Genomic DNA, 56520 nt, shown 5'->3' on the forward strand with positions numbered 1-56520 from the left:
GCCGCCCGGTGCAGCTCCGCCCGGGCCGCCGCCGCATCGGCCGATGCCGCCGCAACCGCCGCACGGTCCCGGTGGCCAGCCGCCCGGCCCGCCACCGGGCGCGGGTGTTCCACCTGCGGGCCAGCAGCCACCCGGCGCTGGGCAGCCGATGCCGCCCGGCCCGCCTGCGGAACCGCCGCGCCAGCCCCCGACCCGCATCCAGGCCGCCCTGGACCCGGCGGACGTCGAGCCCGATCCGCGCCGGGACCCGGATCCGTACGACGAGTGGGATCGCCCGCCGCCCGAGGACGACCGGCCTCCGCGGGACACCTACCGCGAGCCGGTCCGCGAGCGTCCCCGCGAGCGCCGGGATCCGGACTGGGACCTGGACCGCAGCCCGAGCTGGGGCGATGAGGACCGCGGCCGGCGCAGGGAACCGCGGCGCGGGTTCAGCGAACGCTTCCGCGGCCCGAGCGCGGACAGCATCGGCCGGACCGTGCAGATCGGCACCGCGCTGATCTCGCTGATGTTCGTGCTGCACGTCGTCTTCGTGGTCAGCGGTGCCAACCAGGACAACGGCTTCGTCTCCTTCGCGTACTCGGTGGCGAAGTTCTTCGTGTTCGGGCTCGGGGACGTGTTCACCCCCGGGGACGCGACGATCGGTGTGGTGCTCAACTACGGGCTCGCCGCGCTCATCTACCTGTTCGGCGGACGGATCGTGGCGCGGGCGCTGACCCGCTGACGCATCCCTGCGCGGGGTCGCTGCGGCCGATCCCGCGCACGGATGCGCACGCCGGACGGGCGGGGGTGCTCGTCCGGTCGGGGCTGGGTAATGGCACCCTGGTGAGGGCCGGTCGGGGCCGGTGCGTTCCCGGCGCGGCCGGTGCAGGTGCGCCCGCGGGGCGGCCCGGTACGTGACCGGGCGATGACCAGGAGATGCTGCGTGGCTGATTTTTTCGGATTCATCCTCTATCCGGTGTCGGCGATCCTGTGGTTCTGGCACAAGGTCTTCGGCTTCGTGCTCGGGCCGGACAACGGCTTCGCCTGGGCGCTGTCCGTGTTCTTCCTGGTCTTCACGCTGCGCGTGGTGCTGCTCAAGCCGGCGATCAGCCAGATCCGCTCGGCGCGCAAGATGCAGAAGTTCGCCCCGCAGATCCAGAAGCTGCGCGAGAAGTACAAGGGCGATCGCCAGCGCCAGGCGCAGGAGATGCAGAAGCTGCAGTCCGAGCACGGGGTCAGCCCGCTCGGCGGCTGCCTGCCCGCGCTGCTGCAGATCCCGGTCTTCCTGAGCCTGTTCCACGTGCTGCGCAGCTTCCAGCCGGGTGCGCAGCAGAACTACGTGTTCGACGCCGAAGGCGTGCGGTCGTTCGTCGACGCGAGCATCTTCGGCGCGAAGCTGTCGAACTGGATCACGCAGCCTGCCGAGGATCTCGCGGCGTTCGGCACCGACCGCACGTCGATGATCATCGTCGGCGTGCCGCTGATGATCATCGCGTCGGTGGCGACCTACTACACGATGCGCATGTCGATGCGCAAGCAGACCGATGCGGCGATGGCCAACCCGCAGTCCGCGATGATGGCCAAGTTCATGATGTACGTCGCCCCGATCGGCGCGCTGGTCTCCGGCTGGGTGCTGCCGATCGCGGTGCTGCTCTACTGGCTGGCCAACAACGTCTGGACCCTCGGCCAGCAGCACCTGCTGACCAAGAAGATCGACCGCGAGCAGGAGCGCGAGCGGGAGCGGGAGATCGAGGCGAAGAAGGCGGTCCCGCGGCCCAAGCCCGGGCAGAAGCCCAAGCAGGGCAGGACCGACGACGCTGAGCAGGCCGCGGAGGACGAGGGCGTCGAGGGCGCCGAGACCGCGGCGGCCGGATCCAAGCCCCAGCCCGGGGCCAAGCCGAGCAACGGGCAGCGGCCCGGTGGCGGGAAGCCGGGCGGCAAGAAGAACCAGCAGAAGAACCGCCCGGGCAAGCAGGCGGCTTCGGCGAAGAAGAGCAAGAAGCGACGATAGGCAGACCCGCCGGCGTGCACGGCCCCTTCCGCGCGTTCGGGAGGGGCCGTGATGTGTGTCGCAGGGGTTCCGGCTCACGCCCCGGGCCGGCCGGCGCGGGGCCGAGGCGTCGCCGCCGGTCGCGAGGCGGGAACCCCACCCGGCGGCGCGACCGGGATTCCGCTCGGGCGGGTGTGCTGGGCCTGCCGGGCGAAGAACGGTAAAGTCGGCGTTTACCGAGCGGGAACCGATCGCTGCGCTCGATCGTTGGCACCCGTGACGGCGCAGACACGCCCAGGAGGATGAGTTGCGCACTTCGAGCAACCCCGCGTTCCGTAACCTGCCGAGCGGCGGCGGTTACGCGAACTTCGATTACGGCCGCGGGGGCGCCCCGGCCGGCCAGGCGCAGACCGCGCCGCCGCAGACCAGTCGTCCGATGACCATCGACGACGTGGTGACCAAGACCGCGATCACCCTCGGGCTCGCGGTGCTGACCGGGACGGCGACCTTCGTCGTCGGTGGGCCGCTCATCAGCCTCGCGCTGCCCGCAGCGCTGATCGGGTTCGTGATCTCGCTGGTCATCATCTTCAAGAAGAAGGTGAGCCCGGGCCTGGTCATCGCCTACTCCCTCGTGGAGGGTGTGTTCCTCGGCGGGATCAGCTACCTGTTCGGCCAGCTGTCCGGGCTCGGTACCGGGGTGATCATGCAGGCCGTCGCGGGCACCGTGGGCGTGTTCGCGGCCATGCTGGTCGTGTACAAGACCGGTGCGATCCGCGTCACGCCGAAGCTGACCAAGTGGATCATCGGCGCGGTGGCCGGTGTCGCGGTGCTGATGCTGGTCAACCTGCTCGCCAGCTTCTTCATGGAGGGCGGACTCGGCCTGCGCCAGGCCGGACCGCTCGGCATCGCGTTCAGCCTGCTGTGCATCGGTATCGCCGCGTTCAGCTTCCTGCTGGACTTCGACGCCGCGGACAAGGCGATCAAGGGCGGCGCGGATGCCAAGCTGTCCTGGTACATCGCCTTCGGGCTGATGACCACGCTGGTGTGGCTCTACATCGAGTTCCTGCGCCTGTTCAGCATGTTGAACCAGGATTGACGCGCGCCGCAGCGCGCAGCTGAAGCGGGGCGGGAACGGATCGATCCGTTCCCGCCCCGTTCTTGTCGACTACCGGGTCAGCTGAGCCGTTCGAGCACCATGGCCATGCCCTGGCCGCCGCCGACGCACATGGTCTCCAGGCCGAACTGCTTGTCGTGCCACTGCAGCGAGTTGATCAGCGTTGTGGAGATCCGGGCACCGGTCATGCCGAACGGGTGGCCCACCGCGATCGCGCCGCCGTTGACGTTGAGCTTCTCCAGCGGGATGCCCAGGTCCTGGTAGGACGGGATGACCTGCGCGGCGAACGCCTCGTTGATCTCCACGAGGTCGACGTCGCCGATGCCCATGCCCGCGCGGCCCAGCGCCTGCTTGGACGCCTCGACCGGGCCGAGCCCCATGATCTCCGGGGACAGCCCGGACACACCGGTGGACACGATCCGGGCCAGCGGGGTCAGCCCGAGCTGCTTCGCCTTGGTGTCGCTCATGATGACCAGTGCGGCCGCACCGTCGTTGAGCGGGCAGCAGTTCGCCGCGGTGACCCGCCCGTCCGGGCGGAATACCGGCTTGAGCCCGGACACGCCCTCCTTGGTCACCCCGGCGCGCGGGCCGTCGTCGGTGTTGACGACCTGGCCGGACGGAGTCGTGACCGGGGTGATCTCCCGCTCCCAGAAGCCGTTGGCGATGGACTTCTCGGCGAGGTTCTGCGAGCGGACACCGAACTCGTCCATCTCGTCGCGGCCGATCCCCTTGAGCAGCGCTAGGTTCTCCGCGGTCTGGCCCATCGGGATGTAGACGTCGGGCAGCGCGTCGAACTCGCGCGGGTCGGTCCAGGAGTCGGCGCCCTGTTCGCCGGTGCGCTGGGTGCGGTCGCGGGCCTCGTCGAACAGCGGGTTGCGCGTGTCGTCCAGGCTGTCCGAGTTGCCCTTGGCGTAGCTGGACACCATCTCGACGCCGGCGCTGATGAACACGTCGCCTTCGCCGGCCTTGATGGCGTGCAGGGCCATCCGGCTGGTCTGCAGGCTCGACGAGCAGTACCGGGTGACGGTGGTGCCGGGCAGGTGGTCGTGGCCCATCAGCACGGAGACCGCGCGGGCCATGTTGAAGCCCTGCTCGCCGCCGGGCAGTCCGCAGCCCAGCATCAGGTCGTCGATCTCGGCGGGGTCGAGCTCGGGCACCTTGGCCAGCGCGGCCTGCACGATCTGCGCGGTGAGGTCGTCCGGCCGCAGGCCGACCAGCGACCCCTTGCCGGCGCGGCCGATGGGCGAACGCGCGGTGGCGACAATGACAGCTTCGGGCATCGGGAACTCCTTCGTTCGCTCCGGTCGCGGACCCGGGGCGGCGCGCACCGGACGGCATCGCCTGTTCACCGGTCACTCTAGGGCTGCCCGGGCAATCTTGGCCGTGATCGCGGTCACCGGGCGGCGCCGCCAACCGACCATTCAGTATCACACGTTCCCACCTGGGGAAATGCGTTGTCCCACTGAGTCGGTTCAGTCCCCGCCGCGATGCAGGGTCCGGTTGATCCGCGACACGATCCGGCTGGTCGGCCGCCGCGCCTCCGCCGCGGAGGACCTGGTCGGCGCAGCGGGCAGCGGACCGCCGCGCCACTGGCCCAGCGCCGTGCACATCACCGGGAGCAGCAGGGTTGCCGCGGCCTCGTAGCCCGCCGCCGAGGGGTGGAACCGGTCGGTGCTGAAGAACTCCGCGGGGCGGGTCAGGAACTCGGGGGACAGCAGGTCGGCCAGCGGTACCGCGTACCCGCCCGCGGCCTCCACCGCGGTGCGCTGCGCCCGGCCCAGCGCCAGGCTCCACCTGCTGGCGATCGAACGCAGCGGTTGCGGGATCGGCCGGATCGCGCCCAGGTCGGGGCAGGTGCCCACCACCACGGCCACCCCCTGCGCGGTGAGCCTGCGCACGGCATCGCCGAGCAGCGCGGCGCTGGACGCGACGCCGAGCTTGGAGGTCACGTCGTTGGCCCCGACGATGATCAGCACCAGCTGTGGCGGGTGGGCCGAGACGGCGTCGACCTGCTCGGCCAGCCCCTGCGAGGTCGTGCCGACGATCGCCCGGGTGGTCAGCGCCACCGGCACCTCGATCTCGGCGGCCAGGCCCCGCGCCAGCCGGACCCCGGGCAGCTCGTCCGGGAAATCCACCCCCAGCCCGGCGGCCGAGGAATCGCCGAGCACCGCCAGTTCCAGCGGCTCGGCGCCGGTGGTCAGGTCCTGCCGGGGCACCGGTCCGAGGCCGGTGGGCAAGTGCACCCCGTCGGCGCACAGCGGTTCGCGAGCCGGCGGTCCGATGATCCGCCGGGCATGCCGGGACTGGCCGTTGAGCAGGCCGTAGGCGGCGCCGGACAGGCCACCGGCGGTTCCGGCCGCCAGGATCGCCAGCCGGAGGGCCCTCGCCCCGATCATGCGCCACTCCTGTTCTGCCGGGCACCGGCGGTCGCCAGATGGTCCCGCAGCGCCCTCGGCGCCGCGATCGGCCTTCCCGCCGGTGTGTCGTGCGCGCGACCGCGTGGGTCGGCGGCTGATCAGCAGTTTAGGCTCGGCGGGACACACGCCGACTACAGGATCGGGGGCAGGACGTGGACTACGCCGAGCATGTGGTCGATCTGGTGGGCGATACCCCGCTGGTGCGGCTGGGCACGATCGCCGTGAGCGGTGTTCCGGTGCTGGCCAAGGTCGAGTACTTGAACCCGGGCGGCAGCGTCAAGGACCGCATCGCGCTGCGCATGGTCGAGGCGGCCGAGGAGTCCGGGGAGCTGCGCCCGGGCGGCACGATCGTCGAGCCGACCTCCGGCAACACCGGTGTCGGACTGGCCATGGTCGCCCAGCGCAAGGGCTACCGCTGCGTGTTCGTCTGCCCGGACAAGGTCAGCGAGGACAAGCGCAACGTGCTCGTCGCCTACGGTGCCGAGGTCGTGGTGTGCCCCACCGCGGTACCACCGGGGCACCCGGAGTCCTACTACAGCGTCTCCGACCGGCTCGTCGAGGAGATCGACGGCGCCTGGAAACCCGACCAGTACTCCAACCCGGCCAACCCGGAATCGCACTACCGCTCCACCGGTCCCGAGATCTGGGAGCGGACCGGCGGGCGGGTGACGCACTTCGTGGCCGGGATCGGCACCGGCGGCACGATCTCCGGCACCGGCCGCTACCTCAAGGAGATCTCGGACGGCCGGGTGCGCATCGTGGGCGCCGATCCGGAGGGCTCGGTGTACTCCGGCGGCAGCGGCCGCCCCTACCTGGTGGAAGGCGTCGGCGAGGACTTCTGGCCGACCACGTACGACCGCGAGGTCTGCGATGAGATCGTGCCGGTGTCCGACGCCGACTCGTTCCAGATGACCCGCCGACTGGCCAGGGAGGAAGCCCTGCTCGTCGGCGGCTCGTGCGGGATGGCGGTGGCGGCCGCGGTGCAGGTCGCCGAGCGCGCCGAGCCGGACGACGTGGTCGTGGTGCTGCTGCCCGACGGCGGGCGGGGCTACCTCACCAAGGTCTTCAACGACTCCTGGATGGCCTCCTACGGCTTCCTGTCCCCGGACCACACCGGCCGTTCGGTCGGGGACGTGCTGCGCCGCAAGGACGGCACGCTGCCCGAGCTCGTGCACGTGCACCCGAACGAAACGGTGGCCGAGGCGGTCGCGATCCTGCGCGAGTTCGGCATCTCGCAGATGCCGGTGGTCAGCGCGGAACCGCCGATCATGGCCGCCGAGGTGGTCGGGGCGGTACACGAGCACGAGCTGCTGGACGGGCTGTTCGGCGGTTCGGTCAACCTGGCCGACCGGGTGGAGGACCACATGTCGCGGTCGCTGCCGACGATCGGGGCGGGTGAGGAGATCAGCGTCGCGCTGCGCTCGCTGGCCCACGCCGACGGCGCGATGGTGCTGGTCGGCGGCAAGCCCGCCGGTGTGGTGACCCGGCAGGACGTGCTCGGTTTCATCGCCGGCCGCTGAAAGCGGTGGATTCGGGTGGATCGCAACTGAGTGCCGAAACGATCAGCTAGCGTGGGCACCGGCGCCACGCCAGCCCACGCACGAAGACAGCGCGCCCGGCGCAGGACGCGGTCCGCGCGGGACGTCACGACCCACGCCAGGGAGTAGGACAAACCGATGAGCTCTCCGCAGCCGCCCGATGGTGGGCAGCAGGATCAGCAGCCGCAGGGAGCCGGTGACCAGCCGAGCCCCGGCCAGGGCGCCGAGGGCGGTGACGCGACCCAGGTCGTTCGACCGGCTCAGCCCCCGAACCAGCAGCCCGCCGGCGGCGACTCCACGCAGGTGGTGCCGCCTGCCGGGCAGGGTGGGCAGCCCATGTACCAGCAGCCCGGCCAGGGCGGCCCGGGCGGCGGTGACGCGACCTCGGTCGTGCCGCCGTCCATGCAGCCGGCGCAGCCGATGTACCAGCAGCCGGGGACGCAGAGCCAGCCCGGTGGCTTCCCGGCTCAGCCCCCGCAGCAGCAGCCCGGTCAGCCGGGAGGTTTCCAGCAGCCCGGTACGCCGGGCGGTGGGTTCCAGCAGCCGGGCACTCCGGGTGGCGGCTTCCCACCGCCGCAGGCGCAGGGCGGCTTCGGCGCCCCCGCACCCGGCGGCGCCTTCGGCCAGCCCGGTCAGGGTGATGTGGGCACGCTGCCCGCGGCCCAGTGGGTGACGTTCATCCTCGCCGGGCTCGCGCTGCTCGGGGGAGTCGTCGGCGGCATCTCGATGATGTCGCTCCTCCCGGGTGCCGGGATCATGACGCTGCTGTTCTCGCTGATCGGGGCCGGCCTGTGGTTCACCGGCGCCTGGTTCGGCGGCCAGGGCAAGCAGTGGGCCCGGATCATGCTGACCGTGATGTCCGGCATCAGCGTTCTCGGCGGGCTCATCAACCTCATCATGGGGATGGCCGCCGGCATCATCACGCTGCTGATCGGTGCTGCGATCATCACGCTGTGGTGGCTGCCGTCCACCACGCGCGGGATGCAGACCAAGGCCGGTGCGCCCGCGCCCGGTGGTTTCGGCGGCCCGGGCCAGGGCGGCTTCGGCCAGCCGCAGCAGCCGTTCGGCCAGCAGCCCCCGCAGTTCGGCCAGCAGCCGCAGCAGGGCTTCGGCGGGCAGCAGCCCCCGCAGCAGTTCGGTGGCCAGCCGCAGCAGGGGTTCGGCCAGCAGCCCCCGCAGCAGGGCGGATTCCCGCCTCCGGGGCAGCAGCAGCCGCCGCAGTGGTGACCGCCGCAGGTTCCACCGGTGCGGCCTGCAACGCAGCGCAGTGACCTCAGCGCCCCGTCCGCCATCCGCGGGCGGGGCGCTGCTGTGTTCGGGCGCGGCCCGAATCTGCGACCGCGCCCCGAGCCCGTACGCTGCTGCACATGAGTGACGGATTCGCCACCCGCGCCATCCACGCGGGCCAGGAGGCAGACCCGGCCACCGGGTCGGTGATCGTGCCGATCCACGCCACCTCGACCTACGCCCAGGACGGCGTCGGCGGGCAGCGGGCCGGTTTCGAGTACTCGCGCACCGGCAATCCCACCCGGTCCGCGCTGGAGGAGTGCCTGGCCTCGCTGGAGGGCGCGCGGTTCGGTCGGGCGTTCGGTTCGGGCATGGCCGCCACCGACGCGGTCCTGCGGGCCTCGCTGCGCCCCGGCGACCACATGGTGATCCCGGACGACGCCTACGGCGGGACGTTCCGGCTGGTGGACAAGGTGTTCACCGAGTGGGGCGTGGACCACACGCCCGCGCAGCTGTCCGATGTGGACTCCGTTCGCGCCGCGCTGCGGCCGAACACCAAGCTGATCTGGGTCGAGACACCGACCAACCCGCTGCTCAACATCGCCGACATCGCCGCGCTCGCCCAGCTCGCCGGGGAATCCGGGGCGCGGCTCGTCGTGGACAACACGTTCGCCTCGCCGTACCTGCAGCAGCCGATGGAGCTCGGCGCGAACGCGGTTGTGCACTCCACGACGAAGTACCTCGGCGGCCACTCCGACGTGGTCGGCGGTGCGGTGGTCACCTCGGACGAGGAGCTCGCCGGGCAGATCGCCTTCCTGCAGAACAGCGCCGGTGCGGTTCCCGGACCGTTCGACGCCTGGCTGACCCTGCGCGGGGCGAAGACGCTGGCGGTGCGCATGGATCGGCACAGCAGCAACGCCGAGCGGATCGTGGCCGCGCTGGAGGGTCATCCCAAGGTGTCCCGCGTCTTCTACCCGGGCCTGCCCGCGCACCCGCGTCACGAGGTCGCGGCCAAGCAGATGTCCCGGTTCGGCGGGATGGTTTCGTTCACGCACGCCGATGGCGAGCAGGCGGCGCTGGAGGTCTGCGCGCGTACCCGGCTGTTCACGCTGGCGGAGTCGCTGGGCGGCGTCGAATCGCTCATCGAGCACCCGGGGCAGATGACGCACGCCAGCACCGCCGGATCGATGCTGCAGGTGCCCGCGGACCTGGTCCGCCTGTCGGTGGGCATCGAGGAACCGGGCGACCTGGTCGACGACCTGCTCGACGCGCTCGGCTGAGCGCGGCTCAGCGCTGCACGGCCGGGTCGGAGCCGTCCGGGAGTTCGGCGGGGCCGGACTCACCGGGCACCACCGGCAGGTCGTCGCTGCGCAGGCAGCCGCCGACCAGCTCCACCGCCCCGTCCCGCGGGAGGAAGGCGCCGGGGTCGTCGCACCCGGCGTGCAGCACCGCGAGCACCGCTGTGCCGGTCAGCAGCACGGCACCGGCGAAACCGGTCGCGAGGGCGCTGCTGGTGGAGGTGCGCGCGGGCATGCTTCCTCCCCGGTGTCGGCGGGACAGCCCTGCGTCGGGCGCCCGGTCGGCGGGAAACCCCGGGTCCGGTCGGGAGAATCCGGGAATCCCGGTGCGCTGAGACTACCGCCAACCGGCCCGGCACACCGTCTTCCGGTTCCGCGCCCCGGGCGCACCGATGCCGCGTCACCCGATCGGCGGCAGGCGTCCTGCGCTGCGTTCGGGTCTCATCCGGGGGTACGCGGTGGCACGATTGCGCCATGCGGCTGATCGGCCTGGAACACATCCGCGCCGCCGGGGAGCAGTTGCTCGGTGTGGCGCGGCGGACTCCGCTGGAGCACACGCGGGTGCTGGCCGAGCAGTTCGGCGCACCTGTTCACCTCAAGTGCGAGAACCTGCAGCGCACCGGATCGTTCAAGCTGCGCGGCGCGTACGTGCGGCTGTGCGGGCTCGATCCGGCGCAGCGCGCGGCCGGCGTCGTGGCCGCGAGCGCGGGCAACCACGCGCAAGGCGTGGCGCTGGCGGCGCAGCTGCTGGGCATCCGGGCCACCGTGTTCATGCCGGAGCGGGTTCCGCTGCCCAAGCTCGCCGCGACCCGCGCCTATGGCGCCGAGGTCCGGCTGTGCGGCGGACCGCTGGAGGAGACGCTGACCGCGGCCGAGGCCTACGCCTCCGAGACCGGGGCCGAGTTCATCCACCCCTTCGACCACCCGGACGTCATCGCGGGCCAGGGGACGGTGGGTGCGGAGATCCTGGACCAGCTGCCCGGGGTGCGCACGATCCTGGTGCCGACCGGCGGCGGAGGTCTGGTGGCCGGGGTCGCCGCCGCGGTGCGGGCACGCGCGCCGCACGTCCGCGTCGTCGGCGTGCAGGCCGCGCAGGCGGCCGCCTGGCCCCCGTCGCTGGCGGCGGGGGAGCCGGTGCGGCTGCAGTCGGCGACCACGATGGCCGACGGGATCGCGGTGGGCGCACCCGGGCCGGTCACCTTCGCGCACGTGTCCGAGCTGGTCGACGATGTGCTGGCCGTGCGCGAGGAATCGCTGTCCCAGGCGCTGCTGCTGTGCTTGGAGCGGGCGAAGTTGGTCGTCGAGCCCGCCGGGGTGGCTGCGGTCGCGGCGCTGCTGGAGCACTCGGAACGGCTGGCCGGGCCCGCGGTCGCAGTGCTGTCCGGCGGCAACATCGATCCGCTCCTGTTGCTGCAGCTGGTCCAGCACGGGATGACCGCGGCCGGGCGCTATCTCTCGCTGCAGGTGCGGCTACCGGACCGACCCGGCGCGTTGGCGGGCCTGCTGGGCCGGCTGCAGGAGGGCAACGCGAACGTGCTCGATATCGCGCATTCCCGGATCTCCGGGGCGTTGGAGTTGGGCGAGGTGGACGTGCAGGTGTCGTTGGAAACGCGCGGACCGCAACACCGGGAATCGGTGGTCGAACAACTGGAATCCGCCGGCTTCACAATTGTCGCCGCGCGCTGAACCGCGCATTTCCTCGGATATCCGAATGCGGATGTCCTCCGGCGCAGAATGGTTCCGGGAAGGACTTCTTCCGCCGCTGGCCGCCCGGCCGGTGGCGGATGTGCGGGCGCGGCACGGGACCGTGGCCGCGCCCGCAGGCGCTCACAGGTTGCCGCGCAGCTCCTGCTCGCGCTCGATCGCCTCGAAAAGCGCCTTGAAGTTGCCCTTCCCGAAGCCCAGCGAACCGTGCCGCTCGATCAGTTCGAAGAAGACGGTCGGTCGATCGCCCACCGGTTTGGTGAAGATCTGCAGCAAGTAGCCGTCCTCGTCGCGGTCCACGAGCACGCCGTGCTGCTTGAGGGTCTCGATCGGCACCCGGACCTCGCCGATGCGTTCGCGCAGCTGAGGATCGTCGTAATAGGTGTCCGGCGCGGCGAGGAACTCCAGTCCGGCCCGGCGCATCGCGGTCACCGCGCCGATGATGTCCCCGGTGGCCAGTGCGATGTGCTGGCAGCCCGGACCGCGGTAGTACTGCAGGAATTCGTCGATCTGCGAGGTGCGCTCGCCCGCGGCGGGTTCGTTGAGCGGGAACTTGACCCGGTGGTTGCCGTTGGAGACGACCTTGCTCATCAGCGCCGAGTACTCGGTGGCGATGTCGTCGCCGACGAACTCGGCCATGTTCGCGAAACCCAGCACGCGGTTGTAGAACGCCACCCAGTGGTCCATGCCGCCGAGTTCGACGTTGCCCACGCAGTGGTCCACCGCCTGGAACAGGCGCTTCGGCGCGTCGGCCGGCTTGCGGAAGCCGGATGCGGCGGCGGTGTACCCGGGCAGGTACGGCCCCTGGTAGCCGGTGCGGTCCAGCAGCGTGTGCCGGGTGTCGCCGTAGGTGGCGATCGCCGCGATGCGCACCGTGCCGTGCTCGTCGGTGATGTCGTGCGGCTCGTCGAGCACCTGCGCGCCGTTCGCCCGGGCGTGCTCGACGCAGCGGTCCACGTCGGCCACCTGCAGGGCCAAGTCGGTCACCCCGTCGCCGTGCCTGCGGTGGTGGTCGGCCAGCGGGCTGTCCGGATCGACGGCCCCGCGCAGCACGAACCGCGCCGATCCGGAGCGCAGCACGAAGCCCTTGTGGTCGCGGTTGCCCTGCTCGGGGCCGGTGGTGGCGACGAGTTCCATGCCGAACGCGGCCTGGTAGAACAGCGCGGCCTGGGTGGCGTTGCCGACGGTGAACACCACGGCGTCCAAGGCCCGGACCGGGAACGGATCGCGCGTGTCGTCGTGCTCGACGAGCCCGACCAGCGCGCGCAGCTGGTCGTAGGTGACGTCGTCGAGCCTGCGGGCCCGATCCTCGGGTCCTGTTTGGTCGACGGGTCCTGTTTGGTCGACGGGCCTGGTCACGAGTCCTCCCCGTTGGTCGCGATGGTGGCGACAGCGTGCGCGGGCGGTGCGCGACGGGCAACCGGGGTTGAATCGGCTGTGCAGGTTGTCCAGCATGGGCCGGACGGGCCGAGCGGTGGCCGGGCAGCCTGCCCAGCGCCGGGGTCGCGCTGCGCCGGCCGGGTGAGCGGGGTGGTCATGTACGGGCGAACCGAGGACGGACCCGGCCTCGACGCACTGGACGCGCGGTTGTTGCTGCTGCTGTCCGACGAGCCGCGGCTGGGCGTGCTGGAGTGCTCGCGGCGCCTGGGCGTTGCCCGCGGGACCGTGCAGGCGCGGCTGGATCGGATGATCCGGCGCGGTGCGCTGGCCGGATTCCCGCCCGAACTGGACCTGGCCGCGCTGGGCTACGGGCTGACCGCGTTCGCGGTGCTGGAGATCGCCCAGGGCAGGCGGGGGTCGGTGGCGGACCGGCTGGCCGCCGTGGGCGAGGTGTGCGAGGTGCACGCCACGACGGGGCAGGGCGATCTGTTCGTGCGCGTGGTCGCGCGGTCCAACGACGACCTGCAGCGGGTGATCGACGAGATCGTCGGCATCTCCGGTGTGCTGCGCACGTCGACCTCGATCGCGCTGTCCACCCCGGTGCGCCCGCGGGTGCGGCCGCTGCTGGAACGACTCGCCGATACGGACTGACCTGCGCAGAAAGGCGGCGCGGGCACCCCACCGGGTACCCGCGCCGCCGACGTCGGTGTGCGCCCGGCGCGCGCCGGGCCAGCGGTGCGTCAGCCGGTGAAGGGCTCCGCCTTGACCAGGGTCACCTTCATCGTGCCGCCGTTGGGCAGCTCGTACTCGCGGGTCTCGCCCTCCTTGGCGTCGAGCAGGGCCTGGCCCAGCGGGGAGCTCGGCGAGTACACCTCGATGTCGCCGTGCGCGCCTTCTTCGCGGGTGGCCAGCAGGAACTGCTCGGTCTCGTCCTCGCCGTCGAAGCGCACGGTCAGCACCGAGCCCGGCTTGGCGACCCCGGATTCGGTCGGGATGTCGCCCACCTTGGCGGTGCGCAGCAGTTCCTGGAGCTGGCGGATGCGGGACTCCATCTGGCCCTGCTCTTCCCGGGCGGCGTGGTAACCGCCGTTCTCCCGCAGGTCGCCTTCCTCCCGGGCCTCGTTGATCTTCGAGGCGATCACCGGGCGGTTGGCGACGAGCTCGTCCAGCTCACCCTTGAGCCGGTCGTAAGCATCCTGGGTCAGCCAGGTCACCTGGGTCTCGCTCACGGTCACCACTCCTCGTCGACTGCGGCTCCGCCCTCTCGCGGGCCAACTTCGTCCCGCCCCGGTGTGCAGGTTGCGGCCAGGAACGGAAAAACACGGCCCGCGCGGGGCCGTGCTGTTATTCGACAATAGCACGAATTGTCACGCCGGGACCGGGGAATTTTCCGGCGTCCGGCGTGCAGGGACAGTCTTCACCCGGTTGGCCGTAGGTGGGTGGACAAATATTCCGGGACGTTGTAAGTGCAGCCGTAAACCTCGCCGGACTTGCCCTCGTAGGTCGTGCGCAATTCCGTTTCCAGGCGGAAGGTTCCGTCGGTCGGCGGGACCAGGACCTCCTTGCGGCCGACTTCCTCGCCCGCCCCGCCGCGGGCGCGCACCACGCAGGCGGCCGGGCGCTGCGGGTCGTCCCGCTGGACCTCGATCGCCAGGCGCAGCGTGTGCTCGTCGACGGCGTCGTAGGTGATCCGGTCGCCCTCGATCGGCTGGGTGCCGAGGTTGTTGTAGGCGACGAGCGTCCCGCCGACCAGGGCCACCAGGACCGCGGTGAACAGCGCCCAGCGCAGCGCCGGGTGGCGGCGCCGGGTGCGCCCGCGCGACCCGTACCGGTCGCCGAGGGGCTGCTGCTGGGTCACCGCGTTCCTCCGTGGGAGTCGTGCGGGTGTAGGCCGGGTCACTCCACCGCACCGCACCCGGGGCCGTTGCCGTCGGTGTCGAGCCCACCGGGAACAATGGGGGCCGACGTCCACGTTGAGTATCCCCGGGATGTCCTGCGGCCGTGCAGCGGGGCCGGGGTGTCGTGTAGTGCTGTTGCGAGTGGGAGGACGACCGGGCGATGGCTGATGGGCTGCGGCTGATGACCGTGCACGCGCATCCGGACGACGAGGCCAGCAAGGGTGCGGCGACGACCGCGCGCTACGTGGCCGAGGGGCACGACGTGATGGTCGTCACCTGCACCGGAGGTGAGGCCGGCAGCATCCTGAACCCGGCCATGGATCGTCCGGACGTGGTGGCGAACCTGCCGGAGGTCCGGCGCAAGGAGATGGCCGAGGCGGCCGCGATCCTGGGCGTGCAGCACCGCTGGCTCGGTTTCGTGGACTCCGGGCTGCCGGAAGGGGATCCGCTCCCGCCGCTGCCGGAGGGCTGCTTCGCCACCGTCGATCCGCAGGAGTCCACCCGTGAACTGGTCCAGGTGGTGCGCGAGTTCCGCCCGCACGTGCTGATCACCTACGACGAGAACGGCGGCTACCCGCACCCGGACCACGTGCGCTGCCACGAGGTTTCGATCGCCGCCTTCGACGCGGCCGGCGACCCGGAGCTGTTCCAGGACGTCGGCGAGCCCTGGCAGCCGCTGAAGCTCTACTACTCGCACGGCTTCTCCCGGAAGCGCATGGAGCTGTTCCACGAGGGGCTGCTCGCGGAGGGGATGGACTCGCCGTACGGCGAGTGGCTGGCCAAGTGGGACGGTTCCCGCCCCGACCCGAACGCGCGGGTGACTACCCGGGTCGAGTGCGGTGACTACTTCGAGGTGCGCGACGACGCGTTGCGCGCCCACGCGACCCAGATCGACCCGAACAGCCGCTGGTTCGCGGTTCCGGCCGACATGCAGCGCAGGCTGTGGCCGACGGAGGACTACGAGCTGGTCCGTTCGCTGGTCGACACCACGTTGCCGGAGGAGGACCTGTTCTCCGGCGTGCAGGAGAAGGTGTGCGCATGAGTGTCCAGGAGACCGTCGGCCTCGTGCTGGCGCAGGGCTTCGGCCCGTCCGACGACCCGGGCGGGCAGGGCGAGGACTTCGGCAAGTCCTCGCCGGTGGGGCTGCTGCTGCTGGTGGTGTTCGCGATCTCGATCGTCCTGCTGGTGCGGTCGATGACCAAGCACCTCAAGCGGCTCCCGGTGAACTTCGACCAGGGCAAGGCCGACGCCGCGGCCCCGGCGCGCGCCACGGCGGACGCCGACCCGGACGGCCAGGACGCCGACCCGGTCGGCGGGGGAGCGGGCACCGAGCCCGGGAGCACCGAATCCCCGGGCCGGGACAAGAGTTCCGGCGACACCTAGGCGGCGGCTGATCCCCCGGGTGGGTGCGCCTGCCGCGGGGCGGTGGGACGCTGGGTGCATGGCGAACCGGCTCGTGGACGCGACCAGTCCGTACCTGCTGCAGCACGCCGACAACCCGGTCGACTGGTGGCCGTGGTCGTCCGAAGCGTTCGAGCAGGCGCGGCAGCGGGACGTGCCGGTGCTGCTGTCCGTGGGCTACGCGGCCTGCCACTGGTGCCACGTGATGGCGCACGAGTCGTTCGAGGACGCCGAGACCGCGCGGCTGATGAACGAGAACTTCATCAACATCAAGGTGGACCGCGAGGAGCGCCCGGACGTCGACGCCGTGTACCTGGAGGCGACGCAGGCGATGACCGGTCAGGGCGGCTGGCCGATGACCTGCTTCCTCACCCCGGACGGCGAGCCGTTCCATTGCGGCACCTACTACCCGGCGCAGCCGATGCCCGGGATGCCGACGTTCCGCCAGGTGCTGCAGGCTGTCGCCGAGGCGTGGACCGGGCGCGGCTCCGAGGTGCGCGGTGCGGCGGCCCGCATCGTCGAGCAGCTGTCCGCGCAGCGCACCGCGCTACCTGAGTCCACATTGGACGACGAGGTGATCGCCGGGGCCGTTTCCCGGCTGCAGGCCGAATTCGACGAGGACAACGCGGGTTTCGGGGACGCGCCCAAGTTCCCGCCCTCGATGGTGCTGGAATTCCTGCTGCGCCACCGGGAGCGCATCGGGGACACCGGGAGCGGGCGCACCGCGCTGGAGCTGGCGCAGGCGACCTGCGCGGCGATGGCCCGCGGCGGGATCTACGACCAGCTCGCGGGCGGGTTCGCGCGCTACTCGGTGGATGCCTCCTGGATCGTGCCGCACTTCGAGAAGATGCTCTACGACAACGCGCAGCTGCTGCGCGCCTACGCGCACCTGGCCCGCAGCACCGGTGACGCCCTCGCCGAGCGCATCGCCCGGGAGACCGCCGGATTCCTGCTGCGCGACATGCGCACCCCGGAAGGCGGGTTCGCGGCCTCGCTCGACGCGGACACCGAGGGCGTCGAAGGGCTCACCTACGTCTGGACGCCGCAGCAGCTGACCGAGGTGCTGGGCGAGCAGGACGGCGAGTGGGCCGCTGAGCTGTTCGGGGTCACCGCCAGCGGGACGTTCGAGCACGGTGCCTCGACGCTCCAGCTCCGGCAGGATCCGCGGGACGCGGCCCGCTGGCAGCGCGTCCGGGAGACCCTGCTGCAGGCCCGGGACCGCCGGCCGCAGCCGGATGTGGACGACAAGGTCGTGACCGCGTGGAACGGGCTGACGATCACCGCGCTGGTGGAGGCCGCGCAGGCGCTGGACGAACCGGCCTGGCTGGACGCCGCGGTGCGCACCGGGGAGCTGCTGGTGCAGGTGCACCTCGTCGAGGGCAGGCTGCGCCGCACGTCGCGCAACGGTGCGGTCGGCGATGCCGCCGGGGTGCTGGACGACTACGGCTGCCTGGCCGAGGGGCTGCTCGCGCTGCACCAGGCGACCGGGCAGCACCGCTGGCTGCGCCACGCCTGCGACCTGCTGGGGACCGCGCTGGCGGAGTTCACCGATCCGGACAACGCCGGTGCCTTCTTCGACACGGCGGCGGATGCGGAAGCCCTGGTGCGCCGACCGTCCGACCCGACGGACAACGTCACGCCGGCCGGGGCGTCCGCAGTGGCCTCCGCGCTGCTCACCGCATCGGCGCTGGCCGGTCCGGAGGTGTCCGGCAGCTACCGCACCGCCGCTGAACAGGCGCTGTCCCGGGCCGGGCTGCTCGTGCAGCGGGCGAGCCGGTTCGCCGGGCACTGGCTCAGCGCCGCCGAGGCCCGCGCGCACGGACCGCTGCAGGTGGCCGTCGCCGGATCCGCGGAGGACCGGCAGGAGCTGATCGGCACCGCGCGCCGCCGGGCACCGGGTGGCGCCGTGGTCGTGGCCGGAGAACCGGAGGCGCCGGACCTGCCGCTGCTCGAAGGGCGCGGACTGGTGGGCGGTTCGGCCGCGGCCTACGTCTGCCGCGGGTACGTCTGCGACCGCCCGGTCACCTCGCCCGCTGAGCTGGACGAACTGCTGGCGATGTGATCTGCGTCCTGCCGCCCGATTCCGGGCGGCGCGCGCGGCCCGTTCTCTGCTGGACTGGCCGGATGCACATCCGCGCCGCGCGTGCCGAGGAGTTGCCGCGCCTGCAGGAGATCGAGGTCTCCGCGGGCGCGGTCTTTCGGGACATCGGGATGCCGGAGATCGCCGACGATCCGCCGCTGAGCCTCGATCTGCTCGCTGCGTACCAGCGCAGCGGGCGCGCATGGGTCGCCGTGGGCGCGGACGACGTGCCGGCGGGCTATGCGGTGCTCGACGTGGTGGACGATCGCATCCACGTGGCGCAGCTGAGCGTGCACGCCGATCACGCGCGCCGGGGTGTGGGCAGCATGCTCCTCGACCGGCTCGGCGAACTCGCCCTGGCCGCGGGGCTTCCCGCGCTGAGCCTGATCACCTTCCGGCAGGTGCCGTGGAACGCGCCGTACTACCAGCGGCTGGGGTTCCGCGAGCTGAGCACCGAGGAGCTCGGCCCGGGACTCGCGTACCTGCTGGCCACCGAGGCCGAGCACGGCTTCGACCTGGAGCAGCGCGTGTGCATGCTGCGTCCCGCGTCCTGAACCCCGCGCCGGTTCCTCACGCGTACAGCGCCAGCCAGATCGCCACGTGGTGGCAGAGGGCTGCTGCGGACACCGCCGAGTGGAAGAACTCGTGGTAACCGAACGTCGCGGGCCACGGGTCGGGTTTGCGAGTCGCGTAGCTGACCGCGCCGAGGGTGTACAGCGCGCCGCCCACCAGCAGCAGGACCAGTGCGGCGACCCCCGCGTTCTCCAGCAGGTCGGGCAGCACGAACACCGCGACCCAGCCGAGCGCGACGTACACCGGCACCCCGACCCAGCGCGGCGCGTTCGGCCAGGCGAGCTTGAGCGCCACTCCGCCGAGCGCTCCGCCCCAGACCACGGACAGCACCACGATCCCGGTGGTCGGTTGCATGGCCATGATCGCGAACGGCGTGTAGGTACCCGCGATGAACAGGAAGATCATCGAGTGGTCCAGCCGCCGCATCCAGGTGCGCGCGTCCACGGTCTTCCAGGTCTTGCGGTGGTACAGCGCGCTGACGCCGAACAGTCCGAGGACCGTGATCACGTAGACGGAGGTGCCGACGGCGGCGCGAGCGGACACGGTCGCTGCGGCCAGGGTGATCAGCGTCGCCCCCGCGGCGACGGAGACCAGCAGGGACCAGAAGTGGATCCAGCCGCGCATCCTCGGTTTGACGATCGCGTGCGCGTGGCGATGTGAGAGGGCGCTAGTCACGGCGCCGAGGTTACGGGACCGTAGGTTGTGCGTTCACCCGCAGCACCCGGGTGGCGGAGTGGCGCACGACACTCCGGGGGTGTGCCGCCGTCCGCGGCGGAAGGTTCGTCCGGAACGTCCGGTGCGCGGTCGCCGGGGATCTCCTGCCTGGTCAGCTCCGCTGCGCGCCCGCGCGGGCCCGTCCGCTGGGCAGACACCTCCCGGCGCCGAGTCCGGTGCGGACGTGGTGATCGTCACTCGGGCCCGCCGAGGCGGGCACCGGGCTGCGGCGTGTTCCGCGTACTCTCGTCCGGCGTGGCGCTCAAGGTTCGGCTGAAGGAACTCATCTACAACGTCTACGAGCGGCGGCTGCGCCGCAAGCTCGACGGCTTGCAGCAGCCCCGGCACGTGGGCGTGATCCTGGACGGCAACCGCCGGTGGGCCAAGGAAGCCGGGCTGGACGCGGCCTTCGGACACCGCGCGGGCGCGCGCAAGATCGCCGAGCTGCTCAACTGGTGCGCGGAGTCCGATGTCGAGGTCGTGACCCTGTGGCTGCTGTCCACGGACAACCTCAACCGCACCAGCGAGGAGCTGGACGCGCTGCTGGAGATCATCACCGGTGTCGTCGACGAGCTCACCGAGCCCGGCAAGCCGTGGCGGGTGCGCATCGTCGGTGCCCTTGACCTGTTGCCCGCCGAGACCGCCACCCAGCTCTCCACCGCGGCGGTGCGCACCGAGGGTCGGCCGGGGATGCAGGTCAACGTGGCGGTCGGCTACGGCGGCCGGCAGGAGATCACCGACGCCGTGCGCAAGTTGCTGCAGCAGCAGGCCGAGTCCGGCGCCGGTATCGAGGAGCTCGCCGAGCAGCTCACTGTCGACCACATCAGCGAGCACCTCTACACCTCGGGGCAGCCCGATCCGGATCTGGTGATTCGCACGTCCGGTGAGCAGCGGCTGTCCGGGTTCATGCTCTGGCAGTCGGCGCACTCGGAGTACTGGTTCTGCGAGGCGTACTGGCCCGCGTTCCGGCGCATCGACTTCCTGCGCGCGATGCGCGACTACGCCATCCGGCACCGGCGGATCGGCCGCTGACCGGATGCGCGCGCGAAGAGGGGCCAGACCCTGCGGATCTGGCCCCTGGGTGGAACGCGTCGCGGGACCGCCCGGCCCCGCGCGGATCTACCCCGCGCTTCAGCTCTCCGAGCTGGGGTGGTCCACGACCGGCGCGTTGGTGCACTCGGCCTCGCTGGGCGACAGCACCGGCACGACGGCGCCGAGCACCGCGATGTCGTTGTTGCACGCCTGGACCGGCAGCACGCTCAGGTTGTTGTCGTTGAGCACGTTCACGCCGTCGTTGTCCGCGCTGTCAGCGTTCGCAACGGGGGCGAGGGCCATCAGACCGGCGGCGGCACCGACGAGAACGGCGGTCTTCTTCAGCACTTGCTTCACTCTCCTTTGATTACCGCGGTATTCGCCAGCAGCACCTCGCGCTCCGGTCGACCGGACGAGGTGGTGATCACTCCGGCGAGTTCCGGCTGGAAACTACCCGGGTCGACTTGTTGTTCCCAAATCGTGTACCACCATCGTGTGATCGGGAATTTTGTGCTCGTCGATGACCCGGGGAAATCGTTCCGGAATTGCACGCGAAGAAAGGAGCGCCGGGTCTTCCCGGCGCTCCTTTCGGCTCCGATTCCCGGCCGGTGCGGCCGGTCGCGCATCAGCTCTGCGAGCTGGGGTGGTCGACGAGCGGCGCGTTGACGCACTCGGCCTGGCTCGGCGACAGCACCGGGACGACGGCACCGACCGCGGCGATGTCGTTGTTGCACAACTGCACCGGCACCGCGCTGATGTTGTCGTCGTTGAGCAGGTTGACGCCCTCGTTGCCCGCGCTGTCGGCGTTGGCGATCGGGGCCAGGGCCATCAGGCCCGCGGAGGCGCCGACGACGATCGCTGCTTTCTTCAGCACTTGATTGCTCCTTGTTGGATGGGACAGAGCGAGCACTCGACATTCCCGGCTGCGCACCCCAGAGGTCCGGGCGAGCACTCGCGGGAAACCTAGCGGTCGATCGACGCGGAACGACAGTTTCCTACCACCATTGTGTGATCAACCGGCACGTCGTCCGGAAAGAATGTTGCGACGGCAATTGAACCGGTGGGTACCGGAATTGCTCGGTCGTTTTCCCGGTTCCCCTTCCGGGACGTTCCGCCCGGGGGCATTTCACCCGGGTAGCGCAGCGGGATGATCACCGGGCGTGCCCGCGCCGGCGGGTGCGCGGACCCGGGACCGGTGCCGATGCGGGCGCGTCCGGTGCGGCACCGGGGAGCAGGGCGCTGATCAGCACGGACGCGGCCGGGCTGGGAACACCGGACGAACACCCGTTGAATCACCTGTCCGGCTGCCTGCCGCGACCCGATCATGGCCGGTAGCGTTCGCGGTGACGGGCCGTCGCAGCAAGTCCGTATCTGGCCCGTCCGGGAGGCCCTGGTCGTGGCTGTTGGCTGGAGCGGGCGGAACACCGCCCACCTGAGTCGCGGGGGCCGGTGCCCGGCCCTGCGCGGCCGCGGCGGACCAGCTGGTCCGGCCCTCGGCTCGGCAGGGGCAGGCCCGGCCCGCCGACGAGCGGGTGTGCGCGCCACGCCCGCGAGGGAGTAGCCGTGACCACACGACGTTCCCAGCATCCAGCGGAGGCCCCGGACACCGGTGCCGACTCCGCGCCCACCGACGGAATCGGGGTCCGCACCTACGTGCTGGACACCTCGGTGCTGCTGTCCGACCCGTGGGCGATGTCCCGATTCGCCGAGCACAACGTGGTGCTGCCGGTGGTGGTGATCAGCGAGTTGGAAGGCAAGCGCCACCACGCCGAGCTCGGGTGGTTCGCCCGGGAAGCACTTCGCGTGCTCGACGACCTGCGCATCCGCAACGGACGCCTGGATGCTCCGGTGTCGATCGGCGAGGCCGGCGGCACCCTGCACGTCGAGCTGAACCACTCCGACCCGCAGGTGCTGCCGCCCGGCTTCCGCACCGAGTCCAACGACTCCCGCATCCTGGCCTGTGCGCTCAACCTCGCCGCGGAGGGCAGTGCGGTCACCCTGGTCACCAAGGACATGCCGCTGCGGGTCAAGGCCGCCGCGGTGGCCTTGGAGGCCGAGGAGTACCGCGCGCAGGACGTGATCTCCTCCGGCTGGTCCGGGATGGCCGATGTGGACGTGGCACCGGAGGAGGTCGACGCGCTGTTCAAGACCGGTGCGGCCGATCTGGAGCAGGCGCGCGAGCTGCCCGCCAACACGGGTCTGCGGCTGCTGGCTGGTTCGCAGAGCGCGCTGGGCAGGGTGGACGCGGACAAGCAGGTGCGCCTGGTGCGCGGCGATCGCGACGTGTTCGGGCTGCACGGGCGCTCGGCCGAGCAGCGCATCGCGCTGGACATGCTGCTGGACCCGGAGATCGGGATCCTCTCCATGGGCGGCCGCGCCGGCACCGGCAAGTCGGCGCTGGCGCTGTGCGCGGGGCTGGAGGCGGTGCTGGAGCGCCGCCAGCACCGCAAGATCGTCGTGTTCCGCCCGGTCTACGCGGTCGGCGGGCAGGAGATCGGTTACCTGCCCGGCTCGGAGAACGACAAGATGCAGCCCTGGGCGCAGGCGGTGTTCGACACGCTGGGGGCCCTGGTCAGCGAGAACGTCCTGGACGAGGTCATGGAGCGCGGGATGCTCGAAGTCCTGCCGCTGACGCACATCCGCGGGCGCTCGCTGCACGACTCGTTCGTCATCGTCGACGAGGCGCAGTCGCTGGAGCGCAACGTGCTGCTGACCGTGCTGTCCCGGCTGGGCGCGAACTCGCGGGTGGTGCTCACGCACGACGTGGCGCAGCGGGACAACCTGCGGGTCGGCAGGCACGACGGGGTGGCCGCGGTCATCGAGAAGCTCAAGGGGCATCCGCTGTTCGCGCACATCACGCTGTCCCGGTCGGAGCGCTCCCCGGTCGCGGCGCTGGTCACCGAGATGCTGGAAGGTGAGTTCGGCTGACGTCGGCACCCGCCCCGTCCTCGTCCGGGACGGGGCGGGCCCGCCTCACCAGCCGGTCGGCAGCGGACGCCCCTCGGCGAACCCGGCCGCGGACTGGATACCGACCACCGCGCGCTCGTGGAACTCGGCGAGCGTGCGCGCGCCCGCGTAGGTGCACGAGGAACGCAGGCCGGAGCTGATCTCGTCCAGCAGGTCCTCGACCCCAGGGCGTTGCGGGTCCAGCCGCATCCGCGAGCTGGAGATGCCCTCCTCGAACAGCGCCTTGCGCGCCCGGTCGAACGAGCCGTCGGTGCGCGTGCGGGCCGAGACCGCCCGCTTGGAAGCCATCCCGAAGGACTCCTTGTAGAAGTCGCCGTGTTCGTCGCGCTGCAGGTCACCGGGGGATTCGTAGGTGCCGGCGAACCAGGAGCCGACCATCACCGACGCCGCACCGGCCGCCAGCGCCAACGCGACGTCGCGCGGGTGGCGGACCCCGCCGTCCGCCCAAACCTGCTTGCCCAGCTCGCGGGCCTGCTCGGCGCACTCGGCGACGGCGGAGAACTGCGGCCTGCCCACCCCGGTCATCATCCGGGTCGTGCACATCGCGCCCGGACCGACGCCGACCTTGACGATGTCCGCCCCGGCTTCCACCAGATCGCGGACCCCGGTCGCGGTCACCACGTTGCCGGCCACCACCGGGACCCGCGGCTCGGCCGAGCGCACGGCGCGCAGCGCGGCCAGCATCTTGTCCTGGTGCCCGTGCGCGGTGTCCACGATCAGTGCGTCCACCCCGGCCTCGCGCAGCGCTGCCGCCTTGGCCGCCACATCCCCGTTGACCCCGGTGGCCGCGGCGATGCGCAGCCGCCCGGTCGAATCCAGCGCCGGGGTGTAGATCTCGGCGCGCAGCGCGGCGCGGGCGGTCATGATCCCGGCCAGCTCACCGGCGTCGTCGACGGCCAGCGCGACGCGCCGCCCCTGCTTGTCCAGCTGCTCGAACACTTCCCGCGGTTGGGTCAGCAGCGGCAGCACCACCGGCTGCCGGTCGGCCACCTCGCCGACGCGGGTGAACCGGTCCACCCCGGTGCAGGCGGCCTCGTCGACGACGCCGATCGGGCGCTGGTGGCCGTCCACGACCACCACCGCGTCGTGCGCCCGCTTCGGCAGCAGGTTCAGCGCGTCGGCCACCGCGTCATCGGTGTGCACCACCAGCGGGGTGTCCCACACCGGGTGCCGCGCCTTGACCCAGGCCACGATCTCGGCGACCGCGGTCGGGTCGACGTCCTGCGGTAGGACCACCATCCCGCCGCGCCGCGCCACGGTCTCGGCCATCCGCCGACCGGCCACGGCCGTCATGTTGGCCACGACCAGCGGCAGCGTCGTGCCCGCGCCGTCGTCGGTGGACAGGTCCACGTCGAACCGCGACTCCACGTCGGAACGCGCGGGAGCGAGGAAGACGTCGTCGTAGGTCAGGTCTGTGGTGGGCTGCTGCCCGTTCAAGAACCGCACGTGGCACCACGATACGGATCCGGCAAGCCCTCGGCCCGCAGTCGGGACCGTGCCCTCACTCGTCCTCGGTGATCGGGTCCATGCCCCGGTACGCCTCGTAGTTGCGGAAGAAGCGGCTGTAGAGCTCGCTGCCGTCGTCGAAGGTGTCGTCCTCCAGCGGCTTGACCTCGACGACCTGCTTGAGCTTCCAGGTGACCGGCCGGTGCTGCTCGTCGTCGAAGCTGGCCTCCTGCTGCTTGCCGAACGAGGTGGCCTTCTCCGCGGCCTCCTGCTGGGACTCGGCCTTGATCAGCACGAACGACTCCTCGTAGAACGGCACGTGCCCGGGATCCTCCGATGTGGATTCGTGCACCAGCACCGCGAGGTAGTGCTCGGCCCGGGCCGAGACCTGTTGCGCTTGGAAGTCGCGCGGGTCGATGCTGCCGGAGCCGATGTTGATCGAACCGGCCCCGTCGAGGTCGTCGCTGCTCATGGCCCCAGGATCGCATCACCCCCGAAGCATCGCGCGAACCGCCTCGATGCTGTCCGCCTGCGCGGCGTCCTTGTCCGGCCGGTAGCGCAGCACGCGGGCGAACCGCAGCGCCACGCCGCCGGGATAGCGGGTGCTGACCTGCACGCCGTCCAGCTCGATCTCCACGACCAGGTCCGGCACCAGGTGCACCGTCCAATCGTCCTCCCGCGCGCTCCGGCGGCGGAACTCCGCGGTCTGCCACGCCAGCAGCTCGTCGGTGAGCCCCTTGAACGTCTTGCCGACCATCAGCGGCGGTCCGCCATCCGGATCCCGCGCGCCCAGGTGCAGGTTGGACAGGTACCCGGTGCGCCGCCCGTGGCCCCACTCGGCGGCCAGCACCACCAGGTCCAGCGTGTGCTCGGGCTTGACCTTGCGCCAGGCGCGGCCGCGGCGGCCGGCCGCGTAGCCGGAGTCCAGGTCCTTGACCACCACGCCCTCGTGCCCGGCGGCCAGCGCCTCGTCGAACACCTCGGCCGCGCGCTCCGGACCGGGGTTGAGTTCACCGGGTATGCGCTGCTCGGGCGCGAGCCGGGACAGCGCGGCCAGCCGGTCGCGCAGCGGGCGGTCCAGCAGGTCGGTGCCGTCCAGGTGCAGGCAGTCGAAGAAGTACGGGTGCAGCAGCAGGTCCCGCGGCTGCTGGGCGCCGAACCGGCCCATCGTGTCCTGGAACCGCCGCGGGCGGCCGGAATCGTCCAGCGCGAGCGTCTCCCCGTCGAGCACCGCGGTCTCGCAGTCCAAACCGCGCACCAGGTCCACGAGTTCACCGACGTTGCTCGTGATGTCGCGCAGCGTGCGGGTGAAAACCCTGACATGCTCGCCGTTCCGGTGCACCTGGATCCGCGCGCCGTCCAATTTGTACTCCACCGACGACGCGGCCGACTCGTCGAGCGCGGTGTCCAGGTCCGCGGCGGGGGAGGCGAGCATCGGCCGCACCGGCCGCCCCACCTGCAGGTGGAATCCGTCCAGCGCCGCGCGGCCGCCGGCCAGCGCGGCCTCGGCGGTCACCGGCAGTTGCCCGCTGAGCATGAACGCCCGCCGGACGGGTTCCGCGGGCAGACCGGCGGCGGAGGCGACGGACTCGATCATCACCCCCTCCAGCGCGCCCTGGCGCAGTTCACCGCCCAGCAGCCGCAGCAGGAACTCCTGCTCGTCGGCGGTGGCCTCGGCCAGCAGTGCGGTGAGCGCCTCGGTGCGCCTGCGGTTCGATCCGCTCCCGCTGATCCCGCGCAGCTCGTCCACCGCGCGCTGCACGGCGCCGACGGTGAGCCGGGGCCCGTCCGCGGGCGGGACGTCCAGCGCGGCGAGGGTGGCCCAGCCGACCCCGGCGCGCCCGCCCGGCAGTTCACCGGCCAGCAGCGCGGTGGCGGTGCGGACCTCCGTGCGGTCCAGGCGGGCCAGCAGGCCGGCGATCGCGGTCGTCTTGGCCGCGCGCGAGCGGGTCGCGGCGACCTCGCCGGAGGTGCGCACCACGTCGATGAGCAGGACCACCCGCTCATGGTGCGGGTGCGCGGCGGTTCCCGCGACGGCCGGAACGCGGGGCCCGGGCGACCCGGACCCCGCGGCGGATCAGCGGCCGTGCGCCATCCGCAGCACGTCCAGCGCCTCGTCCAGCTGCTCGGTGGTGAGCTTGCCGGACTCGACGTGCCCGCGCTCCAGCACGACCTCGCGGATGGTCTTGCGCTCCTTGAGCGCCTGCTTGGCCACCGCAGCGGCTTCCTCGTAGCCGATGTAGCGGTTCAGCGGGGTCACGATGGACGGCGAGCCCTCGGCGTACTCCCGGGCGCGGTCGGTGTTCACCTCGACGTCGGCGAAGACCTTGTCCGCCAGCAGGTGGGACACGTTGGCCAGCAGCCGCGCGGACTCCAGCGCGTTGCGCGCGATCACCGGCAGCATCACGTTGAGCTGGAAGTTGCCCTGCGAACCGGCGAACGAGATGGCCGCGTCGTTGCCGATCACCTGCGCGACCACCTGCAGGGTGGCTTCCGGGATGACCGGGTTGACCTTGCCCGGCATGATCGACGAGCCCGGCTGCAAGTCCGGCAGCGCCAGCTCGGCCAGCCCGGTGCGCGGGCCCGAGCCCAGCCAGCGCAGGTCGTTGGCGATCTTGGTGAGGCTCACGGCCACGGTGCGCAGGTCGCCGGAGGTCTCCACCACCGAGTCCTGCGCGGCCTGGGCCTCGAAGTGGTCGCGCGCCTCGGTGAGCGGAAGTCCGGTGGCGGAGGCGAGTTCGGCGGCCACGGCCGCACCGAAGCCTTCCGGGGCGTTGAGCCCGGAACCGACCGCGGTGCCGCCGATGGGCAGCTCGCCCAGCCGGCCCACGCCGCCCTGCAGCCGCTCGACGCCATACCGGACCTGCGCGGCCCACGCGCCCGCTTCCTGCGCCAGCGTCACCGGGACCGCGTCCATCAGGTGCGTGCGACCGGACTTGACCACCTCGGTCCACTCGGCGGCGCGCTGCTCGATGGTGCCCGCCAGGTGCTCCAGCGCCGGGATGACCTCGGTGACCACGGCTTCGGTCGCGGCCACGTGGATGGTCGTGGGGAACGTGTCGTTGGACGACTGCGAGGCGTTCACATCGTCGTTGGGGTGCACGTCGCGCCCGAGCTTGCGCGAGGCCAGCGTGGCGATGACCTCGTTGGAGTTCATGTTCGACGACGTCCCGGACCCGGTCTGGAACACGTCGATCGGGAAGTGCTCGTCGTGCCGGCCCTCGGCGACCTCGTCCGCGGCGGCCGCGATCGCCTCGGCGAGGTCGGATTCCAGCACGCCCAGCCGCGCGTTGACCCGGGCGGTCGCCGCCTTCAGCAGGCCGAGCGCGCGGATCTGGGCGCGCTCCAGGCCCCTGCCGGAGATGGGGAAGTTCTCCACGGCCCGCTGGGTCTGCGCGCGGTAGAGCGCCTCCGCGGGCACCCGCACTTCGCCCATCGTGTCGTGTTCGATCCGGTATTCCTGTTCAGCCATGCGGGCAGTGTCCCGCCTCCGGTCGACACCGGTCAGCATGGGGAAGGCCACTCCGGGGTTGCGCGCGGTGCGGATCAGTGCCCTGGAACGGTCAAGGTGCCGCATCTCGCACGCCTCCGCCACTGCGGCGGGCGTCCGCTCGGCCGACGACAGCGCGCCGCGGCGGGGCTAGCCTGGACGGCGTCCCCGCTGTCGACGGCGAGGTGGTGGGCATGGCGGTGTCGCGAGACGTCGATCTGCTGATCGTGGGTGCGGGTCCGACCGGGCTGTTCGCGGCGTACTACGCGGGATTCCGCGGCATGTCCGCGGCCGTGGTGGACGCGCTGCCCGAGCCCGGCGGTCAGGTCACGGCCATGTACCCGGAGAAGATGATCTACGACGTGGCCGGGTTCCCCGAGGTGCGCGGACGCGACCTGATCGACGCGCTGGTGCGCCAGGCCGCGCAGTACGAACCCGCCTACCTGCTCGGCCGTGCAGCCCTCGAACTGTCCGAAGTGGACGGCGGGCTGCTCGTCGGTCTGGGCGAGCAGGAGCGCGTGCGCGCCCGCGCCGTGCTGATCACCGCCGGGCTCGGCGAGTTCACCCCGCGACCGCTGCCCGCGGGCGAGGACTGGGCGGGCAGCGGCGTCGTGCACTTCATCCCGGAACTCGGGCTGCACACCGGGCAGGACGTCGTGGTCGTCGGAGGCGGGGATTCCGCCTTCGACTGGACCCTGGCGCTGCACCCGATCGCGGGCAGCGTGACGCTGGTGCACCGCCGGTCCCGGTTCCGCGCGCACGAGGGCCTGGTGCAGCGGGTGCGCGAACTGGACGTGGAGCTGATCGCCCCGGCCGAGATCGCCGAGATCCGCGGCGACGACAGCGGGATCCGCGAAGTGGAGCTGCTCGTCGACCAGGACCGGCGGGTGCTGCCCGCGCAGACCGTGGTCGCCGCGCTCGGGTTCACCGCCGACCTCGGCCCGATCCAGCACTGGGGCCTGGACCTGGACAAGCGCACCATCCGGGTGGATTCGACGATGCGCACCAACCGGGACCGGATCTACGCCGCGGGCGATGTCACCGCGTACCCGGGCAAGGTCAAGCTCATCGCCACCGGGTTCGGCGAGGCGGCCACCGCGGTCAACAACATCGCGGTGGAACTGGACCCGGCCGCGCACCTGTTCCCCGGGCACTCCTCGAACCTGGGCTGACGCCCCAGCACCGCGCGGCACCGGGGCGCCGCCGGATCAGGGCAGCAGGCCGTGCCGCGGGGTGTCCGTGCCGAGGTCCACATTGGAGTACTCGCGCAGCTTGGACAGCTTGTGCAGGCCCTCGATGGTCCGCACCGTGCCCGACTTCGATCGCATCACCAGCGACTGGGTGGAAGCCCGGTTCGCCCGGAAGTGCACGCCCTTGAGCAGGCCGCCGTCGGTGATCCCGGTGGCGCAGAAGAACACGTTGTCCCCGCCCACCAGGTCCTCGGTGGACAGCACCCGGTCCACGTCGTGCCCGGCGGCGCGCACCTGCTCCCGTTCGGCGTCGTCCTTCGGCGCCAGCCGCGCCTGGATCTGCCCGCCGAGGCACTTCAGCGCGCACGCCGCGATGATGCCTTCCGGCGTGCCACCGGTGCCCAGCAGCATGTCCACCCCGCTGTCCGGGCGGGAGGCCACGATCGCTCCGGCCACATCGCCGTCCGAGATGAACTGGATGCGCGCCCCGGCCTCGCGCACCTCGTGCACCACCTGCTCGTGCCGCGGGCGGTCCAGGATGCACACCGTGACGTCCGAGATGTCGATGGCCTTGGCCTTGGCCACCCGGCGGATGTTCTCCGCGATCGGCGCGTCCAGGTCGACCGAATCGGCCGCCTCCGGACCCACCGCCATCTTGTCCATGTAGAACACGGCCGAGGGGTCGAACATCGACCCGCGCTCGGCGACCGCCAGCACCGCCAGGGCGTTGGGCATCCCCTTGCTCAACAGGGTCGTCCCGTCGATCGGGTCCACCGCCACATCGCATTCCGGGCCGGTCCCGTCGCCCACCTGCTCGCCGTTGTAGAGCATCGGGGCTTCGTCCTTCTCGCCCTCGCCGATGACGACGGTGCCCCGCATGGACACCGAGCCGATGAGTTTGCGCATCGCGTCGACGGCGGCGCCGTCCCCGGATTTCTTGTCGCCGCGGCCGACCCAGCGGCCCGCGGCCAGCGCCGCGGACTCGGTGACCCGGACCAGCTCCATCGCGAGGTTGCGGTCCGGCGCCTCGCCGCGGTGATCAGTGCTGGACGTGCTCATCCCGCCTCCCGGTGGGCAGTGATTCGACAGGGGTGCCTGCTGCCCGAACGCGGAGAGAGCACCGCTGCTCAGGCTCGATGGACCGATCTTCGCAGATGTGCGCGTTGTTCGAGGTCCCACGTGGGGCACCCCACTCCGCCGCGGGCGGGCGCCGGAGCGGACCCCGCCGAGTGGGAGCATGGCGCCGTGGCCGAACCACCCAACCAGACCGAGGCACCTCAGCGCCGCCGCACGCCCTCGGCGATGGTCTTCGCGATCCTGCCGATGGTGCTGATCGCGTTCGGTGCCGCGGGCCTGTTGGGGATGTGCTCGTTCAACCCGGGCGGTCCCGCCACGGAGGACGCGCAGGTGCCCACCGTGGACCCCGCCGCCGAGCTGCAGCGCGCGTCCGGGCAGGTCGACTTCCCGGTGCTGCACCCGCAACCGCCCGCCGACTGGCGCGCCAACTCGGCCAACGTTGCCGGCGCGGATCCGGAGCGGATCGTGCGGGTCGGCTGGCTGACCCCGGACGGCGACTACCTGCGGCTGGCGCAGTCCGCCGCGGCGGAGCAGGACCTGGTGTCCGCCGAGACCCGGCGACCGCCCCAGGCGCAGGGCACCGTCCGGGCCGCGGACCGGGACTGGGTCGTCTACGACAGCGTGCGCTCCGAGCAGGCGTGGGTCACCGAGCGGGACGGCGTGCGGCTGCTGATCACCGGGAGCGGGGACGAGGCCGAGTTCCGCGCGTTGGCCGAAGCGGCCGCGCAGGCCGAACCGGTGCGCTGAGGCACGTCACTCCTCGTCGGCGGGCTCCTGCACCGAGGCCAGCGCTCGTTCGACGCGTTCCCGCGCGCCGGCCAGGTGCCGCTCGCAGACCGTGGCCAGCGCCTCGCCGCGCTCCCAGAGCGCCAGCGAGTCCTCCAGGGACAGCCCGCCGGCCTCCAGCTGCTTGACCACCTCGGCCAGCTGGTCGCGCGCCTGCTCGTAGCCCAGTTCGGCGACGTCCGGATGGTCGGCGACCGGGTCGAAGTGCTCGGATTCGGAATCGCTGGCGGTCACGGCCTCGGACTCTCCACGTTGCTGTGCACGGACACGACCGCAGTGGCGATGGCCTGGTCGTAGCCGACGAACGCCTCGGCGAACTCGGCACCGTCGCCGTCGCGCACCGCGTCGTCGATGCGCAGCTGGGCCTCGGCGACCCTACGCCGGTGCGCCGACAACGCCCACGCCCCGGGCCCGACGTACCCGGAGGTCGCCGTCGACAGCGCGTGCAGCGTGCCGGGCAGCGCGCGGCGCTCGACCGAATCGCAGCCGCCGAGCAGCGCGGCCCAGCACCCGGCCGCGGCGCTGTTCGCCGCGTCCGCACATCTGCCGATCTCGCCGCTGTCCCGCCGCGCGGCGCCGGTCGCGGTCTGCGCCGCGCCGACGGTCAACGGGAGGAACACGGGTTCCTGCTGGGGGTGCACTGCCTGCTTCCTGTCCGGCTCCGCCGATCCGGTGCGGAGCGCCTGCTCAGCCCTGCTCGTCCGGGACGATCGCGTGCACCGCGCCATCCGTGACGCGGACCCGCAGGCGCGTGCCGGACGGGGCGTCGTCGACCGAGCGAAGGACGCCGTCCGCGCCGTCCTCGATGCGCTGCACGATCGCGTACCCGCGAGCCAGCGTGGCCGCCGGACCGAGGGTCGTCAAGCGAGATCGGGTCGCTGCCAGCTCCCGCTGTTGCCCGTCCAGCACCGCGGTCACCGCCCGGCGGGAGCGCTCGCGCAGCTGCTCGACCTGTTCCTCGCGCTGCTGCAGCGGGCCCAGCGGGTCGGCCAGCGAGGGTCGGGTGCGCAGCGCGTCCAGCAGCCGCCGCTCCCGGTCCACCCAACCGTGCAGCGCGCGCCGGGCCCGTTCGCGCAGCTGCCCGATCCGCTGCCCCTCCTCGGCCACGTCCGGCACCACCCGCTTGCCTGCCCCCGTCGGGGTGGAGCAGCGCACGTCGGCGACGTGGTCGACCAGCGGGGAGTCCGGTTCGTGCCCGATGGCGCTGACCACCGGCGTGCGGGCCGTGGACACCGCGCGGCACAGCGCCTCGTCGGAGAACGGCAGCAGGTCCTCCACGCTGCCGCCACCGCGGGCGAGCACGATGACGTCCACCTCCGGCGCGCGGTCCAGCTCCTGCAGGGCCTCCAGGATCTGCGGTACCGCCGACGAGCCCTGCACCGCCACGTTGCGCACCTCGAACCGCACCGCGGGCCAGCGCAGCCGGGCGTTGCTGAGCACGTCGTGCTCGGCGGCGGAGGCGCGGCCGGTGATCAGCCCGACCCGGGCGGGCAGGAACGGCGGTTCGCGTTTGCGGGCGGCGTCGAACAGCCCCTCGGCCTTGAGCAGCTGGCGCAGCCGCTCGATACGGGCGAGAAGTTCACCGACCCCGACGGCGCGGATGTCGTCCACCCGCAGGCTCAGCGTCCCGCGGCCCACGTAGAAGGTCGGCTTGCCGTGTACGACCACCCGGCTGCCCTCGGTCAGCGGCGGGTCCATCCCGCGCAGCAGGGACGCCGCGCAGGTCAGGGTCAGCGAGACGTCCGCCGACGGGTCGCGCAGCGTCAGGAAGGCGGTGCTGGCGCCCTTGCGCATCGAGATCTGCGTGATCTGGCCTTCGACCCAGATCGAACCCAGCCGGTGGATCCATTCGGCGATCTTGCGCGAAACGGTGCGCACCGGCCACGGTTCTTCGGCGCTGGTCGGGGAGTTCACAGGTGGTGGTCCTGCTCTTCGTCTCGTCGGGTCGGGGATCAGCTGTCGCGCAGCCGAGTCAGCCGGTTCTGCAGCATCCGCAGGTACTCGGGGCGGTTGCGGGTGGCGCGCTCGTGGTCGATCAGCTCGGTGAGCTCGGCGGCCGACAGCGAGCGCAGCCTGCCGCGCAGCTGCGGCAGGGTGAGCGCGTCGTAGGCGTCCAGGTCCGCGGTCCGCTCGCCCCGGCCAGCGGGTGCGTCCCCGGTGCTCGGCGCGGGCTGGTCCTCGTCGAACGTCGCCCACGCGGGATGCTCCTCCGGCTGGTGCAGCCCGGCGAGCGCCTCATCGCCCTTGATCGCCAGCTCGGTGATCTGCTGCTGGACGCGCATGGATGCCTGCAACGCCTGGCTGGCCACGGTGACCGGCAGGCCCAGCAGGGTCGCCGGCAGTTGGCGGGCCTGTTCGACGGCGGTGGCGGTGACGCCGGCGGCGACCCGCACCGGCAGAGGCAGCGACGACATGCGCCCCAGCCTGCCCCAATCGCGGCGCTGAGGCCATTGTCGCTGCTCAGCGCGCTGTGGTCGGTGGTGGTGCTGTGCAGCACCGCACCGGTGTGGGCCGCCGCGCAGATCCGTACCCTTGGCGGTATGACGACCTCGTCCCAGACCACCGAAGCAGCCGAGGACACCGGCCCGGCCAAGCGCGTCCTGCTGGCCAAACCGCGCGGGTACTGCGCCGGTGTCGACCGAGCCGTGATCTCCGTCGAGAAGGCTCTGGAGACGTACGGGCCGCCGATCTACGTGCGCAAGGAGATCGTGCACAACCGGCACGTGGTGGACACGCTGCGCGAGCGCGGCGTGATCTTCGTGGAGGACACCGACGAGGTGCCCGAGGGCTCCCGGCTCGTGTTCTCCGCGCACGGTGTCTCGCCGGCCGTGCGCCAGGCGGCCGCCGACCGCAACCTGCAGACCATCGACGCGACCTGCCCGCTGGTCACCAAGGTGCACAAGGAGGTCAACCGGTTCGCCCGGGACGACTACGACATCCTGCTCATCGGCCACGACGGACACGAAGAGGTCGAGGGCACCGCGGGCGAGGCCCCGGAACGGGTGCAGCTCGTCGACAAGCCGGAGGACGTCGACCAGGTCGAGATCCGCGATCCGTCGAAGGTCGTGTGGCTGTCGCAGACCACGCTGAGCGTCGACGAGACCATGGAGCGGGTCGACCAGCTGCAGGGCCGGTTCCCGGATCTGCAGGCGCCGCCGAGCGATGACATCTGCTACGCCACGTCCAACCGGCAGTACGCGGTCAAGGCGATGGCCGCCGAGTGCGATCTGGTGATCGTGGTGGGTTCGACGAACTCGTCCAACTCGGTGCGGCTGGTCGAGGTCGCGCTGCACGCGGGCGCTTCGGACGCGCACCTGGTCGACTTCGCCAGCCAGGTGGATCTGGCCTGGCTGGAAGGGGTCGGCACCGTCGGGGTCACCAGCGGGGCGTCCGTACCGGACGCGCTCGTGTTCCAGGTGCTCGACCTGCTCGCCGAGCACGGTTGGGACCAGGTGGACGAGGTCACGACCGCCAACGAGAAGGTCACCTTCGCGCTGCCCCGCGAGCTGCGCAAGGACCTGGACGAGAACCCGGACAAGCCCTCCAGCGTGCGCTGAGGCCACACTCCGGACCCGGGAAGCCGGGCACTGCCTGCCGCGGGGTCAGCTGTAGCGCTCGTCCGGGTACGGAGGACGCGGGCGCCGCCTGCCGGGATCGGCGGGCGGTTCCGGCGGCCGGGGCCGCCCCGGCGCTTGCGGTCGCGGCGGACCTCCGCGGCGCGGCGGTTCCGGACGTCCTCCCTCGCCGCCGCGGCCGTCCGCGGGCCGGGGTCGAGCCGGTGGTTCCGGACGCCCCCTGCCCGGCGCGCCCGCCGCACCCGGTCGCGGCCGGTCGCCGCCGGAACCCCGCTCGGGAGCCTGCGGCCGACCCCCGCCGGACGCCGGGCGGCCACCGCGCTCGGGTTGCTTGCCACCGCGCTCGGGCTGCTTGCCGCCGCGTCGCGGGTTCGCTTCTTCGGCGCCGGCGGCCGCTGCGCGCCGGTCCCGCGCGCCTGCTTCCGGCGGACGCTTGCGCCGCTGCTCACCAGGCCTGCGCCGCTTCTTCGTCGCCGCGTCGTTCGGGGCCGGTTCGCCCTCGGTCGGCGCGCGCTGGGTAACGAACATCCGCACCAGACCGATGACCACGGTGGCGGCCGTCGCGGCGGCCATGATCGGGAAGCTCCCGATCAGCGGCGGGACGATCGCCAGCGCGGACCGGGTCAGGCCACCGCCGCCCGGGCCGGATCCGGAGCCGGTGGCCACCACCAGCAGCGGCAGCACGACGATGAGCACGAGAGGGGGCTGCACCATCGGCCCGAAGACGCTGCCGCGCCGCACCAGGGCGACCGCGAGCAGGCTCCCGACGAAGAACAGTGCCTTGAACAGGTAGCCGGGAGACGACCAGATCAGGATGTCGAGCACGGTGCCGAGCGCGGTACTACCGGCCGACAGCAACATCCCGGCCCACAGCGGCAGGCCCTTGCTGCCGAATGCGGTGAGGTCGGACCAGGCTGGTGCGCCGTCGCCGGTTCGTCGGGCGCTCTGGCTCTCGCGAGTCGCGGTCACGAACTCAACGGTAACGGTCCAGCGGGCGGACCGAAGACTCGTCTCCGCGAGTCGCGCCGGCTGAGCCGGCGCGTGTCGTGGCGGTTCGTGTCCTGCTGACCGCTATGCGTCGTTCTTGCGCGCGGTGATCAAGAGGTTCGCGCACTGGGCCGTGTGAGTGTTGACACAAGCGTTGCGACGGTGCCGGTTTCGGCAAACGATTTCCCGCGGATCGTGCGGAACGGCCGCATCGGGCGTTCCGGCGCTCCTGGGCAGCAAGGCCCCTCGGTGGCGGTCAAGATCAATCCACAGTGGATTCGAATCCAGCGTTCGGCCCGGTTCCGGCGGCGGGAACGCGGTCCGCGGTGCGCAGCGATAACACCTGTATGGAGGTTGTCGCCGGGTGAGCAGCAGGTAACCATCGTGTTGAGTGATTTTCCGTCATGATTCCGCCGGTGTCGCCCGCGTTGTCGATCGAAATCCCGCGCTGATCCCTAGGGTGCTCGTGATGTACGAGTGATCTTCGCCGCGGTGCGCCGGGAAAAAGCTCGAAACCCGGAATGTGCTGTTGAATCGGGGCGGGTGCATCACCTTCCACAGCGGACAGTGGTGTATGGGGAGGGCGAGCGATGAACGAAAGCTCCGCTGCGCAGCGCATGAGCTGGTCGACCCGGAAGGCGAGGCGGTTCGGTGCCTGCCTCGGTGTCGCGTCGTTGGCGGTCGCGGGACTGGTGGGTGATCCGGGCGCGGGCAACCGGGCGCAGGCGCAACCCGAGCAGCCTGCCGAGAACAAGGGGCCGATCGGCTGGGACGCGTACCGCCAGGTGAACGCGCTGGCCGAGATCCCGGGACCGGAGCAGTCCCGGCAGTTCTCCAGCTTCGACCGGGCGGGCGGCAACGACGACGGTTTCCACGGGACCTACTCCTGCCTGGACCAGAGCGACCGCGGGTGCGTCATCGCCGAGCACGCCGGGGCGGGCGAGATCTCGGACATGTGGTTCACCCGCGAACCCCTGGGCGACCTCACCGAGACCGGCAACATCGTGGTCGAGCTGGACGGCCGGGTGGTGCTGGACGCCCCGCTGGCCGATGTGGTCAACGGCCGGGCGGGCGCGCCGTTCGAATGGCCGCTGGTCGGCAACGACCGGGACACCGCAGGTGCCGGGGTCATCAAGGTGCCGATGCCGTACCGCGAGCACATGCGGGTCACGGTGCAGAACAATCCGGACTTCTACCGCGTCGGGTACCGCGCGTTCCCGGATGCCGAGGGCGTGCAGACCTTCGACCCGGGCGACCCCGCCACCGACGTGCTGGACCGGGTGCGCCGCTTCGGCGTGGCCGACCCCAAGGGGCAGGCGCAGCGCACCGAGCGGCAGGACGACTCCGACGTCGTGGTGCCCCCGGGCGCCAGCAGGACGCTGGCCGAGCTCGACGGTCCCGCATCCATCGACGAGCTGCGCATGCAGCTGCCGCAGCTGGTGGGCAGCCCGCAGGTCACCGACGACGGCCGCGCCTACGGCGAGGGCGGCGGGTCCGACTTCACCATGCGGGTGGATCCGAACAACGACGGCGTGCGGCTGATCCGGCGGGTGGATCCGCAGGTGGCCGACCAGGTGGCCGACGTGTTCGTCGACGGGCAGCCCGTCGGCCGGTGGAACTCCGGCCCGGAGCGGCCCGGCGAGTGGGGCGTGGAGATCATCGAGGTCCCACCGGAGCTCACCGCGGGCAAGTCGCAGCTGGAGATCGGCAACCGGTTCGTCTCGTCCTCCGTGGACGTCAACGAGTTCCGCTACGACGTGCACAGCAACGTGGGCGGCGACTGGACCCGCACCGACGTGCTCGACATCGGACCGGGCCACCCCGGTGAAGAGGCCGCGCACGGCTACCGCATCGACAACCAGGTCTTCGAGCGGGACAAGTGGGTCGCCCGCTACCCGGTGCCGGAGGAGGAGGTGGCCGCCTCCGAGCAGATCATGGAGAACACGCGGCTGCGGATCACCTTCGACGGGCAGACGACGGTGGACAGCCCGATCGGCGAGTTCTTCGGCTCCGGACTGGGCACCCACGACGTGCGCACCATGATGAACTCGGTGGATCCCGGGCTGGACGGCTGGCTGACCTCCTGGTGGCCGATGCCGTTCGGGCAGAACGCGCGGGTGGAGCTGGTCAACACCGGAACCGTCCCGATCACCGGCGGCAAGGCGCAGGTCAGCAGCGGTCCGGCCGAAGTGGGCGAGAACACCGGCTACTTCCACGCCACCCACCACCGCGGGCAGACCACGCCGGGCGAGGACTGGACCTTCCTGGAGGCCGAGGGTTCCGGGGTGTTCCGCGGTGTCTCGCACTCGATGCGCGGTCAGACCCCGCCGGACGCGCCGCTTCCGCAGGTGATCGAGCCGAGCTCGGGGAACAACAACCGCGCGGAGGATCGGGAGCGCAACTACCTGGAAGGTGACGAGCGCTTCTACGTGGACGGGTCGGCCAGCCCCGCCTGGCACGGCACCGGCACCGAGGACCTCTACGAGGCGGGCTGGTACTTCCGGTTCGGCATGCAGCCCGCGATGCCGCTGGCCGGAAGCCCGGCGCACAAGATCGCCGCGGACGGCTGCGAGTTCGACTGCACCGGCGCCTACCGGTTGCTGCTCAACGACGCGGTCCCGTTCTCGGACGGCATTCATGCCGGCGTGGAGCACGGGCGGGTCAACGACGAGCCGGGCGACTACGGATCCACGGCCTACTGGTACGGCGGGAAGCCCGCTCAGCTGCGGGTCACCGACGAGGTCGATGTCGGCGACGAAGCCAGCCGGGACGACCACGGCTACCGGGCCGAGGGGGAGAGCAGCGCGCCGCTGGAGTCGACGTTCGAGGGCGACCGCAGGCCGCCCGAGCAGCGGGAGAGCACCACGGCCACCGGTCCGGTCACGTTCCGCGCGGCTGTCGACGCGGACAACGACGGGATGCGGGTGCGGCGGCTCGGTGACCAGGAGCAGGCCTACCAGGCCGTCGACGTGCGCATCGACGGCCAGCCGGCGGGCCGCTGGTCGCAACCGCTGGGCAACCCGTTCCACCGCTGGCTCGAAGACGACTTCGACGTGCCGGCCGAGCTGACCCGCGGCAAGTCCGAGGTCCAGGTCGAGCTGGTGCCGGTGGCGGACGCCCCACCGTGGGCGGCGGCGCACTACCGCGTCTTCTCGCACTGACCCGTTGCCCGTGGAACCGCCCGTCGGAGCTTCCGGCGGGCGGTTTCGCGCGTCAGGCGTGCGGATCGCTGCTGGCGCGCGGGATGAGGTGCGCGGACAGCGTGACGGTGCGCGCCGCGGTCGAGGCGCCGCCGATGCGCTCCAGCAGCAGTTGCGCGGCCGCGGTGCCCATGTCGTAGGCGGGTTGGCTGACCACGCTCAGCGGCGGATCCAGCAGCGCGGCCCACGGCGCGTCGTCGAAGGCGATCAGCCCGATCTCGCGTCCGGGTCGGATGCCCAGCTCCGCCAGGGCTTCCAGCACTCCGATGGCCATGGCGTTGTTGCCGATGAGCAGGGCGTCCGGCGGATCGTCGCGGTTCACGAGGTCCAGTGCGGCCCGGTACGCGCCCTGCGCGCGGAACTCGCAGCGCCGCACCAGGTCCGCGGCGGCCGGTAACCGGGCGGCCCGCAGTCCGGCCCGGTATCCGGCGAGGCGCTCGTCGGCGGTCGGTACCCCGCTGGGCCCGGTGATGCAGCCGATCCGCGAATACCCCTGCTGCACCAGGTGTTCCGCGGCCTGCCGGGCGGCCAGCGCTCCGTCGACGAGCACGGTGTCGCCCGGTGTCCCCGGCAGCGGCCGGTCGACCGCGACCACCGGGGCGCCCTGCGCGGCGAGCACGCCGGCGCTGTCCCCGCGGCCGGTCGGCGACACCAGGATCCCGGCCATCCGCTCCTGCACCGCGATGTCGACGTAGGCGCGCTCCTTGGCCGGGTCGTCGTCGGAGTTGCACAGCACCACGGAATAACCCGCCGCGTGCGCGACGTCCTCGACGCCGCGCGCCATCGCGGTGAAGAACGGGTTGGCCACATCGGAGATGATCAGGGTCAGCACCACGGTCTCTTGCCTGCGCAGGTTGCGCGCCGGCCCGTTCGGCCGGTAGCCGAGCTCCGCCGCGGCGGCGCGGACCCGGGCCGCCAACTGGGGATCGACCGTGGATTTGCCGTTCAGCGCCCGGGAAACGGTCGCGGTGGACACCCCGGCGCGGGCCGCCACATCGCTGATCGTCGACACGTTTCCTCCCCGAGTGGTCTTCTCGCGTGAACGGCGGTGGGTCGGCTTGACACCCCTGTGCGGCAAGAATAGCGTCCCGGAAAACGATTGCTGTTCGCGTCGGGCATCGGAGCCTGCCCGAGTCCTCCGGGTGGAACGCGGAGTGCGGGCGGCAGACCTCCACGCCGCCGGTCCGCCCGGGCAGCCACAACGCCGTGCACGCGCCGAACTTGGAGGAATCGTGGCCCGAATCGGTCTGATCAGCATCTCCGACGGCCGGGAACACGTGCACCGGCGCAACGCCGAGTTCATCCAGTCCAAACAGGACGCATTGGTGCGCGCCCTGCGCGCGGCCGGGCACGAGGTGGTGGTCGGTGACGACCTCGTCGCGGACAACGTGCTGGCCACCTCGGTGGCCCGCGGGGTCGCGGCGGCGGACGTGGACGTGACCGTGCTCTACTACGCCGTCTGGTCGTTCCCGCACTTCACCATGCTGGCCGCCGACGCCACGCGCAGTCCGCTCGTCCTGGTGGCCAGCACCGATCCCACCGAACCGGGCCTGGTCGGCATGCTGGCCGCCGGCGGGGCGCTGGACCAGATCGGCCGCACGCACGCCCGCGCTTGGGGTGCACCGGACGACGCGGCGCTGGTGGAGCGGATCGGTGTGCAGGCGACCGCCTCCGCCGCCGTGCGCGGGTTGCGCGGCGCCACGTTCGGCAGGTTCGGCGGCCGGCCGATGGGCATGAACACCGCGGTGGCCAACACCGACCAGTGGCAGCGCGAATTCGGCATCGACGTGGAGGAGATCGACCAGTACGAGCTGGTGCTGCGCGCCGAGCGGGCCGACCCGGGCGAGGCGAAGAAGGCGCGGGAGTGGATCGAGCGGCACGCCGCCGGGGTGCACTACGACGGCGCCAAGCTCACCCCCGAACTGCTGGAGCGCCAACTGCGCTCCTACCTGGCCATCCGGGACATCATCGCCGAGCGCAACATCGATTTCTCCGGGATCAAGGGCCAGCCGGAGCTGACCGAGAACTTCGCGACGATGGACGTCACCGAGGCGTTCCTCAACGACCCCTACGACTGGAACGGGCCGAAGGAACCGCACATCTGCGCCACCGAGGCGGACATGGACGGCGCGCTGACCATGCGGCTGCTCAACGCGGTGGCCGACACCCCGGTGCTGTTCGCCGACGTGCGGCACTACCACGCCGACCGCGACATCTGGGACCTGTGCAACTCCGGCCAGCACGCCACCTGGTTCGCCGCCCGCAGCGCGGACCCGGCGGAGAACCTCGCGCAGGTCAACTTCTACCCGGAGGTGTTCTTCTTCCCCGCGGGCGGAGCGTCGGTGCAGCACATCGCGGCGCCGGGGCAGATGACGCTGGGCAGGCTCACCCGCGAGGCCGGCGAGTACCGGCTGCAGCTGATGCTCGGCGAGTTCGAGAACTACGACGCCGCCACCAACAAGGAGCTCGTCGACCAGTCCACGCCGGAGTGGCCGCATGCCTTCGCCCGGCTCGACGCCCCCGGCGAGGTGTTCCTGTCCCGGTTCGGCGCCAACCACATCCACGCGGTGCCCGGCGATCACCGGCCCGCCATGCGCGTCGTGGCCGAGCAGCTCGGTATCCGGCTCGACGAGTGGACCAGGCAGTAACCGCAGCGGGAGAGCAGGCCACCAGGGAGGACCGCGCGATGGCGGGGACAGTGCTGCTCGGAGTGGACATCGGGACGTCGAGCTCGAAGGGCGTGCTGGTCACCGCGGACGGGCGGGTGATCGCGCGCGCCAGCAGGCCGCACGAGACGTCCTACCCGCACCCGGGTTGGGTCGAGCACGACGCGGAAGGCGTGTGGTGGGCGGATTTCACCGCCATCGTGCGCGAACTGCTGCCCGAGGTCGGCGACGCCACGTTGGGCGGGCTCGGGGTCAGCGGGATCGGACCGGTGCTGCTGCCCGCCGACGGCGGCGGGAACCCGCTGCGCCCGGCGATCCTGTACGGCGTCGACACCCGCGCCACGCAGCAGATCGCCGAGCTCACCGAGGAATTCGGCGCCGAGGAGATCCTGGCGCGCGGCGGGTCGTCGCTGAGCAGCCAGGCGGTCGGACCGAAGCTGCGCTGGCTGGCCGAGCAGGAACCGCAGAACTTCTACCGCACCGAGATGCTGCTGATGTGCAGCTCCTACCTGGTGCACCGGCTCACCGGCGAGTACGTGCTCGACCAGCACTCGGCCAGCCAGTGCGATCCGCTCTACGACCTGCATGCGCGGTCCTGGGCGATGGACTGGGCGCAGCGGATCGCGCCCGGACTGCCGCTGCCCGAGCTGAGCTGGCCCAACGAGGTGGTGGGGCGGGTCGGACGCGCGGCCGCGGCCGAAACGGGGCTGCCGGAAGGCCTGCCGGTCACCGCGGGCACCGTGGACGCGTGGGCCGAGGCCACCAGCGCGGGTGTGCGGGAACCGGGCGATGTGATGCTCATGTACGGCACCACGATGTTCTTCATCCAGGTGCTCACCGAGCTGAGTCCGCATCCGGTGCTGTGGGGCACGTCCGGCGCGTTCCCCGGCACTTACACGCTCGCCGCCGGGATGGCGACCTCCGGCGCGGTGACCGAATGGCTGCGCGACCTGGTCGACGGCGACTTCGCCGAGCTCGTGCGGGCGGCGGCGCAGGTCCCGGCGGGCAGCAGGGGATTGCTGCTGCTGCCGTACTTCGCCGGGGAGCGCACCCCGATCTCCGACCCGGACGCGCGCGGGGTGCTGGCCGGGCTGACCACCGGGCACCGCAGCCCGGAGATCTACCGTGCGGCGCTGGAGGGCATCGGCTACGGGGTGCGGCACAACCTGGAGGCGATGCGGTCGGCGGGCGGTGCGGCCGAACGCGTGGTGGCCGTCGGCGGTGGGACGCAGGGCGGGCTGTGGACGCAGATCGTGTCCGACATCACGGGATTGGAGCAGCAGGTCCCCGGGGAGACCGTCGGCGCCGCGTACGGCGATGCGCTGCTGGCCGGTATCGCCACCGGCACCGCGGTCGACCCGGAGCGGTGGAACCCGGTCACCAGCACCGTGCAGCCGCGCCCGGAGGTGTTCGAGCGCTACGCCGAGTACTTCCGCAACTACCGTGACCTCTACGAATCCACCCGCGGGATCGCGCATTTCCTGGCCGCCGAGCAGCGCGCGGCCGACGAGCGCGGCTGACGGGTCAGTTCTCCGGCAGCGCGACGCCCTCTTCGTCGCGGCGCACCGTGGGCAGTGAGCCGTCCCCGGCCTTCTCGGCCAGCGGTTGCACCGCGCCGCGGAACGCTTCCAGCGCGTCGAGCTCGCGGCGCCGGGCGGACAGGAACCGCTGCAGGTGCGTGCTGGACAGGTTCACCGCCTCCACCGCGTTCGAGGCCGAGCGCTGCGCCCGCACGGCCTGCGCGCGCACCTGCTCCACGTCCTCGGCGATGGCGCGTTCGGTGCTGGTGAACAGCGCGGCCGCGGCCAGCACCGCGAACCCGGTCGGCCCGCACAGGAACACCCGCTTGCCCAGCAGCCAGGACAGCAGCTGCGGATCGGTGTCCAGCGCGGCGATCACCGCCGCGTCCGAGGGCACGAACATGATCGTGCCGTAGATCGCGTCCGCCCACCTCTGGTAGCCCTTGCTGGCGAGCTCGGTGGCGCGCGAGCGGATGTTGCGCACGTGCACCCGCAGCGCATCGGCCCGCTCCTGCGGATCGTCGGTCTCCACCGCCTCGGCCCACACCGCCAGGCTCGCCTTGGCGTCCACCGGGACCTGCCGGCCCTCGCCCACGGTCAGCACCATGTCCGGCCGGGCCGCGCCGCCGCCGGCCAGATCGGTCTGCAGGGTGAAGTGCACCCCTTCGCGCAGGCCCAGCGTGCGGGCGGTTTCCACGAGCACCTGCTCGCCGAGCTCGCCGCGCCCGGTGATCGAGGAGAACGCCACCTCGTAGCGGCGCAGCGCGGATTCCTGCGCCGCGCTGCGTGCCCGTTCGGCTTCGACCATGCGCAGCGCTTCGGCCGCGCGTTGCGAGCTGTCCGCGTACAGCCGCCAGACGAGCACCAGCGCTGCGGCCAGCAGCAGGGTCAGCACGACGACGATGGTGGTCAGGACTCCGGTGTTCACGAGTGCTCCGTCCTCGTTCGCGGGCTGGTGCGTCCCGATCATCACAGCACCGGTCGCGGCGGGCGGCGTGCCCGTGCCCCGCGGGTCGTGGGTGGACGACACACCGAAGCGCCCTGGGGGGTTCGAGCGGACTGGCGGACGGCGCCGATAGCTTGGCGGTCATGCGCGTGCTGCACACTTCCGACTGGCACGTCGGCCGCACCTTCCACGGCCGCGACCTGCTCGCGGACCAGGAGACCGCGCTCGGCGGGCTGGCCGACGTGGTCGCCGAGGAGCGGGTCGACGTGGTGGCCGTCGCCGGGGACCTCTACGACCGCGCGGTCCCGTCCGGCGAGGCGGTGCAGACCTGCGTGCGCGTGCTGAACCGGATCCGGGAGGCCGGGGCGCAGATCGTGCTGACCTCGGGCAACCACGATTCCGCGGCACGGGTGGGCGCGTTCGCCGAGTTCGCCGCCGCGGGCGGCCTGCACCTGCGCACCCGGATCTCCCGGCTGCAGGAGCCGGTGCTGCTCGACGACGAGCACGGGCCGGTCGCCTGCTACGGCATCCCGTACCTGGAGCCGGATCCGGCGCGGCAGGTGCTGCGCGAGCACACCGACGTCCCGGGCGCGGGCGAGGTCGCCGAGCGCGGGCACACCGCGGTGCTAACCGAGGCGATGAACCGGGTGCGCGCGGATCTGGCCCGGCGTCCGGCGGAGACGCGGTCCGTGGTGCTGGCGCACGCGTTCGTCACCGGCGGCGAGGTGGGCGAGTCCGAGCGCACCATCGCGGTCGGCGGGGTGGAGCAGGTCCCGGGATCGGTGTTCTCCGGTGTCGACTACGCCGCGCTCGGCCACCTGCACGGCCCGCAGCGGCTGGCCGAGCACCTGCGCTACGCGGGTTCTCCGCTGGCGTACTCGTTCGCCGAGGCGGCGCAGCGCAAATCTGTCTGGCTGGTCGACCTGGACGCGTCCGGGCTGGCCGAGGTCCGGCGCCGCGAACTGCCCGTCCCGCGTCGGCTGGCCGCGGTGCGCGGCACGTTGCAGGAGCTGCTCACCGCGCCGGAGCACGCGGCGGTGCAGGACTGCTACCTGTCGGTGGTGCTCACCGACGAGGTCCGGCCGCTGGAGCCGATGCGCCGGCTGCAGGAGCGGTTCCCGCACGCGGTGCACCTGGAATGGCAACCGGCCAGCGGCCGGGACGGTGTCGCGCTGCACTACGCCGATGCGGTCCGCGGGCGGGACGACCGGACCGTGGCGGCGGGATTCGTCGCCGACTGCCGGGGTTCGCAACCGAGTGAGACCGAGCAGCGGCTGCTGGACGAGGCGCTGCACGAGGTCGCGGAGGTGACCGGATGAGGCTGCACCGCCTGGAGGTCACCGCGTTCGGTCCGTACCGCGATCGGCAGGTCGTGGACTTCGACGCGCTGGGCGCGGACGGGCTTTTCCTGCTGCACGGCGACACCGGTGCGGGCAAGACGACGCTGCTGGACGCGGTGGCCTTCGCCCTGTACGGCCGCGTGCCCGGGGCGCGCAACGATGCCAAGCGGCTGCGCTGCGACACGGCGGCCGACGAGGTGCCGACGCGCGTGGTGCTCGAACTGACCGTGCAGGGCCAACGCCTCCGGGTGGACCGCAGCCCGGAGTACGACCGGCCGAAGAAGCGCGGCGGCGGTTACACGACGCAGCAGGCGAAGGCCGCGCTGACCTGGATCGGAGCCGCTCCGAGCGGGCATGCGCCGGATGGGCTGACCCGCATCGACGAGGTCGGCGGCACGGTGCAGCGCCTGCTGGGCATGACCGCCGAGCAGTTCTTCCAGGTGGTGCTGCTGCCGCAGGGCGAGTTCGCGAAGTTCCTGCGCGCGGACACCGCCGAACGGGAGAAGCTGCTGGAGAAGCTGTTCGGCACCGAGCGCTTCGCGCAGGTCGAGGAGTGGTTCCGCGAGCGCAGGCAGCTCAGCGGCCGGCGGTTGCAGGAGGGTGAGCAGCAGGTGCGCGAACTGCTGGCCCGGGTCAGCGAAGTCGTGGGCAGCGACCGCGGCGATGACCTCGACGAGCAGGACTGGCTGGCCGAGGTGGACAAGAACGCGCTGCGCGAGCTGGAATCGGCCCAGGCCGAGCGGGCGCGGCTGGTGCGCGAGCGGGAGACGGCTGATACCGCGCTGACCCGCAGCCGGGAGTTGGCCGAGAAGGTGCGCCGGGTCCAGCAGGCCGAGGCGACGCTGGCCGAACTCGCCGAGCAGCAGGAGCAGCACGAGGCGTGGCGGTCCGAAGTCGCGGCCGCGCGGCGAGCGGTTCCGGTGGGGACCGCGCGTGAGGCGCTGCTGCGCGCCGAGCGGGAACGGGACTCCGCGCAACGGGAGCGGGACGCGGCGGCCGCGGACTGCCCGGCCCCGCACGACGGGGAGACCTCGCTGCGGGACCTGGCCGGCCAGGACCGGGAAGCCGCAGGTGCACTGGGTGGCCTGCTTCCCGAAGCGCGGCAGCAGGACGAGGATCGCGCACGTCTGTCCGAACTGGACGGTCAGATCGCCGCGGCCGAGCAGCGGGAGTCGGCGCTGCAGGAGCAGCAGCAGGCGCTGCCCGAGCAGATCGAGCACGCGCGGCAGCGGTCCGAACAAGCGCGGACGGCCCAGGTGCGGTTGGAGAGCGCGGAGGCCGCGCTCGCCGAGCTGGCCGAGCTCGACCGGGTCGCGGGGCAGTTCCCGGCCGCGGAGCAGGAGCGCGCGATCGCGGACGTGGCGGTCCGCGAGGCCGTGGACGCCCATCAGCGGGCGCGGGACGTGACGCAGCGCCTGCGCGGGCAGCGCCTCGCCGGGATGGCCGCCGAACTGGCCGACCGGCTGGTCGCGGACGAACCCTGCCCGGTGTGCGGATCACCGGAACACCCCGATCCCGCGCAGCAAGGCGCGGATCCGGTGTCCGATGTGGACGAACAGGCTGCCGCGGACGCCGAGCAGGAAGCCCAGCGCGCGCGGGAAACCGCCGAGGAACGGCTCGCCGATGCCCGCGTGGCACGGGACGGACTGTTGGAGCGGCTCGGCGGGCGCAGCGCCGAGCAGGTCTCCGCGGAACTGGCCGAGCGCCGCACCGAACGCGATGCGTTGCGCGAGACCGCCGACCAGGCCGCGCAGCGCGCGGAGCAGCTGGCCGAGCTGGAAGCCACGACCGAGCGGGTGCGCACCGAACTGGCCCAGCTGCGCACCGAACAGGCCGGGCGGACCAGCGAACGCGCCTCGCTGGCCACCGCGGTGCACGAGCGCGCACAGCGGCTGCAGCAGGCCCGCGGCGACTTCGACGGCATCGCCGAACACCGCGAGCACCTGCTTGCCCGCGCCGCCGCCCGGGAACGGCTGGACACCGCGCGCACCGCGGCCACCGACGCCGAACAGCGGGTCGCCCAGCAGCGCACCGCGGTCGCCGACACCGCCGCCACCGCGGGCTTCGCCGACCGGGACGAGGCACTGGCCGCGCAACGCGATCCGGAGCGGATCGCCGAGCTCGACAGCGCGCTCGACCAGGTGCAGCAGCGCGCGGCCGGGGCGCGGGAAGCCCTGGCGGACCCGGCGCTGGCCGGGGTCGCGGCGGACGCGGACCCGGGCGTGGCCGAGGCAACCGAGATCGCGACCGCGGCTCGGGAACGGGCCGAGCAGGCGGTGGCGGTGGAGCACCGGGCCGGGCAGCGGCACCGCGACGTGCAGCGGCTCGCCGGGCAGCTGCGCGCCGAGTGGCAGCGGCTCGGGCCGGTGCGCGCCGAGCACGAGGAGCTGGCCGCGCTGTCCGATGTGGTCAACGGGCGCGGCCAGAACAGCAAGAAGATGTCGTTGCGCTCCTACGTGCTGGCCGCCCGCCTGGAAGAGGTCGCGGTCGCGGCCACCCGCCGGCTGCAGCGGATGAGCCAGGGTCGCTATTCGTTCGTGCACTCTGACGCCGCGGGCGCGCGCGGCACCCGCGGCGGGCTCGGGCTCGACGTGCTGGACGACTACTCCGGCAAGGTCCGCCCCGCCAAGACCCTCTCCGGCGGCGAGTCGTTCCTGGCCTCGCTGTCCCTGGCGCTCGGGCTGGCCGACGTGGTGGCGGCGGAGTCCGGTGGCGTGCTGCTGGACACGCTGTTCATCGACGAGGGGTTCGGCACGCTGGACGCGGACACGCTCGACCTGGTCATGGACACGCTGGACGAGCTGCGAGCCGGCGGCCGGGTCGTGGGGCTGGTCTCGCACGTGGAGGAGATGCGCCAGCGCATCTCGGTGCGGCTGCGGGTCCGCAAGTCGCGCGAAGGCTCCACGCTGGAGCTGCAGGCATGAGCCGGCCGTCAGCGGTTCTCGTGGTCGAGCAGTTGCTGCTTGATCTGGGTGCCGTAGCGGAAACCGCCCAGCGATCCGTCGCTGCGCAGCACTCGGTGGCACGGTACGAACAACGCGGCGGCGTTGCGCGCGCACGCACCGGCCGCGGCCCGCACCGCTTTCGGCTGTCCGGCCAGCGCGGCGAGTTCCGCGTAGCTGACCGGCTGTCCGGCCGGGACCTTGCGCAGTGCCTGCCACGCGGCCTCCAGGAACTCCCCGGAGCTCTGCCGCACCGGTACCGCGTCCACGGCCTGCAGATCGCCCTCGTGGTAGGCGCGGACCGCCCGGCTGACCGGGCCGAGGTCGGCGACCTCCCGTGGCTGCCCGGTCAGCAGCCGGCGACCGATCAGCGCGGTCAGTTCGTCGAGGCGCGCGGTCCAGCCCGAAGCCAGCACCGCACCGTCGTCGTCGACCACGGCGCTGAACGGGCCGACCGGGGTCCGCGTGGTGGACCAATTGATCATGATGACTCCGTTTCGAGGTGGGCCCGGCCGGTTGCCGCGGCCCACAGGTGCATTCCGGCGTACGAGCGCCACGGGCTGAGCCGCCGGGCACGTTCGTCGAGTTCCGCGGGTGCGCTCGGCAGTCCCAGCGCTGCCGCACCGCGGCGCAACGCGAGATCCCCGCTGAGCAGCACGTCCGGTGCGCCCAGCACCCGCATGGTCACGCAATCCGCCGTCCAGGGGCCGATCCCGCGCACGGCCAGCAGTTCGGCGCGCAGCTCCTGCCGATCCCGGCCCGGGTGCAGCCGCAGCGCACCGCCGGCGACCGCGGCTGCCGCCTCCGCCACGGTGTCCGCGCGGCTCCGCGGTCCGGGCACGGCTGCGGTGGCGTGCTCGGCGAGCGCCTCGGCGGTGGGGAACAACCGGTGCACCCCGGCCCCGGCCGGATCGTCGATTTCCGCGCCGAGCCGCTGCACCAGCACGCCCAGGCCGCGGCGCGCCACCGCCACCGACACCTGCTGTCCCAGCACCGTCCGCACCAGGGTTTCCAGCCCGTCGACGCTACCCGGCACCCGGATCCCCGGTCGGACTGCGACCGCGTGCCCGAACGCGGGGTCGGCGGCGAGGGCGGTATCGACTGCCACCGGATCGGCGTCCAGGTCGAACAGCCTGCGCAGCCGGGCCACTGCGGCGCCGAGATCGCGCAGATCGGCCAGGTGCAGCGTGCAGCCCAAGTGCTCCGCTTTCGGGCGCAGCACCGCGGTTCCGGTGCCGTGCGGCAGGCGCAGCGACCGCGCGTAGCGCAGGTCCGTCACCGACTCCAGTCCGGTCACCGCCCGGTCGCGCAGGAACCCGAACACCCCCGCCGCGTCGAACGGCGGGCGGAACGCCAGCCGCAGGTGCACCGCCCCGGGATCAGCGGGGCCCGCGCCGCGCCGGGACCGCAGCTGCCCGGGTGTGCTGGCGAACACCTCGCGGATCGTGTCGTTGAACTGCCGGAGGCTGCTGAACCCGGCGGCGAAGGCGATGTCCGAGAACGCCATCCCGGTCCCCTCGATGAGGATCCGCGCGTGGTGCGCCCGGTTGGCCCGGGCCAGACCGAGCGGGCCCGCACCGAGCTCCCCGGTCAGCACCCGGTTCAGCTGCCGGGCGGAGTAACCGAGTTCGGCGGCCAGCCCGCCGACGCCAGAGCGGTCCACGAGCCCGTCGGTGATCAACCGCATCGCCCGGCCGGCGAGATCGGCGCGCAGATCCCATTCCGGCGAGCCGGGGACCGCATCCGGCAGGCAGCGCAGGCAGGCCCGGTATCCGGCCGCCTGGGCAGCGGCGGCGGTCGGGAAGAACGTGCTGTTGCCGGGGTTGGGGGTGCGCGCGGGGCAGGAGGGGCGGCAGTAGATCCGGGTGCTGCGCACGGCGTGCACGAAGCACCCGTCGAAGCGGGCGTCGCGCGATGCGACCGCCCTGCGCGCTTGTTCGGCACCCACCAACATGCACTCGATGCTGCCAGCGGCACCGGCCCGGCCACTAGCGGGAATCGGACGTGGTTGCGCGGGGTGGGCGAACCGCCCGCGGACGCCTACCGTCGTGCCATGGCTCATTCGACGATCAAGCGGCGCGGGATCCGGGCGGCCGCGGTGGCGGTGGCGGCAGCGGGTGCGCTGGCGGTGGGCGCCGGCTGCGACGAGGCATCGATCCCGGAACCCGGCCAGCAGCAGGAGCAGCAGGACGGGGACCAGCAGCAGGACGGCGACCAGCAAGACGACCAACAGGACGGGAACCAGCAGGACGGCGACGACCAGCACGACGAGCACGGCGGCGACGGCGAGGACGGCGACGACTGAGGTCCGCGCGCGGGGCGGCGGTGTGCGGTGCGCCGCCCCGCCCGCGCCCGGGCGGGCTGCGCGGTCGGCCTTGCCCCTAGACTTCGGGGTGTGAGTCTGACCCTCGGTATCGTCGGCCTGCCCAACGTGGGCAAGTCCACGCTGTTCAACGCCCTGACCAGCAACGAAGCTCTGGCTGCGAACTACCCGTTCGCCACCATCGAGCCGAACGTCGGCGTGGTGCCGCTGCCGGATCCGCGGCTGGACGAGCTGGCCGGGATGTTCGACTCCGCGAAGACCATTCCGGCCACGGTGTCGTTCGTGGACATCGCCGGCCTGGTCAAGGGAGCGTCCGAGGGGCAGGGCCTGGGCAACAAGTTCCTGGCCAACATCCGCGAGGCCGATGCGATCTGCCAGGTCATCCGGGCGTTCGACGATCCGGACGTGGTGCACGTCGGCGGTGACGTGAACCCGACCAGCGATATCGACACGATCAACACCGAGCTGATCATCGCCGACATGCAGACGCTGGAGAAGGCGCTGCCGCGGATGGAGAAGGAAGCCCGCACGCACAAGGACAAGCGGCCGGCGCTGGAGGCCGCGCAGCAGGCCAAGGAGGTCCTCGACTCCGGGCGGACCCTGTTCTCCGCGGGGCTCGGCACCGAGTCGGAGGAACTGCGCGAGCTGAACCTGCTCACCACCAAGCCGTTCCTGTACGTGTTCAACGCGGACGAGGGCGTGCTGTCCGACGAGTCAAAGCGCGACGAGCTCCGCCAACTGGTCGCCCCGGCGGACGCGGTGTTCCTGGACGCGAAGGTGGAGGCCGAGCTGCAGGAGCTGGATGCGGATTCGGCGGCCGAGCTGCTGGAGTCGATCGGGCAGACCGAGCCGGGCCTGAACGCGCTCGCGCACGCCGGGTTCCACACCCTCGGGCTGCAGACCTACCTGACGGCCGGGCCGAAGGAGTCGCGCGCCTGGACGATCCGCCAGGGCTGGACCGCCCCGCAGGCGGCGGGCGTCATCCACACCGACTTCGAGCGCGGGTTCATCAAGGCCGAGATCGTCTCCTACGGCGACCTCGTCGAAGCCGGATCCATGTCCGCGGCCAAGTCGGCGGGCAAGGTCCGCATGGAAGGCAAGGACTACGTCATGCAGGACGGCGACGTGGTCGACTTCCGCTTCAACGTCTAGCTCGTTGCCCCATCGCGTTGCGTGCTGAGGGGTCTCCTGGGGGCTCCCTCGAAGGTTTCGGCAGCACGCAGAACAAGCTCGCCGTATCGATCGGTGTTCCGCCGTGTCGGATCACCGGGACCGTGCACGGCAAGCGCGCGATCACGGCCGTCGAACGCTGCGCTGGTCCGCCCAGGGCAGCAGGCGCCCGACAGCTCGTCGGTTCGGGTCGTCGGTATGGCGGATCTGCGGGAGCGGCCGCGCTCCAGGGCTTCGGCATCGAAATCCCCTGCCAGCGCGTGGGATTCGGCGAGCCAGGACAGTGAACCGAGCTCGACCGGGCAACGACCCGCCATGATGTCGATTTCGGCTCTGTTGAGCCAATACAGCCACTCCGGCTCGTCCGTGCCGCGGGGTCAGTCTTCGCGCTGCTTGCGGGAGTGGGCCCGCAGTTGCTCCTTGGAATCCGCGAGGTCGAAGCGGCCCTGGCCGCCAGGCGTGTACAGCTCCGGCACCAGGATTCCGGCCTGAACGTAGCGCGCCACGGAACGGCGCGAGATCCCCAGCTCGTCCGCGAGTTGGCTCGATGTGAGCAGCTTCGGCCTGGCCACGGTCCGAACGTGGCACGAATGGCGTGCGTTGGCTCATTTCCTGACCCAGTTGCGCTAATATGGCTCGGATGGCTCAGTTGGCGCAGGTCGTGCTCGACGGTCGGGAGTGGTGGACGTGCCCGGTCGGCGGTGCGGAGTGCGGACGAGTCCTCGTCGATGCCGGGGCGTGGGGAATGGATGTCCTCGAACTCCACGTGCAGCACGACCACCGCGAATGGTGGCGGGCGCAGATTTCGGCCCGAGCGCGGACGTATGCATCGCGCGCCGCAGCGCGGGGTTCGCCGCACCGACCTCCGGAGGAAATCGCGGGATAGCGCCGGGATTCGTCTGAATCAGGACACGGTCGGGTGAGCTGGTTGCTACCGTCGCGGCGATCATGACCGCCGAGTTCGTCAGGAGTTCTGCCGTGGGGTTGCTCGATTTCGTCCGGGGTATCAAGAGGCCGGACAGCAATGCTGCCGTCCTGCCCGCGGAGCAGGTTCGCGCGGCGATCCTCGCCATCAACCGCCCGACGGCGCCGTTCATCATCCGGGAGGGCGGCGAAGGCGACGAGGGAGACCTGGTCGCCGAGTGGCGCGTCGCCGACATGCAATGGCACAACGTCTTCAATCAAGCCAGGTTGAAGAAGCAGTTCACCGTGAGCATGCGGTTCGACGTGGAGAACGTCGAAGTGCGGAGCGTGGACGAGCAGCGTTCGCTGAGCTGGAAGCTCGGCGTGACCGGGGCGTCCTACCAGTCGAGCAAGGCGCGCGGCCGGATGTACCAGAACTCCTACACCCTCACGGCGACGCCCTTCTACGAACACGGGGAGACCGGTCAGGTCTACGCATACCGGTTCCACACCAGTGAGCTGAAAAAGCCGCTGCAACAGGCAGTCCTGAGCGCCGGCTGGACGTGGCGCAGTATTGCGGGCGGAAAGCTCTGAGTCCGGGCCGTGCTGGTCCGGCATGGACCGTCGGCGTGTTCCGGGGCATCAAGAGAGGCACGGCAGCGTCGTCGCGGTGTTGACGACAGGTTTACGCGTGATTTTCCCGTGAACCGACCAGGTCGTGGACGTCCCAGTGGGCTCCGGCCGGAGGCGGGGAGTGCCAGCTCAGCCGGGCTCCGCCGTGATCAGGACACGGTCGGGTGAGCTGGTTGCTACCGTCGTGGCGATCATGACCGCCGAGTTCGTCAGGAGTTCTGCCGTGGGGTTGCTCGATGTGTTTCGCGGTATCAAGAGGCCGGACAGCGACGCTCCCGTCCTGCCCGCGGACCAGGTTCGTGCGGCGATCCTCGCCATCAACCGCCCGACGGCGCCGTTCATCATCCGGGAGGGCGGCGATGACGAACCGGACCTGATCGCCGAGTGGCGTGTCGTCGATGCCGAGTGGCGCCAGGTCTTCGCAAAAGCGGGGTTGACCAAGGCGTTCCGCGTGAAGATGCGGCTCGATCCGGACAACGCCGAAGTGCGGGCGGTGGACGAGGAGTGGGCAGTGAAGTGGGCGCAAGGCATTCCCAAGTTTTCGGCGGCGGCATTCCGAGGGCGGAAAGTCGAACACCAGTGGAGCAGCCAGGCCGCGTTCACCGAACGCGGGGAGCTCGGCGTGGTGTACAAGTACCGATTCAACCCCGGCGAGATGAAAAAACCGATCAAGAAGGCGGTCACCGGTTCCGGTTGGATGTGGCGCGGCGTCGCGTTCGCGAAGCTGTGAAGTGCCCAGGGACGGTCTTTCGCGAGTAGTTGGGGGCTCGGTTTGAGCGGGTTCGAAGTAAGTCCGGAAGATTTGCGGAATTCATCGAAAAAGGTCGATGAATCGGTTTCGGATCTTCCGCGCGACATCTTGCGCGGTCTGGATCGAGGTGTCGACTACGGCAGCGATGACGTGGCGAAGGCCGTGGACGACTTCAACGCAGGGATCGAGGCCGCGGTGAAGGTTTTGCGCGGTACCGCCGGCCAGGCCGTCATGGCGTTGCGCGGGATCGCTGATGAGTATGAAGGCCATGACACGAACCACAGCAAGGACTTGGCCACGACAAGCGGCATGATCGGCAAAGGAAACCTGGAATAGTGCGCCTCGGTGAGACGTCCGATCCCAAGTCTCTCATCCCCGGCGACCCGGACGCCGTCGACCACAACGCCGATGCGCTGCAGAACGTCGCTCGCAAAATGGAAGGCGTGGGCGACGAGCTCAAGGATGTGGATTTCGGCGAGTGGTCCGGTGCTGCGAGTGATTCATTTCAGCAGAGCTTTTCGAAGGAGCCCGTGAAGTGGATCAAGTGCGCTGACGGTGCGGAGAAGGCTGGCAAGGCGCTCGCTGACTATTCGAGCGTGCTCCGGTGGGCCCAGGAGCAGGCGGCGGAAGCGATAGATACCTGGGAACAGGGCACCCAGGCCGGCGAGGCCGGAGGCGCTCCGTCCGCCGCGGAGCCGCTGCACACCGAGGCGCAGGCGATCCTGAAACGTGCCAAGGATCAACTGGAGCTGGAAGGCGGACGTGTCGCGAAGCTGATCGGCGGACAAGACGGGGACGCTGCGCTGGCTCTGGTACTCGACGCCGTCGAAGGTGTGAGCACGGGCGGTTCGGCTGAGACCAGCGGGCCTGCAGCCACGGCGTCGGCATCGGCCGACAGCAGTGGCGGGGTCAGCAAAGCCGAAGCCCAGGCCAGGGCCCAGTGGGTCGGTGCGCAAGCCGAGGGCAGCGTCAACTCGCAGTGGGGGAGCGCGCGGGGAGGGGCGCAAGCCAGCGTTGACGCTGCTGCCACGGCCTCTGCTTCGGCGAGCAGGAGTTCCGTTCAGGGCGCGGTCGAGGCGTCAGCCGGTGCGCGCGCATCGGCAGAGGGACGTGCGAGTTCGGGGCCTGCGGAAGCACAGGGCAAGGTCGAGGGACTCGCCGGTGCGACCGCTGGAGCCAACGGCAAGTTCGGGCTTTCGGGTGTCGAAGGCAACGCGGAGGCGTACGCAGGTGCGAAGGCCAGCGCTGAAGGAAGTGCGGACGTCGGTGGTATCGGTGTGACCGGGTCGGCCGAAGGGTGGGCCGGTGCAGGCGCCAAGGCCGGCGTCGAGCTCGGTACGGACGAGGAAGGAAACTTCAAGGTGGAGACCAGTCTGGGCGCCGCAGTGGGCCTGGGTGGAAGCGCCAGCGTGGGCATTGAGGTCGATCCGGACAAGGTCATGGACACCGCCGGTGACGCGGCTTCGGCGGTCGGGGACGCCTGGAACGGTGCCGGGGATTCCGTGCAGCAGATGATGTCGGGGCAGCTGTAAGTGCTCGGCGCGATGAGGGAGCATTCGTAGCATGGCAGGGGAAACGCAGCTGTCGCTGGAGTTCGGCGTGCCGTCGGGGTGGAATCCTGCTCGTCCGGAGGCGGTCGGTGCGACCGGCGCCGCGTTCGTGGCGCTGCACGCGGCGTCCGAGGGGCCCGGGTTCACCACGAACATCACGATGGACGAGCTGCAGCGCGCGGAGTCGACGCTCGCCGAGGTCGCGGACGAGTCGCTGGACAACCTGCATCGGGCCAGCCGCCAGGTCTCGCTGTCGAACAGGTCGGAGTTCGGCGCCGACGAAGCGCCGGGGCTGACGCAGATCATCCGGGTGACCGCGGAGGTCGACGGCGAGGACCTCGATCTCGTGCAGTGCCAGGTGTACCTGCAGCTGCAGGACGCCCGCGATCCGCGTCAGCGGGCGATCGTGCGGGTCGTGCTGACCGCGCGCGAGGAGGATTTTGACGCCGTGCTCCCGGATTTCCAGGAGTTCGTCGGCACGGTCCGGGTGAAGGAAGCCTCGGCGGGCTGAACCGGCGCACCACTGTGGACGGTGCGCCTCCGGGTGTGCGCCAGCGCACCGTGTGGCCAGGGGCACGGCCGTGCTCGTTGCCGACGCGTCCCGACCCGCTTAAGCTACCAGTCGGTAACTTATGTGAATCGAGGTCGCAGGATGAACATGTACCTCCGGCTGCTGATCGTCGCCTTCCGCGCGTGGCGGCGAGGACGCACGT

General features: G+C 71.7%; 54 protein-coding genes (1 of these 54 only partly in view). 30 read left to right on the forward strand and 24 right to left on the reverse strand.

Translation table 11 applies throughout. The features are described from left to right. The 3 genes from IQ251_RS19795 to IQ251_RS14240 form a co-directional block, all read left to right on the forward strand. Nucleotides 1-721, forward strand: a 721-nt coding sequence (locus tag IQ251_RS19795; RefSeq protein ID WP_228046904.1) for a hypothetical protein, incomplete at its 5' end; no start/stop codon positions are given. A gap of 183 nt (nt 722-904) precedes the next feature. Continuing rightward, nucleotides 905-1990: a membrane protein insertase YidC gene (gene yidC / locus IQ251_RS14235; RefSeq protein ID WP_193929059.1), complete on the forward strand. Its 1086-nt coding sequence runs from the start codon at nt 905-907 to the stop codon at nt 1988-1990. Nucleotides 1991-2276: 286 nt separating this feature from the next. Then, nucleotides 2277-3065: a Bax inhibitor-1/YccA family protein gene (locus IQ251_RS14240; protein WP_193929060.1), complete on the forward strand. Its 789-nt coding sequence runs from the start codon at nt 2277-2279 to the stop codon at nt 3063-3065. Between the two features lie 77 nt (nt 3066-3142). Here the strand turns inward: IQ251_RS14240 and IQ251_RS14245 are convergent, their stop codons facing one another. Next, complete coding sequence (locus IQ251_RS14245) at nt 3143-4363, reverse strand: acetyl-CoA C-acetyltransferase (RefSeq protein WP_193929061.1); 1221 nt, start codon at nt 4361-4363, stop codon at nt 3143-3145. Nucleotides 4364-4555: 192 nt separating this feature from the next. Beyond that, complete coding sequence (locus IQ251_RS14250; RefSeq protein WP_193929062.1) at nt 4556-5479, reverse strand: SGNH/GDSL hydrolase family protein; 924 nt, start codon at nt 5477-5479, stop codon at nt 4556-4558. Between the two features lie 173 nt (nt 5480-5652). Between IQ251_RS14250 and IQ251_RS14255 the strand changes: the two genes are divergently transcribed. The 3 genes from IQ251_RS14255 to IQ251_RS14265 all read left to right on the forward strand — a co-directional run bounded on the left by IQ251_RS14255 (nt 5653) and on the right by IQ251_RS14265 (nt 9545). Continuing rightward, the gene (locus IQ251_RS14255) at nt 5653-7020 is read left to right on the forward strand and encodes a cystathionine beta-synthase (protein ID WP_193929063.1); all 1368 of its coding nucleotides are present in this window, start codon (nt 5653-5655) and stop codon (nt 7018-7020) included. A gap of 156 nt (nt 7021-7176) precedes the next feature. Next, a complete protein-coding gene (locus IQ251_RS14260; RefSeq protein ID WP_193929064.1) occupies nt 7177-8265 on the forward strand; it encodes a hypothetical protein in 1089 nt (362 codons plus the stop codon). 140 nt (nt 8266-8405) lie between these two features. Beyond that, the gene (locus tag IQ251_RS14265) at nt 8406-9545 is read left to right on the forward strand and encodes a cystathionine gamma-synthase (RefSeq protein WP_193929065.1); all 1140 of its coding nucleotides are present in this window, start codon (nt 8406-8408) and stop codon (nt 9543-9545) included. 7 nt (nt 9546-9552) lie between these two features. Here IQ251_RS14265 and IQ251_RS14270 read toward each other — a convergent pair whose 3' ends face one another. Beyond that, on the reverse strand, nt 9553-9798 hold the full coding sequence (locus tag IQ251_RS14270) for a hypothetical protein (RefSeq protein ID WP_193929066.1): 246 nt from the start codon (nt 9796-9798) through the stop codon (nt 9553-9555). A gap of 239 nt (nt 9799-10037) precedes the next feature. Between IQ251_RS14270 and ilvA the strand changes: the two genes are divergently transcribed. Beyond that, nucleotides 10038-11249 carry a threonine ammonia-lyase gene (gene ilvA / locus IQ251_RS14275; RefSeq protein WP_193929067.1) on the forward strand — a complete coding sequence of 404 codons (1212 nt, stop codon included), beginning with the start codon at nt 10038-10040 and terminating at the stop codon, nt 11247-11249. Nucleotides 11250-11390: 141 nt separating this feature from the next. Here ilvA and hppD read toward each other — a convergent pair whose 3' ends face one another. Next, the gene (gene hppD / locus IQ251_RS14280; protein WP_228046937.1) at nt 11391-12536 is read right to left on the reverse strand and encodes a 4-hydroxyphenylpyruvate dioxygenase; all 1146 of its coding nucleotides are present in this window, start codon (nt 12534-12536) and stop codon (nt 11391-11393) included. A gap of 267 nt (nt 12537-12803) precedes the next feature. Between hppD and IQ251_RS14285 the strand changes: the two genes are divergently transcribed. Beyond that, nucleotides 12804-13298, forward strand: coding sequence for an Lrp/AsnC family transcriptional regulator (locus IQ251_RS14285; RefSeq protein ID WP_193929069.1), 495 nt, complete (start codon nt 12804-12806; stop codon nt 13296-13298). Nucleotides 13299-13387: 89 nt separating this feature from the next. On the opposite strand, the gene greA is transcribed toward IQ251_RS14285, so the two are convergent. Both greA and IQ251_RS14295 read right to left on the reverse strand, forming a co-directional pair. After that, a complete protein-coding gene (gene greA / locus IQ251_RS14290; RefSeq protein WP_193929070.1) occupies nt 13388-13876 on the reverse strand; it encodes a transcription elongation factor GreA in 489 nt (162 codons plus the stop codon). Nucleotides 13877-14064: 188 nt separating this feature from the next. Next, a complete protein-coding gene (locus IQ251_RS14295) occupies nt 14065-14505 on the reverse strand; it encodes a DUF4307 domain-containing protein (RefSeq protein WP_193929071.1) in 441 nt (146 codons plus the stop codon). Nucleotides 14506-14705: 200 nt separating this feature from the next. Here IQ251_RS14295 and mca point away from each other — a divergent pair, with 200 nt between their 5' ends. The 4 genes from mca to IQ251_RS14315 all read left to right on the forward strand — a co-directional run bounded on the left by mca (nt 14706) and on the right by IQ251_RS14315 (nt 18580). Beyond that, entirely contained in the window at nt 14706-15587 is an 882-nt protein-coding gene (gene mca / locus IQ251_RS14300; protein WP_193929072.1) for a mycothiol conjugate amidase Mca, read from the forward strand. After that, nucleotides 15584-15928 (forward strand): hypothetical protein, encoded by a 345-nt coding sequence (locus IQ251_RS14305; RefSeq protein WP_228046907.1) that lies wholly within the window; start codon nt 15584-15586, stop codon nt 15926-15928. The genes mca and IQ251_RS14305 overlap by 4 nt, the downstream gene beginning before the upstream one ends. A 58-nt stretch (nt 15929-15986) precedes the next feature. Further along, entirely contained in the window at nt 15987-18008 is a 2022-nt protein-coding gene (locus IQ251_RS14310) for a thioredoxin domain-containing protein (RefSeq protein ID WP_193929073.1), read from the forward strand. 62 nt (nt 18009-18070) lie between these two features. Further along, entirely contained in the window at nt 18071-18580 is a 510-nt protein-coding gene (locus IQ251_RS14315; RefSeq protein WP_193929074.1) for a GNAT family N-acetyltransferase, read from the forward strand. Between the two features lie 16 nt (nt 18581-18596). On the opposite strand, the gene trhA is transcribed toward IQ251_RS14315, so the two are convergent. Next, nucleotides 18597-19274 (reverse strand): PAQR family membrane homeostasis protein TrhA, encoded by a 678-nt coding sequence (gene trhA / locus IQ251_RS14320; protein ID WP_370591404.1) that lies wholly within the window; start codon nt 19272-19274, stop codon nt 18597-18599. 294 nt (nt 19275-19568) lie between these two features. Here trhA and IQ251_RS14325 point away from each other — a divergent pair, with 294 nt between their 5' ends. Then, nucleotides 19569-20345, forward strand: a complete 777-nt coding sequence (locus IQ251_RS14325; RefSeq protein ID WP_193929075.1) for an isoprenyl transferase — start codon at nt 19569-19571, stop codon at nt 20343-20345. A 99-nt stretch (nt 20346-20444) separates the two neighbouring features. Here IQ251_RS14325 and IQ251_RS14330 read toward each other — a convergent pair whose 3' ends face one another. Further along, a complete protein-coding gene (locus tag IQ251_RS14330; protein ID WP_193929076.1) occupies nt 20445-20693 on the reverse strand; it encodes a hypothetical protein in 249 nt (82 codons plus the stop codon). A gap of 277 nt (nt 20694-20970) precedes the next feature. Next, on the reverse strand, nt 20971-21219 hold the full coding sequence (locus IQ251_RS14335) for a hypothetical protein (RefSeq protein ID WP_193929077.1): 249 nt from the start codon (nt 21217-21219) through the stop codon (nt 20971-20973). 689 nt (nt 21220-21908) lie between these two features. On the opposite strand from IQ251_RS14335, the gene phoH2 reads away from it, so the two are divergent. Beyond that, nucleotides 21909-23273 carry an RNA 5'-3' helicase PhoH2 gene (gene phoH2, locus IQ251_RS14340; protein ID WP_193929078.1) on the forward strand — a complete coding sequence of 455 codons (1365 nt, stop codon included), beginning with the start codon at nt 21909-21911 and terminating at the stop codon, nt 23271-23273. A gap of 45 nt (nt 23274-23318) precedes the next feature. On the opposite strand, the gene IQ251_RS14345 is transcribed toward phoH2, so the two are convergent. The 4 genes from IQ251_RS14345 to IQ251_RS14360 form a co-directional block, all read right to left on the reverse strand. Continuing rightward, complete coding sequence (locus IQ251_RS14345) at nt 23319-24758, reverse strand: GuaB1 family IMP dehydrogenase-related protein (protein WP_193929079.1); 1440 nt, start codon at nt 24756-24758, stop codon at nt 23319-23321. A 55-nt stretch (nt 24759-24813) separates the two neighbouring features. Further along, complete coding sequence (locus IQ251_RS14350; RefSeq protein WP_193929080.1) at nt 24814-25230, reverse strand: DUF4288 domain-containing protein; 417 nt, start codon at nt 25228-25230, stop codon at nt 24814-24816. 15 nt (nt 25231-25245) lie between these two features. After that, nucleotides 25246-26757 carry an ATP-dependent DNA ligase gene (locus IQ251_RS14355; RefSeq protein ID WP_193929081.1) on the reverse strand — a complete coding sequence of 504 codons (1512 nt, stop codon included), beginning with the start codon at nt 26755-26757 and terminating at the stop codon, nt 25246-25248. 78 nt (nt 26758-26835) lie between these two features. Beyond that, nucleotides 26836-28230, reverse strand: coding sequence for a class II fumarate hydratase (locus IQ251_RS14360; protein ID WP_193929082.1), 1395 nt, complete (start codon nt 28228-28230; stop codon nt 26836-26838). 212 nt (nt 28231-28442) lie between these two features. Between IQ251_RS14360 and IQ251_RS14365 the strand changes: the two genes are divergently transcribed. Further along, nucleotides 28443-29420: an NAD(P)/FAD-dependent oxidoreductase gene (locus tag IQ251_RS14365; protein WP_193929083.1), complete on the forward strand. Its 978-nt coding sequence runs from the start codon at nt 28443-28445 to the stop codon at nt 29418-29420. A gap of 36 nt (nt 29421-29456) precedes the next feature. Here the strand turns inward: IQ251_RS14365 and glpX are convergent, their stop codons facing one another. Beyond that, entirely contained in the window at nt 29457-30497 is a 1041-nt protein-coding gene (glpX, locus tag IQ251_RS14370; protein WP_193929084.1) for a class II fructose-bisphosphatase, read from the reverse strand. A 186-nt stretch (nt 30498-30683) separates the two neighbouring features. Here glpX and IQ251_RS14375 point away from each other — a divergent pair, with 186 nt between their 5' ends. Next, a complete protein-coding gene (locus IQ251_RS14375) occupies nt 30684-31262 on the forward strand; it encodes a DUF4245 domain-containing protein (RefSeq protein WP_370591405.1) in 579 nt (192 codons plus the stop codon). 6 nt (nt 31263-31268) lie between these two features. Here the strand turns inward: IQ251_RS14375 and IQ251_RS14380 are convergent, their stop codons facing one another. The 4 genes from IQ251_RS14380 to IQ251_RS14395 are packed head-to-tail and all read right to left on the reverse strand — an operon-like array spanning nt 31269 to nt 33715. Next, a complete protein-coding gene (locus tag IQ251_RS14380) occupies nt 31269-31535 on the reverse strand; it encodes an exodeoxyribonuclease VII small subunit (RefSeq protein ID WP_193929085.1) in 267 nt (88 codons plus the stop codon). Further along, nucleotides 31532-31942, reverse strand: coding sequence for a hypothetical protein (locus IQ251_RS14385; RefSeq protein ID WP_193929086.1), 411 nt, complete (start codon nt 31940-31942; stop codon nt 31532-31534). The genes IQ251_RS14380 and IQ251_RS14385 overlap by 4 nt, the downstream gene beginning before the upstream one ends. A 46-nt stretch (nt 31943-31988) precedes the next feature. After that, nucleotides 31989-33215 (reverse strand): exodeoxyribonuclease VII large subunit, encoded by a 1227-nt coding sequence (xseA, locus tag IQ251_RS14390; RefSeq protein WP_193929087.1) that lies wholly within the window; start codon nt 33213-33215, stop codon nt 31989-31991. Nucleotides 33216-33253: 38 nt separating this feature from the next. Continuing rightward, on the reverse strand, nt 33254-33715 hold the full coding sequence (locus IQ251_RS14395; RefSeq protein WP_193929088.1) for a lipid droplet-associated protein: 462 nt from the start codon (nt 33713-33715) through the stop codon (nt 33254-33256). 126 nt (nt 33716-33841) lie between these two features. Here IQ251_RS14395 and IQ251_RS14400 point away from each other — a divergent pair, with 126 nt between their 5' ends. Then, nucleotides 33842-34858, forward strand: coding sequence for a 4-hydroxy-3-methylbut-2-enyl diphosphate reductase (locus IQ251_RS14400; RefSeq protein ID WP_193929089.1), 1017 nt, complete (start codon nt 33842-33844; stop codon nt 34856-34858). Nucleotides 34859-34903: 45 nt separating this feature from the next. Here IQ251_RS14400 and IQ251_RS14405 read toward each other — a convergent pair whose 3' ends face one another. After that, on the reverse strand, nt 34904-35845 hold the full coding sequence (locus tag IQ251_RS14405; protein ID WP_193929090.1) for a DUF6542 domain-containing protein: 942 nt from the start codon (nt 35843-35845) through the stop codon (nt 34904-34906). Between the two features lie 608 nt (nt 35846-36453). Here IQ251_RS14405 and IQ251_RS14410 point away from each other — a divergent pair. Continuing rightward, nucleotides 36454-39024 (forward strand): glycoside hydrolase family 172 protein, encoded by a 2571-nt coding sequence (locus IQ251_RS14410; protein WP_228046911.1) that lies wholly within the window; start codon nt 36454-36456, stop codon nt 39022-39024. Nucleotides 39025-39076: 52 nt separating this feature from the next. On the opposite strand, the gene IQ251_RS14415 is transcribed toward IQ251_RS14410, so the two are convergent. Continuing rightward, nucleotides 39077-40075: a LacI family DNA-binding transcriptional regulator gene (locus IQ251_RS14415; RefSeq protein ID WP_193929091.1), complete on the reverse strand. Its 999-nt coding sequence runs from the start codon at nt 40073-40075 to the stop codon at nt 39077-39079. 220 nt (nt 40076-40295) lie between these two features. Here IQ251_RS14415 and IQ251_RS14420 point away from each other — a divergent pair, with 220 nt between their 5' ends. Next, nucleotides 40296-41711: an L-fucose/L-arabinose isomerase family protein gene (locus IQ251_RS14420; RefSeq protein ID WP_193929092.1), complete on the forward strand. Its 1416-nt coding sequence runs from the start codon at nt 40296-40298 to the stop codon at nt 41709-41711. A gap of 38 nt (nt 41712-41749) precedes the next feature. After that, entirely contained in the window at nt 41750-43249 is a 1500-nt protein-coding gene (locus IQ251_RS14425) for an FGGY-family carbohydrate kinase (RefSeq protein ID WP_193929093.1), read from the forward strand. Nucleotides 43250-43253: 4 nt separating this feature from the next. Here IQ251_RS14425 and IQ251_RS14430 read toward each other — a convergent pair whose 3' ends face one another. After that, complete coding sequence (locus IQ251_RS14430) at nt 43254-44219, reverse strand: DNA recombination protein RmuC (protein WP_193929094.1); 966 nt, start codon at nt 44217-44219, stop codon at nt 43254-43256. A gap of 119 nt (nt 44220-44338) precedes the next feature. Between IQ251_RS14430 and IQ251_RS14435 the strand changes: the two genes are divergently transcribed. Beyond that, nucleotides 44339-45514, forward strand: a complete 1176-nt coding sequence (locus IQ251_RS14435; RefSeq protein WP_193929095.1) for an exonuclease SbcCD subunit D — start codon at nt 44339-44341, stop codon at nt 45512-45514. Beyond that, nucleotides 45511-48459 carry an AAA family ATPase gene (locus IQ251_RS14440; protein WP_193929096.1) on the forward strand — a complete coding sequence of 983 codons (2949 nt, stop codon included), beginning with the start codon at nt 45511-45513 and terminating at the stop codon, nt 48457-48459. Before IQ251_RS14435 ends, IQ251_RS14440 begins: the two co-directional genes overlap by 4 nt. Nucleotides 48460-48467: 8 nt before the next feature. On the opposite strand, the gene IQ251_RS14445 is transcribed toward IQ251_RS14440, so the two are convergent. Both IQ251_RS14445 and IQ251_RS14450 read right to left on the reverse strand, forming a co-directional pair. Continuing rightward, a complete protein-coding gene (locus IQ251_RS14445; protein WP_193929097.1) occupies nt 48468-48962 on the reverse strand; it encodes a methylated-DNA--[protein]-cysteine S-methyltransferase in 495 nt (164 codons plus the stop codon). Then, on the reverse strand, nt 48959-50431 hold the full coding sequence (locus tag IQ251_RS14450) for an AlkA N-terminal domain-containing protein (protein WP_193929098.1): 1473 nt from the start codon (nt 50429-50431) through the stop codon (nt 48959-48961). Before IQ251_RS14450 ends, IQ251_RS14445 begins: the two co-directional genes overlap by 4 nt. 99 nt (nt 50432-50530) lie before the next feature. Here IQ251_RS14450 and IQ251_RS14455 point away from each other — a divergent pair, with 99 nt between their 5' ends. Together IQ251_RS14455 and ychF are read left to right on the forward strand one after the other, a co-directional pair. Continuing rightward, complete coding sequence (locus tag IQ251_RS14455) at nt 50531-50782, forward strand: hypothetical protein (protein ID WP_193929099.1); 252 nt, start codon at nt 50531-50533, stop codon at nt 50780-50782. A gap of 90 nt (nt 50783-50872) precedes the next feature. Further along, nucleotides 50873-51952 carry a redox-regulated ATPase YchF gene (gene ychF, locus IQ251_RS14460; RefSeq protein ID WP_193929100.1) on the forward strand — a complete coding sequence of 360 codons (1080 nt, stop codon included), beginning with the start codon at nt 50873-50875 and terminating at the stop codon, nt 51950-51952. Between the two features lie 395 nt (nt 51953-52347). Here ychF and IQ251_RS14465 read toward each other — a convergent pair whose 3' ends face one another. Beyond that, entirely contained in the window at nt 52348-52542 is a 195-nt protein-coding gene (locus tag IQ251_RS14465) for a MerR family transcriptional regulator (protein WP_193929101.1), read from the reverse strand. 376 nt (nt 52543-52918) lie between these two features. On the opposite strand from IQ251_RS14465, the gene IQ251_RS14470 reads away from it, so the two are divergent. The 6 genes from IQ251_RS14470 to IQ251_RS14495 all read left to right on the forward strand — a co-directional run. Beyond that, nucleotides 52919-53467 (forward strand): hypothetical protein, encoded by a 549-nt coding sequence (locus tag IQ251_RS14470; RefSeq protein ID WP_193929102.1) that lies wholly within the window; start codon nt 52919-52921, stop codon nt 53465-53467. 232 nt (nt 53468-53699) lie between these two features. Next, nucleotides 53700-54236, forward strand: coding sequence for a hypothetical protein (locus tag IQ251_RS14475; protein ID WP_228046913.1), 537 nt, complete (start codon nt 53700-53702; stop codon nt 54234-54236). Between the two features lie 42 nt (nt 54237-54278). Next, complete coding sequence (locus IQ251_RS14480) at nt 54279-54593, forward strand: hypothetical protein (RefSeq protein ID WP_193929103.1); 315 nt, start codon at nt 54279-54281, stop codon at nt 54591-54593. Beyond that, complete coding sequence (locus tag IQ251_RS14485) at nt 54593-55789, forward strand: putative T7SS-secreted protein (RefSeq protein ID WP_193929104.1); 1197 nt, start codon at nt 54593-54595, stop codon at nt 55787-55789. Before IQ251_RS14480 ends, IQ251_RS14485 begins: the two co-directional genes overlap by 1 nt. A 31-nt stretch (nt 55790-55820) precedes the next feature. Continuing rightward, complete coding sequence (locus tag IQ251_RS14490) at nt 55821-56318, forward strand: hypothetical protein (RefSeq protein ID WP_193929105.1); 498 nt, start codon at nt 55821-55823, stop codon at nt 56316-56318. A gap of 141 nt (nt 56319-56459) precedes the next feature. Further along, nucleotides 56460-56520 carry the 5' portion of an acyl-CoA thioesterase gene (locus IQ251_RS14495; RefSeq protein WP_193929106.1) on the forward strand. 494 nt of this gene lie beyond the right edge of the window, so the window shows 61 of its 555 coding nt (coding positions 1-61); its start codon is at nt 56460-56462; its stop codon lies off the right edge, out of view.

The sequence above is a fragment of the Saccharopolyspora montiporae genome, assembly GCF_015209505.1.
In the GTDB taxonomy this organism is placed as follows: domain Bacteria; phylum Actinomycetota; class Actinomycetes; order Mycobacteriales; family Pseudonocardiaceae; genus Saccharopolyspora; species Saccharopolyspora montiporae.

Coding starts and splice junctions, on each gene's coding strand:
- IQ251_RS14285 (WP_193929069.1), top strand. CDS start 12,804: ATGTACGGGCGAACCGAGGACGGACCCGGCCTCGACGCACTGGACGCG.
- IQ251_RS14305 (WP_228046907.1), top strand. CDS start 15,584: ATGAGTGTCCAGGAGACCGTCGGCCTCGTGCTGGCGCAGGGCTTCGGC.
- IQ251_RS14245 (WP_193929061.1), bottom strand. CDS start 4,363: ATGCCCGAAGCTGTCATTGTCGCCACCGCGCGTTCGCCCATCGGCCGC.
- IQ251_RS14315 (WP_193929074.1), top strand. CDS start 18,071: ATGCACATCCGCGCCGCGCGTGCCGAGGAGTTGCCGCGCCTGCAGGAG.
- IQ251_RS14250 (WP_193929062.1), bottom strand. CDS start 5,479: ATGATCGGGGCGAGGGCCCTCCGGCTGGCGATCCTGGCGGCCGGAACC.
- glpX (WP_193929084.1), bottom strand. CDS start 30,497: ATGAGCACGTCCAGCACTGATCACCGCGGCGAGGCGCCGGACCGCAAC.
- ilvA (WP_193929067.1), top strand. CDS start 10,038: ATGCGGCTGATCGGCCTGGAACACATCCGCGCCGCCGGGGAGCAGTTG.
- IQ251_RS14410 (WP_228046911.1), top strand. CDS start 36,454: ATGAACGAAAGCTCCGCTGCGCAGCGCATGAGCTGGTCGACCCGGAAG.
- IQ251_RS14365 (WP_193929083.1), top strand. CDS start 28,443: ATGGCGGTGTCGCGAGACGTCGATCTGCTGATCGTGGGTGCGGGTCCG.
- IQ251_RS14425 (WP_193929093.1), top strand. CDS start 41,750: ATGGCGGGGACAGTGCTGCTCGGAGTGGACATCGGGACGTCGAGCTCG.
- IQ251_RS14350 (WP_193929080.1), bottom strand. CDS start 25,230: ATGAGCAGCGACGACCTCGACGGGGCCGGTTCGATCAACATCGGCTCC.
- mca (WP_193929072.1), top strand. CDS start 14,706: ATGGCTGATGGGCTGCGGCTGATGACCGTGCACGCGCATCCGGACGAC.
- IQ251_RS14360 (WP_193929082.1), bottom strand. CDS start 28,230: ATGGCTGAACAGGAATACCGGATCGAACACGACACGATGGGCGAAGTG.
- IQ251_RS14400 (WP_193929089.1), top strand. CDS start 33,842: ATGACGACCTCGTCCCAGACCACCGAAGCAGCCGAGGACACCGGCCCG.
- IQ251_RS14450 (WP_193929098.1), bottom strand. CDS start 50,431: ATGTTGGTGGGTGCCGAACAAGCGCGCAGGGCGGTCGCATCGCGCGAC.
- IQ251_RS14440 (WP_193929096.1), top strand. CDS start 45,511: ATGAGGCTGCACCGCCTGGAGGTCACCGCGTTCGGTCCGTACCGCGAT.
- IQ251_RS14270 (WP_193929066.1), bottom strand. CDS start 9,798: ATGCCCGCGCGCACCTCCACCAGCAGCGCCCTCGCGACCGGTTTCGCC.
- IQ251_RS14455 (WP_193929099.1), top strand. CDS start 50,531: ATGGCTCATTCGACGATCAAGCGGCGCGGGATCCGGGCGGCCGCGGTG.
- IQ251_RS14445 (WP_193929097.1), bottom strand. CDS start 48,962: ATGATCAATTGGTCCACCACGCGGACCCCGGTCGGCCCGTTCAGCGCC.
- IQ251_RS14470 (WP_193929102.1), top strand. CDS start 52,919: ATGACCGCCGAGTTCGTCAGGAGTTCTGCCGTGGGGTTGCTCGATTTC.
- IQ251_RS14475 (WP_228046913.1), top strand. CDS start 53,700: ATGACCGCCGAGTTCGTCAGGAGTTCTGCCGTGGGGTTGCTCGATGTG.
- IQ251_RS14260 (WP_193929064.1), top strand. CDS start 7,177: ATGAGCTCTCCGCAGCCGCCCGATGGTGGGCAGCAGGATCAGCAGCCG.
- IQ251_RS14265 (WP_193929065.1), top strand. CDS start 8,406: ATGAGTGACGGATTCGCCACCCGCGCCATCCACGCGGGCCAGGAGGCA.
- IQ251_RS14430 (WP_193929094.1), bottom strand. CDS start 44,219: ATGATCGGGACGCACCAGCCCGCGAACGAGGACGGAGCACTCGTGAAC.
- yidC (WP_193929059.1), top strand. CDS start 905: ATGACCAGGAGATGCTGCGTGGCTGATTTTTTCGGATTCATCCTCTAT.
- IQ251_RS14435 (WP_193929095.1), top strand. CDS start 44,339: ATGCGCGTGCTGCACACTTCCGACTGGCACGTCGGCCGCACCTTCCAC.
- IQ251_RS14310 (WP_193929073.1), top strand. CDS start 15,987: ATGGCGAACCGGCTCGTGGACGCGACCAGTCCGTACCTGCTGCAGCAC.
- IQ251_RS14395 (WP_193929088.1), bottom strand. CDS start 33,715: ATGTCGTCGCTGCCTCTGCCGGTGCGGGTCGCCGCCGGCGTCACCGCC.
- IQ251_RS14490 (WP_193929105.1), top strand. CDS start 55,821: ATGGCAGGGGAAACGCAGCTGTCGCTGGAGTTCGGCGTGCCGTCGGGG.